Raw genomic sequence first — 55,062 nt, forward strand, 5'->3', positions numbered from 1 at the left:
ATGCAGACAATCGCCGAAAAGATCACCATCGTGCAGGAGATCGCTCGCCAGACCGATCTGCTGGCCCTGAATGCGGCCGTCGAGGCCGCCCGGGCCGGCGAGCACGGTCGCGGCTTCGCCGTCGTCGCCTCGGAAGTCCGCAAGCTGGCCGAGCGGTCGCAGACCGCCGCCACCGAGATCGGCGCGGTGTCCTCGGAAACGGTCAAGGCCGCCCAATCGGCTGGCGTCATGCTGACCAGCCTGGTCCCCAACATCCGCAAGACCGCCGAACTGGTCGCCGAGATCAGCGCCGCCTGCCGCGAGCAGGACATCGGCGCCAGCCAGATCAACGAAGCCATCCAGCAGCTGGACAAGGTCACCCAGCAGAACGCCAGCGCGTCCGAGCAGATGTCGGCCACCTCCGAGGAACTGGCCGCCCAGGCCGAGGAGCTGCAGACCTCGATCGCCTATTTCCGCACCAGCGCCAACGGGCCCGCTACGCGCCGCCCGACACCGCGCCCGGCCGCCAAGCGGTCGGCTCCGACGACGGCCCGCAAGTCGGCCGCCCCGCAGCCGCGCCAGACGGTCGCCACCCAGCAGGCTCGCGCCGGAGGCTTCGCCCTGGACCTGACCAATGGCGGCCCCGATGCGGACGACGCCGATTTCCGGGAATACGCCTGATGGCCGCCCCCAATGAACGCCAGTTCGTCACGCTGGGCCTCGGCGCCGAGGTCTTCGCGGTGTCGGTCGCCCATGTGCGCGAGATCCTCGACTACCAGGCGCCGTTCGCGATCCCCGAAGGCCCCAACTACCTGATGGGCCTGACCGACGTGCGCGGCCGCGGTACGCCGACTATCGACCTGCGCCTCAAGCTGGGCCTGCCGCCGGTCGCGCCGACAGGCGCCACGCGGATCCTGGTGCTGGACGTGCCGCTCAGCGACCGCGTGCTGTCGCTGGGCCTGGTCGCCGACCGGGTGATCGAGGTCGTCGCCTTCTCGGACGATCAGATCGAGGCCGCGCCCGACATCGGCGTGCCCTGGCGATCGGAATACATCCAGGGGGTGGTCCGGCGCGAAACGCCGTCCGGAAACAGTGGCTTCGTGGTCATCTTCGACCTGTCGCGCCTGCTGACCAGCCAGGACGCCGCCGCACTCTCCCAAGCGGCCTAAAGATTAAGACAGCGCGCCGTCTGACGCCGCGAACGGAGAAGCCCGTGTCGAGACAAGCCGTCGCCCCGCAGGCGCACGAAAACGAGCAGCTCAGCGCCCGGAATTTCCAGCGCCTCTCGACGTTCATCCAGGACTACAGCGGCATCAAGATGCCGGCCAACAAGCGCACCATGCTGGAAGGCCGCCTGCGCCGCCGCATGCGCGCCACGCGGATCAACGACGTCAACGCCTATTGCCACTATCTGTTCGAGGAGAACGGCCTCGACGGCGAAGCCATCCACCTGATCGACGCGGTCACCACCAACAAGACCGAATTCTTCCGCGAGCCGGCCCATTTCGAGTTCCTGGCGACCAAGGGGCTCCCCGCCCTGGCGGCGAAAGGCAAGCGCGAGATCAAGATCTGGAGCTCGGCCTGCTCGACCGGCGCCGAGCCCTACACCATCGCCATGGTCCTGGACGAGTTCTGCGAAAAGCAGCGCGGCGTCGACTATTCGATCCTGTGCACCGACATCTGCACCGAGGTGCTGGACCAGGCGGTCGCCGGCCGCTTCTCCGAACAAATGATCGAGCCCGTCTCGACGGCCCGTCGTCAGCGCCATCTGATGCGGGCGCGCGACGCCACGCGCAACGAGGTGCGGATCAAACCGCATCTCCGCAGCAAGCTGGCCTTCGCCCGCCTGAACCTGATGGACGACGCCTATCCGATCGAGACCGACCTCGACATCATCTTCTGCCGCAACATCCTGATCTATTTCGACAAGCCTACCCAGGCCAAGGTGCTCACCCGGCTGTGCAACCATCTGTCGCCTGGCGGGTATCTGCTTCTGGGACATTCGGAGTCGATCGTCGGGATCGACCTGCCGGTCGTGCAGATCGCCAACACCGTGTTCCAGAAGCGGTAGGGCCCATGGTCGCGATCAGGAAAATCCGCGTTCTGATCATCGACGATTCCGCGACGGTTCGGCTGACCCTGTCTTCGATCCTGGCGTCCGATCCGCAGATCGAGGTGCTGGGCGTCGCGTCGGATCCGTTTGTGGCCGCCAAGCGCATCGCCGAGGAAATCCCCGACGTCATCACCCTGGACGTCGAGATGCCGCGCATGGACGGCATCACTTTCCTGCGTAAGCTGATGGCGCAGAAGCCGATCCCGGTGGTGATGTGCTCGTCCCTGACGGAGGCGGGGTCGGAGACCCTGCTACAGGCGCTGGAGGCCGGCGCGGTCGACATCATCCTCAAGCCCAAGGTCGGGGTCGCCGACCACCTGCTGGAGTCGAAGATCCGCATCTGCGACGCGGTCAAGGCGGCGGCCGGCGCGAAGATCGCCGGCTCGAAGCGCCCGATCCCGCAGTTCTCCGCCCTCGGCCACGAGCCCGAGAAGAAGCTGACCGCCGACGCCATGCTGCCGCCGCCGCCAATCCAAAAAGGGGGCGGCGCCAAGGCCATGGCGCGCACGACGGAGTCCGTGATCTGCGTCGGCGCCTCTACGGGGGGCACCGAGGCGCTGCGGGTGCTGCTGGAAGCCCTGCCGCCGGACTCGCCCGGCATGGTCATCGTCCAGCACATGCCCGAGAAGTTCACCGCCTCGTTCGCCATGCGGCTGGACAGCCTGTGCGCGGTCGAGGTCAAGGAAGCCGAGGACGGCGACACCGTCCGGCGCGGCCGGGTGCTGATCGCGCCCGGCAACAAGCACACCCTGCTGGAGCGCAGCGGCGCCCGCTACTACGTCTCGGTCAAGGATGGCCCGCTGGTCTCACGCCACCGGCCCTCGGTCGATGTCCTGTTCCGCTCGGCCGCCCGCTCGGCCGGCTCGAACGCGGTGGGCCTGATTATGACCGGTATGGGCGACGACGGTGCGCGCGGCATGGCCGAGATGAAGCAGGCCGGAGYCTTCACCCTGGCCCAGGACGAAGCCACCTCGGTGGTGTTTGGCATGCCCAAGGAAGCCATCGCGCTGGGCTGCGTCGACCGGATCGCGCCTTTGCAGAACCTGGCGATGGAAGTGTTGCGGGCGGCCAGCCGGTAGGTTGTTCCACCCATTTCCGACCTCCCAGCGAAAGCCGAGGAGATCGGCTTTTTGGAGAGCGCGGCTAAAACAGCAGGTCGTCGTCCGCGGCGGTCTCGACCTCGACCGCTTGCGCAGACGCCGAACAGAGACCTTCGGTCAAGGCGCGGTGGACCTCGCGCTCGTGGGCCATGGTGTACTGCTTGGCCAATCGATCGACGAGTGGGCGCAAGGCGCCGCTGATGTCGTCGGTGCGGATCTCGCCGTCGCCGGCCATGTCCAGCAGCTCATTGGCGGCGGTGTCGAGCACCGACCCGATCTGCTTGTGGAAGTCGAAGCGCGCGGCGGCGCGGCGCAGCATATCGACCACGTCGGCGCCCTGGCGAGCCACGGCGGTCAGGGCGGTTTCGACGCCGTCGCCGGCCTTGTGAATTCGCGCAACCGCACCGCTCAGCACGGTGGCGGCGGCCGCGGCCTTGCCGTCCTCGACCTCGCGGCCCGCTTCTCGCTGGCCCAGGGCCTCGGCGGCGTTGAACAGGCCTTCCAGCGCGCTGGTGGTCAGTCCAGCCGACTTCTCGAGATGGATGGCGTGCTGGCGCAGCTCAATGGCGATGACGCCCAACGGTTTGCCGGTCTCGCCGATGCGGCTGCATTTCAGCGTGGTGTTCAACGCCATCATCTGCACGTCGGCGCGAATGTTCTGGATGCCGGCGATGCGCTCGGTCAGTTCGCGAGCCGAGACGGCGGCCGAGCGGCTGACGTTCTCGGCGGCCTGTTCGCCGGCGGTCATGTCGCCGACCAGCTCTAGCGCCTGCCCGACATTGCCTTCCAGGTCGCGTAGGAAATTGGTCTCGGCGCCGCCGCCCTGGCCCGGCGACTGGCCCGAGGCCAAATCGCGCAGGCGCAGCAGTTCGGCGGCGTCGGCGGCCATGCCAATGACGTTATGGCCGATGCGGGAAACCTCGCGGTGAAAGTCCTCGGCCGTGGCGGTCAGCTGGGCGCCGAGCAGGCGATGGGCGAAGGCCTGGGCGCGGGCGCGGGGCTCGGCCGACAAGCCGGCAATCTCCTGGGACTCATCCAGGAACCGCAAGCCGGCCTGAACGTGCTCGATCCGCTGGCGGGTGATGTCGCCGATCTGCAGGGCCGCGAGGCCGCCGCCGACCTTCTTCTGAACGTCGCGCGCCAAGGCCGCGACGCTCATGGCGACCTCGACGATCTTGGCATGGTGGGCGGCGATCGCTGTGGCGCTGGCCCGTAGGGCGTCCGGCACCGCCGGCAGCAGGGCCACGCAGTCCCGGGCCAACGCGTGCTCGTGACTCAGGGCGCCGCGCAGCGTGTGGTCCAGGCCCATCAATTCGGCGTTGAACGCGTCGAGCTGGGTCCGGCCCATCTCGATGCAGTCGTAGATCTCCTGGGCGAAGATCGCGAACTCCGGCCCGGCGGCCGCGATGCCGCCCGAGGTGATCTTGATGTTGATAGCGAAGACCCGGAGATAGGCCAGGTGCTGGCGCATCTCCTCGATGCAAGCGCCCAGGCGATCGCCGAACTTGACCAGCTCGGCCACCCGGCCCCGGCGTTCGTCCAAGCTGTCGGGCAATGACTTCAGCGACTCGGCCGCACGGGCGAGGTCGGCGGTGGTGGAGGTCACCGTGTCGGCGTCAAGATTGCCGCGCATGCTGTCGAGGCCGGCGATCAGGGCGCCGACGCCTTCGACCGCCCGCGACAAGACGTCGCCCGCCTCCAGGAAGCGGCCTTCGACGACCTGACGCGCCGATTCCAGGCGGGCGGCGATCCGCGCCCCTTCACCGGGCGAGACCATCGCGTCCGATACCGTCGCTGAGATTGCCAAGCCCATGAATTCGCCGACTGTTTTTCTGGAGGTGGACTATCGCGCAGATAAGCGAAGGTCGGGTAAAGATCGCGCCGGTTTCTGCGCGCGTCAGGCGCTGACCGCGTCTTGGCCGATGTCGGCGTGCAACTCCATGGCCTCGCTGATCGCCGCGAACAGGGCGGCGCTGGTGATCGGCTTCTGCAGGTGAAGGTCGGCCCCCGCCTCGCGGCTGGCGCACACATGCTCGGGGCGGGCGTTGGCGGTCAGCATGATGATCGGAACGCGCGATGCGCCGCTCGCCGCCTCCGCCGCACGGATCCGCCGCACCGCCTCGAGGCCGTCCATCACGGGCATCTGCATGTCCATCAGGATCAGGTCGGGCATGATCAGGCCGTACATCTCGACCGCCTCCAGCCCGTTCTCGACCGTGACGATATCGGCGACGTCGGCCAGCATCAGCTCCACGACCTTGCGATTGGTCGGATGGTCGTCGGCGACCAGCACGCGCGGCGCGCCCGACGGCGCCCCGGTGGCCTCCTGGTCATGGACCGGCGCCTCGGCGCAGGCCTCTAGCGGCAGGGCGAACCAGAAGGTCGAGCCCACCTCGGGCGTGCTGTCACAGAAGAGTTCGCCCCCCATCAGCCCGACCAGCTCGCGCGAAATCGCCAGGCCCAGGCCCGTCCCACCAAATCGGCGCGTGAACGAGGCGTCGGCCTGCTGGAAACGCTCGTAGATCCGCGCCTTCATCGCCGAGTCGAAGCCGATGCCGGTGTCGGTCACCTCGAACCGCGTGCGGTCTTTGGCGTCCAAGGCCACGGTCAGGACGATCTCACCGTGATCGGTGAACTTTACAGCGTTACTGAGCAGATTGGTCAGGACCTGACGCAGGCGGGCGCTGTCCCCCGCCACCGTCCGATCGGCGGCCGCCGACACCGTGATGTTCAGGCGCACGCCCTTCTCGTCGGCGCGCAGGGCGCAGAGCGCGGCGACTGATCTGGCCATGTCTCCCAGCGGGAACGGCGCGCTCTCGATCATCATCTGGCCAGCCTCGACACGCACCAGGTCGAGGACGTCGGACAGCAGGCGCTCCAGGCTCTGGCCGGATGCAGCGATGATGTCGACCAGTTCACGGGCCCGCGGATCGGGGCAGGTCTTCGACAACAGGTCGGCGCCGGCGATGATGCCGTTCAGCGGCGTACGAATCTCGTGGCTCATGTTCGCCAGGAAGGCGCTCTTGGCCTGGCTGGCCTGCTCGGCCTGGTCCAGGGCGGCGCGCAGGGCGGCGGCGGCGGCGTTTCGCGCGGTAACGTCCTCGCCCAGGGTGATCAGGTGGCGCGCCCCGATGTCGTCATAGGTGGCCAGGGTCTTGATCAGCAGCTGGCGTGGAGCCTGACCCGAAACATTGAACTCTTCCTCGAGCACCTGCATCTCGCCGCTGCGCAGAACCTCAGTCTCGACGGCGTGCGCCCGCTCGGCGCGTTCCGGATCCAGCACCTGGGCCGTCGTCTTGCCGATCGCGTCGTCGGCCACCAGGTCCAGCGCGTCCTCGGCCGCTCGGTTGATCAGGACGTAGCGGCGGTCCTCGACATTCTTCACCGTCAGGGGCAGCGGCAGAAGCTGCAGGACGGTGCCCAGGAAACCTTGGGTCTCGACCTCCTCGGTCACGTCGCGGGCGGTCGCCAGAAGCCTGACGATCCGTCCCTCGGCGTCGCGGATCGGCGCGATGGTCGTGTCGAAATAGGCTCGGCTTTTGGCCGCCCCGCCCAGGAAAGCCCGGAAGCGCGCCACCGCGCCGCCGGCGGCGAGATTGAAGGATCGGTCCAGCGAGAAGCGGCTGTCCTCGGGCCACAGGCCGCGCCAGTCGGCGACCGCGCCCAGAACGGCGAACAAGGTCCGCGCCTTCTGGTTGGCGTGTTCGACGACGCCGTCGATGCGCAGGATCCAGGCGCTGTCCTGGTTGGCTTCGAGGAGGTCCAGATAGCCATAGGCCCCGAGCGTCCGACCTGGCGCGGGATGCGACGCGCCCTGCACGCTCTCGGGAACAAGCTCTGACTGCGACATGAAAAGTCCGCGACTTCCGGAGTCGCATTGGGTCACGCCGGGTTGAAAAGAGCGTTAAGTCCTCGACATAGCGATCCCGCGAGCCGTGATCCTAGGTCCGCGCTCGGCGCCTTGACGTGGAAATAGCGTTTCTCCGCGCCGGAACGACAAAAGCCCGGCGGTCATCCCGCCGGGCTTCTTTTTTGGTCTGTCTTCCCGTCGCCTATCCGGCGACGATCAGAAGAAGCGTTCACCGATCCGGATCGTGTCGCCCGGCGCCACCTGGATGGACGGCGTCAGCTCACTCTTCACCTCGGACGTCTGGCCGTTGCGCTTGATGAAGACGTTCTTCTTGTCGGCGCGATAGGTGAAGCCGCCGGCCGTGGCCACGGCGTTCTGGACCGTCAGGCCGGACGTGTAGGGATAGGTGCCAGGCTTCTCGACCTCGCCCAGGATGTAGAACGGGCGGAAGGTCAGCACCTCGGCGCTGACGCGCGGCTCCTTCAGGTAACCGTCGCTGAGCGCCCTCTGCACGGCCTGCTGGAACTGGCCGACGGTCATGCCGCCCGCCTTGATCTCACCGATCAGCGGCAGGGACATCAGACCGCTGCCGGTGACGAAGAACTCGCCGGACAACGAGGGTTCGCCGTACACCGTGACCCGGACCTTGTCGCCCGTACCGAGCAGATAATCCATGGATTGAGCCGTGGCGGTCACGGGCGTGTCGCCGATCGCCGCCTGCTGGGCGTAAGCCGGCCCACTCAGGGCGCCAACCGTCATGCAGACGGCGAGCGCCAGCATCGAAAGGACGCGCGAGAGTTTCGAAACACCGATCATGGCGAAGCTTCTCACCTTTGAGACTTGTCGAACCTGGAGAATGAAATGCCACATCGCACGTGACCACGAGATGAACAAGGCGAAGACTCAGGCGCCGCGCGCTTTACTGAACTGAATGATCTTCGGTTCACCGCCATCAAGTCTTATGGCGGTCAGGACGCCGGTCGCGTAGGCGCCCGTATCGACGTTGATCCGTTGACGCCCGACAAACGCCTCCTCCACCGGCGTATGGCCGTGAACCACAGTGGCCTTGAGGCCGTGGGGGTTGTCGAGGAACTCGTTGCGGATCCACAGCAGGTCGGCCGCCACCTGACGCTCCAGCGGCAGTCCAGGCTTCACCCCGGCGTGGACGAACACGTAGTCGCCATAGACGACCATCAGCTCCAGCTGGCGCAAGAAGGTTTCATGAGCCGGCGGGAAGGCCGCCCGGAAGGCCTGACGGGTCTGTTCCCAGACCTCCGGCTCGGCGCGCCCCACCGGACGCTGGACGCCGTACGAGGCCATGGTCTCGCCGCCGCCRTACTCGACCCACGAAGGCCCCGCCATTGGATCGTCCAGGAAATGCAGCAGCGTTTCCTCGTGATTGCCCATCAGGGCGCGGAACTCGAAACGCCCGTCGGCGGCCTGGCCCTTCAGAGCGATCAGACGGTCGATCACCGCCGACGACTGGGGGCCGCGATCGACATAGTCGCCCAGCATGACCAGCACCGGCGGGTCCTGGCGGCCCATAGCGCTGTAGTCCTCGGTCATGCGCTCGATCAACCCGTCCAGCAGGTCCAGCCGCCCATGGATGTCGCCCACCGCGTAAACCACACGGCTGTCCGTGGACGACGGGCGGCGGGACTGTTGCTTGGAACGGAACAGGGACTTGAACATCACACTCGCAAGGATGGCGACGGAGCGCCGGGAACCAGTTTTGCTGATTTTGCCCCAGCCTGCTGCCGGGTTCAACGGCCACCAATAGCATTTACCTATAATTTAGTACGATCCTTTTCTCACAATTTACCAAGTAAATTCGGGTTTAATTGTAGTTAATTTCAAAGTTACCACAGTCGAACATTTGGATTAAACCATCTAAATTCAGCTCTAATTGGCGGCCCGAATGAATACTGACCCAACGAACACAGCGGGGTCGGTATGTTCAACACGCGCAACATTGTTATCGGGCTGATCAGCGCTGCGGCGATGATGGCCGGCGCCAGCGCCCAGGCCGGTACGATGCCGTTCATGCCGCGGGGCGAGGGCGTCGGCGCCCCGGCCGGGTTCTCCGCGCTGTGCCGCCGCGACACCGTGACCTGCGGCCTTCCCAACAGCCAACTAGCCCTGCTGGGCCTGGGCGTTCAGGCGAGCTTCGTCCCGACCTCGTCGGTGGGCGCGCCCCCGCAGCACCGCTTCGAGACGACGTCCGCCGCCCCGGCCGAAGACGACGCCCACCTGATCTCGGTCGCGACCGTCGAAGCCTGGACGATCGCGGCGGTCGAGGACTTCGTGCCGGCCGGCGAAATCGTCGAGACCGCCCCTGTCACGCCCTCGGTCGCCGTCGCGACCGCCGAAGCCTTCGCTCCGCCCTCGCCGAGCGTTCTGGCCTGGACCACCCGCGCCGAGCGCGACCAACTGAAGTTGCTCAACCTGGTCAACCAGTCGGTCAACCGCGATGTGAAGAAGGCCAGTGACCTGGACCTCTACGGCCAGCCCGAATACTGGGCGCTGCCGCGCCTGGTCGACGGCAAACTCTATGGCGACTGCGAGGACTATGCCCTGGAGAAGCGCCGCCAGCTGGTCGCCGCCGGCGTGCCGGAAAGCGCCCTGTCGCTGGCGGTGGCGGTCACCGCCCGGGGTGAGGGCCACGCGGTGCTGATGATCTCGCTGAAGAGCGGCGATTGGGTGCTGGACAACCTGACCCCCTGGGCCACGCCCTGGGAAGACCTGAACTACCGCTGGGTTGAACGCCAAGTGCCGGGCACCGCCCTGTGGACCAGCGCCGCCGCCTAGTCGGGCGACCCACCCAACGGCAAAAAGCCCCGGACCTCACGGTCCGGGGCTTTTTCGTTGATCGAGATCATGATCGGTGGACCACGAACACGTTCGCGCCCGCTCCTTGAGGGGAGCGGGCGCGAAGGTCGTGGAACTTGAGGAGGACGGCGCCGGTCGGCGACCGCCTTGCTTAGAAGATGCGCGTGACCGTCGCGGCCAGGACCGCCCACAGGCCCATCGAGACGACAGCGCCGAGACCCAGTCCCAGCAGCGGCGCCATGCGCTTGACGCGCTTGGCGGGCGCGACATCAACTTGGGCGAAGGTCATTTTGGCGTCGATCATCGATCAGCACTCCTGATGCTGACGGATGTAACGTCACTACAAATAAGGACGCCTGAATAAACAGAGTGTATTAGACATTAAGCATAAGCGTGAGGGGTCTGGATTTTTCCCCGCGACGCTGTGGGTCATTTGCGCTAACCTACGCCGGTCGGAACTGGGAACCAGTCCGCGGCGTGGTGGGAAGTTAGAGGGTCATCTGGTGGACGGGGGATCGTATACCGAACTTCTCGCGCCAGGATTGCGGAGCCCGCTTCCGGCGGTTGCGATCGACTTACGCAAACGCGGCCTGGATATAGCGGCCTCCGCCCTGCTCTTGGTGCTGTTCGCGCCGCTGCTTCTGCTGGCGGCCCTGCTGATCAAACTGGAATCGCCCGGTCCAGCCCTGTTTCGGCAGACGCGTGGAGGCCTCGGCGGCGTCCGGTTCCAGATTCTGAAGCTCCGCACCATGCACTGCCGCGAGGACGGCCCAGACCTTGTCCAGGCTCAGCGCGGCGACAATCGGATCACCCGGATCGGCCGTATCCTGCGCGCCACCAGCATCGACGAACTGCCGCAGCTGCTGAACGTGCTGCGCGGGGACATGTCCTTGGTCGGCCCCCGCCCGCATGCCGCCGCGCACGACGACTATTACGGGATGCAGATCCCCGAATACTATGTGCGCTACCAGGCCCGCCCGGGCCTGACAGGCTGGGCCCAGGTCAAGGGCCTGCGGGGCGGGACCGACACGGTCGAGGCGATGCGCCGGCGGGTCGAGGCCGACATCGACTACATCCAGACCTGGTCGATCCTGAAGGACGCCAAGATCGTCCTCCTGACCATTCCCAGCCTGCTGATCGCCGAAAACGCCTACTGAGGCTGGACCTTGGTCAAGGCCTGGGCTTGGGCCTGCGCCGCGCGCTCGGCGACGATCAGGAACGCTAGACCGATCCGGCCTGACGGGTTGCCGATGCTGTTAGCCAGCGCCTTAAGCCGGCCCTCACCGTTCGGGCGACCGAACTCGACACGCGCCTGGTACATGATCTGCTGCCGCGCGGTCTGGGTCAGCGACGGCCAGTTCTCATAGGCCAGTTTCGTACGGCTCATGAACAGACTCGTCTGCAAGGGCGCAACGGCCAGGGAATGCTCGAGGGCGGCATTGGCCGACGAGACGTCGCCGCGCTGGAAGCCGATCGCGGCCTTGCGCAGCCACGCGCCGCCGGAGCCGGGCCGCATGGCCACTTCCCGACGGCTCAGCGCCTCTAAGCGCGCCTTGGCGGCAGGCGTGGCGGCGCTGTCATTCAGGCCAGCCTCTATGCTGGTTGCTAGCACTTCGGCCGAGGCGGTCGGCATGGCCGACAGATCACCGCCAAAGCGCGAGGCGACCAACGGTATGGCGACCAAGACCGAGACTGTCAGGGTGACGCCGGCGAAGGCGATTGTGCCCCAAGGCGTCGCGGTCTTGCGACCTCGACGCGGCGGCGCGGCGGTTGCGGTCATCGCGCCAAGCCCGATGGCGAACAGCGCCTGCAGGGCCGGAACCTGAACGGCGAAGTCGGAAAGCCCATGCAGCAGCACGACGACCGTCGCCGCGATCGTCGCCCTGGCCAGGGCCCCGCCCATGCCAGGCTTGACCGCGTCGACGCCGGCGCGCCAAAGCGCGACCAACAGCCAGGCGAGCATGAAGACGCCACCGACGATTCCGCCCTCCTCCAGCCATTGGAGATAGAGGCTGTGGGTGGCGCGCACGTTGAACAGCACCGCCAGGTTCTCGGTGGTGGTGATCAGCTGGTTGACGATCGGGAACGAGCCAAGACCGAAGCCGAACCAGGGCGAGGACTTGAAGGCCTCCCAATGGACGTCGAAGATCGCCTTACGGCCAGCCACGTCGCCTTCGAGATTTTCGAAGCGTGCGGCCGTCAGCTCCGCGCTGCGCATGGCCACGCCGACAATGACCAGTACGGCCGCCGCGCCGCCGATGATGGCGACGGCCTTCACCTTGCGACCCTGGGCGATCACCTGCCAGGTCAGCAGAATCGCCAGGCCGACGACGGTTGAGAAGATCCCGCCGCGCGAGGCGGTCATGGCCAGGGCGACCGCGAAGACGGCGGCGGCGACCAGGCTCAGGCTGGCGTCCAGCCCCAGCTTGTCCAGGCGCAGCGAACCGCCTGCTCGCTGGATCGCCTGAGAGAAGAACATCACCGCGAACACCACGCCGACGCCCATCAGACTGGCGGCGGTATTCGGGCTGAGCAAGGTCGCCGTCAGACGGTGGCCGGCGCGAAGGCTGACATGGTCGACGATCGCGACGGCGGCGAACACGCCGAGGGCCAGCACCAGGAACCAGACCAGGGCGCGACGACGGGTTTCGGACGCGCCGACGATCTGGCTGGTCAAGAACAGGCAGGCCAAGCCAACAAGGCGCAGGATGTTGAGTAGGACCGAAGACCGGTCGACGGTGATCGCGCCGCCCTCGGGACTGAGATAGCGCCAGACGGGATGGGCGCCGCCAGGACCGAACGGCGTCAGGCTCCAGGCCACGGCGATCAGCAGGGCGACGAAGAGCAGGCCCGGCCAAGGCGAAGTCAGGACGCCGGGAACCTTGCGGGCCCAGCCGCAGAAGGCCAGCAGCCCGAGCAGAAGCGCCGCTTGCAGGGCGCCGAACACGGCGGCGACCGCCACGTCGCTGGCCCCGAAGGCAATGATTTCAGCGACGACCAAAGTAACGAGGGCGCCGATCGCGACGCCCTCCGAAACTTGCAGTTGTCGAGTCTTGGCCGCTCCGGGCGACGGCGCGCCCCCGCCCGTTCGCGTCCTAGTCCGCATAGTACTTTCGATAGTTGGCGTAGTAATAATAGGAGTCGCCGTAGCCGTAGCGGGACTGGGCCTTGAGATCCATCTGGGTCAGGGCGACGCCGGCGATGAACGCACGCGTGCCTTGCAGCAAGGTCAGGGCCGACTGCACGGCCTTCACCGGCGTCTTCTTCCAGCGAACCAGCATGACCACGGCGTCGGCGTGTGGCGCCAGGATGCGGGTGTCGGCGATGGCCAGCAGAGGCGCGGTGTCCAGCAGCACGATCTCGTAGCGGTTACGCAATTCAGCCAGCAGGCGGTGCATGGCCGAGGAGCCGAGCACGTCGCGCGGCGTATAGGCCGTCTTCGCCAACGGCAGGATATGCGCACCGCTTTCGTCGTCGATCAGAGCCTGATCCAGGGTGCAGACACCGTTCAGCACTTCCAGCAGACCGACGGGCGCCGGCTCCTTCAGGAATTGGCTGATGGCGCTCTGGCGCAGGTCGCAGTCGACGACGATAACCTTGGCTCCCGAGGTCGCCAGGGTGCGGGCCAGCGAGAAGGTGGTCGTGGTCTTGCCTTCGCCCGGCAGGGACGAGGTGACCGCAATGACCTTCACCGGCTCACCGACCTTGGAGAACAGGATCGAGGCGCGCAGCTTACGTAGGCTTTCCGCGAAGCTGGAGAGCGGCTTGGCCAGCAGATAGTCCGGCGGCGACAGGCCCTTCAGGACCTTGGCGTCGTCTACCGTGGTGCCCAGACTGGGCACCGCGCCCAGATAAGGCAGGCCCAGACGACGCTCGACTTCGTCCTCAGTGAACAGGCCGGCCATCAGGATCTCAGCGAGCACGATCGCGGCCACGCCCGCGCCCAGGGCCAACACCAGGCCGAGAGCCATGTTCAGCGACGGTTTGGGATAGCTCGGACCGGTCGGGATCTTGGCCGGCGACACCACCCGGGCGTCCGCCTGTTCGATGCCGTCCGAGGTCGTGGTCTGCTTGAAGCGGGCCAGCAGGGATTCGTACAGGGTCTTCACCGACTGAGCCTTACGCTCGAGCTCGGACAGGCCGATGCTGGCCCGGTTGTTGCCGGCCAGGGTGCCTTTGGAGGCCGAGACGCTGGACGCCACCGAGCCGGTGCGCTGGCGCGCCACCTGGGCTTGAGCCTCGAGGTTGGAGATGATGCGGCGGATTTCGGCCTGGATCTGGGTGTCGATGTCGGCCAGCTCGCGCTTGGCCTTCAGAAGTTCCGGGTGACGATCGCCATAGCGACCGCTGAGATCGGCGACCTGGGCGCTCTTCTCGGAGCGTTGCTTACGCAGCTGCTGGACGACGGGCGAATTCAGCGACTCGCCGACGTCTTCGCCGGTGCTGCCGCGCGCCAGCTGTTGGCGAGCGATGTTGAGGCGAGCGTCGGTTTCAGCCTGAGAGGCGCGGCTGAGGGCCAGTTGCTGGTTCAAGCCCGAGATTTCCTGCTCGGTCAGAGTCGCGCCTTCGACGCTAAGCAGGTTGTTGGCGATCTTGTACTGCTGGACCGCGGCGTCAGCCTGCTGAACCTGGTCGCGCAGTTCGCCAACACGGGTGTCCAGCCATTCATTGGCCTTCCGGGTTGCGTCGAACTTCGCTTCGAGCTGCTCGGTCAGGTACAGGTTGGCGAAGGCGTTCGCCAGCTCCGAGGCGCGCCTGGGATCGACGTGAGTGTAGTCGATCGAGATCAGATAGGTCAGGCCCGCGCGGCGAACCTTCAGGCCGCCCAGCAGGTTGTCGACAATCCGCTCGCGCCGGCGCTGCAGCTCGACGGGGTCGTTGGTCGCCGTCGGCGTCGCGGCCTTCTTCAGCGAGAACAGCCAGGCCGTCGGGCCGCGCGCCCCCGTCAAGTAAGGATTGAAGTAAGGATCCTGTTCGAGCTTCAGCTCCTTGACGACTCGGCTGGCCAGGGACCGCGACTTGAGCACCTCGACCTCGGTGTCGACGACGGACGAATCCGCCGGCAACCCCGAAAGCACCGCGCTCATGTCGGTGACCTGTTCCTTGCGGACGTCCAGCATCACCTGCGCCATAGCCGTGTATTTTGGCGTCTGCTGCAGGGTGAAGAGCACCACCGCCGCGAACACCACCACCGCTACCGCCGCGAAAAGCCGAAAGCGTCGCCTGAACGTCGCGATCACGATGTTCAGGTCAAAAGACAACGCTCCGGTGTCATTCACCGGAGCGTTCGAAGTTTCAAAACCGGAGCCGTCCATAACTACTCTCAGTAATCGGCAAACCTTGCCGTTTCGTGGACGTTTTAGAGTCCGCGGACTTTTTTAGAATTGCAGCGCCACAGAGGCGATCAGCTTGTTGTCCTTGAACGAGGCGCCCTTGGCCGCCCCCGACGAGTCCTGCTTCAGGTAGTTGTAGGTCAGGAACAGACCCACGCGACGGTTCAGCAGGTAGGTCGCGGTCGCCGAGAAGTTATCGCGCTTATCGTCACGATCGACGCCCTTGTAGTTGTCCTTGCCGTGGCTGTAAGCGGCGGACACCAGGACGTTGCGCATCAGCTCGTGGTCGATCGACGCGCCGATGTTGTTGGCAATGTAGCCTTGCGAGCCCGCCGCCGTCGCTTCCTCGATCGTGCGCGAACCGTTCAGACCGACCGTCGTCAGCTGGGTCGGGAACCACTCGACACGACCCGCGGCGTTGAAGCCGCTGATGTCCTTGAACAGGACGTTGTCGTACGACTGCTTCATGTAGCCGACTTGGATGTCGCCGCGGACCAACTCCGAGACGTCGAAGTTGGCGCCGACGCCGACGACATAGCCGTCCGAGTCGCGATTCTGGGTCGCGACGTTGGCGTCGTAGCTCTTCTTGTTGCCCGTGGCCGCCAGGTAAAGGGCGGTGTCAGGGCTGACCGCGTACTCGGCCTTGCCGCCATACGTGAATTCGTTGCGGTCGCGGAAGTCCTGGTCAACGACGCCGGTGCCCGCGATGTTGCGGACGTCGTCGTAGTTGTAATCCTTGTCATCCAGGCGACCGACGAGACGCAGACGGTTGAATTCCTTCGTCAGCGCGACCGAACCTTGGTTCAGGTCATATTCCACCGGCTTGCCAGCGGCCGCCGGAGAGGTCGTCGCCGTACGCGGTTCAATGAGGTGCTGGGTTTGAACCGAACCGGTGATGTTCGAGCCGCGCTCGATATCGATCCGGCCGTTGGCCGACAGCGTATACTCTTCCGCGTTTTCCGTATCGTTGTCGGCATAGCGGATGACGTTGCCGCCGGCGAAGAAGCCGAGGGCGTGGCGCGACCAATCCGAACGAACGGCCAGCTCGGGCTTCACGCGCCAGATGTTGTCGTCGGTCTTGCCCGTCGCGACGGCGTAGATGTTGTCGTTATGCTCGAGATCGACGGTCACGCGCGGATACACCGTGAAGCCGCCAGCCTTCTGGCCGGTCGCCTCGTAATCCGGGCGCGGGCGCTGACGAACGGAGACGTTCTTGTCGCGCGCGAAGTTGGAACCGAGATCTTGCGCCTGAGCAATCTGTGGCGCGGTCAACGCAATACAGGCCGCAACGGCCGAGCACGTTAGAATTCGCATATCTTATCCCCACCAGTAGGTGGCGGCCGGCGCATGTCGTGACACGCCAGTCCGCCCCGAGGTTTATTCGTTTAGCTGCCGCAGTAAGCGGCGATCACGCCGGCGCACGGATCGAACGGAGCCGGAGTAACAGTGGTCGTCGCGCCGCCGCCGACGCCCGCGCCGGCGTCGCCGGTCGAGGTCGAGGAGACACCTTGCAGGCTGACCAGCACGCTCGGGGCGCCACCGGCGTCCGTCGAGGCGGTGATGGTGGCCGACTGGCCGGTGGCGGCCAGCTGTTGGACGACGGCCGGAGCCGAGGCCACTTGTTGAGCCATTTCAGGAGCCACCGCGGCGGCGACCTGGATGGCCACGCCGGCGCTGATCGAACCGGCTTGGACGGCTTGGACCAGAGCCGCGGCGATCACCGTCGGCGAAGCGCCGCTGGCCGCCAGGGCGTTGGACACGGCCGCCTGAATGGCGGCCAGCTTAGCCGAGGCCGACAGCTTGGCGAAGCCCGGCTGAGCGGCGGCCGATTGAGCAGCAGCCTGGATGGTGGCCTGCAGCGACACGGCGGTCGGAGCGGGCGGCGTTTGAGCCCAGACGTGGCCAGCGCCGATAGGCGCGAGCGCAACGGCCAAGCTAATGGCGATAGCGCGGAAGCGATTAGAAGCCATGACTGCTCCCTCCAATTGAACGGCGTCCCTTTAGGACAACGTAAACGAATGCTCTAGCCCGGAATGCGCTTTTTCGTCGATTTCTCGGCGACACCGTTCCCCGAAGAACACACATTGCGTGCAACTCTCGCGGGTAAGAGTACGTAAACCGGCGTTTAGACTAGGAATGTGACGCGTTTGCCCCGCCATGGCAGATACACAGAGATGTTATCGGCGGTTTGGTTAGGCCTAAAAAACCATGTACGGCCCGGTAAGGCAACGCTGCTCGCGCAGAATCCTTGGTAAATGCCGCGAATCTGATCGATTTCGCCTTTTAGGCGATGAAATAGTTCGAATAATCCGCACTAGGTTTGGTTAAGACTAGGCCGCGGCGGAAGTCCTCGCCGGAATTTGCTGGCGCTGAACGAGACATCCATACCAACCAAGGCCCGTGTAGGTCTCGTAACCGGGGGTCAAGGCGTAACCCACGGTGATCTCGCCGTCGGCGTAACTTCCCATCGGCCCAGCAGAGACGTCCAGCGGGAAGACTTCGCTAAGAACACCCTGATTGTCCGAAGAGGCCAGGACGCGCCCTCTCTGATCCAGGAGCATCACGCGCGAGCGTTCGCGCTCCTCGCTGGTCAGGCGCACGCCGTCGACCACCGCCTGGGCTTGGGGCCGCCAGTCGAAATGCACGCCCAGCACGCCCAACGCCTCGCCCTTGGCTTGGCCGCCGGCGCGGATGGCCGTGGCGTAGGTGGCGACCGGGGCGTCGCCCAAGGCGTGGCACCGCTCGATGTCACAGGCCACGAAGTCATCGCCGGTGGCCGTGCGCAGCCCGTCCTGGAACCAGCGCGTCTGTCCGACCGACTGGCCGACGACGTTTGGATAGCGGCCCGGCCGACCATTGGCGATCACACGCCCCTTGGCGTCGCAGATCCAGAGATCGAGATAGACCGTATAGGCGTCGAGGATCACACCCAGGCGCTCGCTGGCGTATCGCCGGGCGGCCGTATCGGCGTCGGCGAGACAGGCCACCACGGCGGAGTCAGTGGCCCACCAGCGGACGTCGCAGGTGCGTTCGTAGAGATTGCGGTCGACGATCTCGATGGCATTCAGGGCCAGGTCGGCCAAGCGCTGACCGCGCATATGGCCGAGGATCGCCCCGCCGATCGCGGACAGCTCATCGAGGTCGGCCCGCACCTGGCTGTCCAGGGCGGCGGCCACGGCGTCGATTTCCGTGGAAATCTTCTTGAACTCTTCGGCGACGATGGCGAAGCCCTTGCCGGCCTCGCCAGCCCGGGCCGCCACGATCAGGGCGTTGATGGCCAGCATCTTGGCCGCGCGGTTGACCCTGGCGATCTCGCCGATCTTCTCGCCCGCCACGCTGGAGAGTCGTTCCGACAGGTCGAGAATTCGTTCCGGACGAAGACTTGTGTCCTGCTCCATCCCTGACGCGCCCCCACGCAAGACATTCGAGCGAATCGGCTCTAGCGCCACACGATGACGCCCGTGTCATCACCGCGCGACGACACGCGATGTCACACCCCAAGGCGCGAGGGCCTCTCGCAACAAAAAAGCGCCGGAACGCCCTCGAAAAGGGCGCCCGGCGCTCAAGAAGCGGGCGTTTTGGGCGTGACGCTAGACGTCGACTTCGGCGTCGAGGGCGTTTTCCTGGATGAATTCGCGGCGCGGTTCGACCAGATCGCCCATCAGGCGACTGAACATCTCGTCGGCGTCGTCGGCGTGATTCACCCGGACCTGCAGCAGGGTGCGAGCCTCGACGTCCAGCGTGGTCTCCCACAGCTGGTCGGGGTTCATCTCGCCCAGGCCCTTGTAGCGCTGGATCGTCAGGCCCTTGCGGCCCGCGTCCATCACCGCGGCGACCAGGTCCATCGGGCCCCGCACCGTGGTCGACTTGTCCTTGCGGCGGAACACGGCTCTCCCCGAGAAGATCTCGGCGAGGGCCCCTGCCCGTTCGGCCAGACGGCGGGCGTCGGCGGCGTGCAGCAGGCCGTCGTCCAGCACCACGCTTTCGGTGACGCCGCGGCGGACGCGCTTGAACACATAGGCCGTGTCGCCGCGCTCGCCGGTCCACGGGCCGTCGCCTTCCTCGGCATAAAGGTCCAAACGGGCGGCCGCGGCGGCGATGTCGGGCGTGTCGCCCAGCAGACCGGCCAGGGCCGACTGCTCGACGGCGAAGGACGGGGCGCGAGCGGCCAGGCGGTCGATATTGCCCTTGGCTTGCCGGCAAAGCTGCACCAGCGCCAGCAAGTCATGGCCGGTGCGACGCTCGCCCGACGGCAGGTCCAGTTCGGCCCCTTCGACGCCCTCGTCGATCAGGAAGGCGTCCATCTCGCTGTCGTCCTTCAGGTAGCGCGAGGACTTGCCCTTGGCGGCTTTGTAGAGCGGCGGCTGGGCGATGTAGATGTAGCCGCGCTCGATCAGCTCGGGCATCTGCCGGTAGAAGAAGGTCAGCAGCAGGGTGCGGATGTGGGCGCCGTCGACGTCGGCGTCGGTCATCAGCACGATCTTGTGGTAGCGCACCTTGTCGGCGTTGAAGTCATCGCGGCCGATGCCGGCCCCCAGGGCCGTGATCAGCGTGCCGATCTGGTCGGACGACAGCATCTTGTCGAAGCGCGCCCGCTCGACGTTCAGGATCTTGCCGCGCAGCGGCAGGACGGCCTGGTTGTCGCGATTGCGGGCCTGCTTGGCCGAGCCGCCGGCGCTGTCGCCCTCGACGATGAAGATCTCGGACTTGGCCGGATCCCGCTCGGAGCAGTCGGCCAGCTTGCCGGGCAACGAGGTGATGTCGAGCGCGCTCTTGCGGCGGGTCAGTTCGCGCGCCTTGCGGGCGGCTTCGCGGGCCGCGGCGGCCTCGGCGATCTTGCTGACGATCTGCCTGGCCTCGTTCGGGTGCTCCTCGAACCAGGTCGCAAGGCCTTCCTGCACAAGGCCTTCAACGGCCGGGCGCACTTCGGACGAGACCAGCTTGTCCTTGGTCTGCGAGCTGAACTTGGGATCCGGAACCTTGACCGACAACACGCAGGTCAGGCCTTCGCGGGCGTCTTCGCCGCCGACGCTGACCTTTTCCTTCTTGGTGATGCCCGAGCTCTCGGCGTAGCCGGTGATGATCCGGGTCAGAGCGCCCCGGAAGGCCGAAAGGTGCGTGCCGCCATCCCGCTGTGGGATGTTGTTGGTGAAGCACAGCATCTGCTCGTGGTAGCTGTCGTTCCACCACATGGCGAGGTCGACCTCGACCTTGTCCTTGACGCCGCGCACCACGATCGGGGTCTTCAGAAGCGGGGTCTTGACCTTGTCCAGGTGGCGGACGAAGGCCTCGATGCCCCCGTCGTAATGCAGCTTTTCTTCCCACGGCTCGGCGTCGCGAAGATCCCTAAACCAGATCGTCACGCCCGAGTTCAGGAACGCCAGCTCGCGCAGGCGATGCTCCAGCGTCTTCCGGTCGAATTCGATGAACGCGAAGGTGGATCGCGACGGGAAGAAGGTCACTTCCGTGCCCGACAGGGTCTCGCCGGCCTTGGGGCCGTCCTCGCGCACCGGCGAGTCGCCCGTCACCTTCAGCGAGGTCACTGCGTCGCCGCGCTCGAAGCGCATCTGGTGAGCCTTGCCGCCGCGGTGGATCTTGAGTTCCAGCCAGTCCGACAAGGCGTTGACGACCGAGACGCCCACACCGTGCAGGCCGCCCGAAACCTTATAGCTGTTCTGGTCGAACTTACCGCCCGCGTGCAGCTGGGTCATGATGACCTCGGCCGCCGAGACGCCTTCGCCCTCGTGAATATCGGTCGGGATGCCGCGGCCGTCGTCGGTGACCGTCACCGAACCGTCGGCGTTCAGGATCACCTGGACCTTGGTGGCGTGACCGGCCAGGGCCTCGTCGATGGCGTTGTCGACCACCTCATAGACCATGTGGTGCAGGCCAGAGCCGTCGTCGGTGTCGCCGATGTACATGCCGGGACGCTTGCGGACGGCGTCCAGGCCCTTCAGCACCTTGATCGAGTCCGCGCCGTACTGGGCGGCGGCTTCCTCGGTGGTCATTTCGGGCGACACTTCGGGAACTTGGTCTTCGGTGTTCTCGGTCATTCGTCTTCCAGGGCCAACGGGGCCAGGCCTATTGGGGGGTGAGGCCAGCGTCGCACACGCGAACGCCTAGCGCTCGACCCTTGAGATGGTCGAACAGCGACTCGTCCGTGCCGGTGAGGAAGGCCTGGAGCTTGAGCGCCGTGAGTTCGTCGGCCAATGCGGCTCGTCTCGTAAGATCGAGATGCGCGGCGACTTCGTCGAGCAATATTACAGGATTCGGCGCGGATTCCGCACGCGAAAGTCGCGCCGCCTGGGCCAGAACGAGGTTCAAAATCAGGGCTTTCTGCTCCCCGGTCGAGCATTCCGCCGCCGGACGGTCCTTCTCGACGTGGAAGATGGCCAGATCGCCCCGATGCGGGCCGGTCAAAGCGCGTCCGGCGGCCCCGTCGCGTCCGCGCGCTGCGGCCAGGCCTTGGGCCAATTTCAGCTCGATTTCGGCGAACGGCGCGCCGTCCAGGGCCATTTTCTCCCACTCGCCGGTCAAGGTCAGGCGCGCCTGGGGAAAAGGCCGGTCGCCACGGCTGCTTATTTCGGCCTGGAGGGCCGAAAGCGTGCGAGCGCGAGCCTGGACCAGCAGCGCCCCGAATTCGGCCAGGCAGGCCTCCAGCGCCGTCAGCCAGACGGCGTCGGCCGGCGCGCCGGTCTCGGCCGCGTCGGTCAGCAGACGCATCCGCTCGCGCTGGGCCTTGTCGTAGGCGTTGGCGTGGGCCGCGTGGGCCGGTTCACCGGCGAAAACCAGGCGGTCGAAGAATCGCCGACGCTCGGAGGCCGCCTCCAGGAACAGGCGGTCCTGGGCCGGGGTCAGCCAGATGGGCCGGACGTGGTCAGCCAACCGTCCCGGCGGCACGGTCTCGCCGTCCAGCCGAACGGTGCGGCGGGCGGCCCCGCCCTGCTCGACCCCGGTGCCGATGCGCACCGGCGCGTCCTGTCCGGACTCGACCTCGGCGGCCACCGCCCAGGCGCGACCGACCGCCTCGCCAGGCAGACGGCGGCCAACCTCGGCCAGGCTGGCCCCACGCAGGCCCTTGCCGGGGCTGAGCAGGCTTATGGCCTCGAGAAGATTGGTCTTTCCGGCCCCGTTGGGCCCGAACAGATAGACGCTGCGCCCCCCGGTCTCGAGGCGCGCGCGCTCATAGGAACGGAAGTCCGTCAGGGTCAGGGAAAGCAGTGCGGCCGACGCCATGAGCGCCTAATAGCACTTCGGCGACGATGCGCAGCCCCGGACTTTAGACCAGCCAGCCCCCTCGTCGGATCACCAGATCCGCCAGGGCATGAACCTCCCCGCGCACCAGGTGCAGCGCATGCCGCCCTCCGGCCAGCACGACGACCCATAGGCCGACGCTCAGCAGCACGACCGCGCCACGTTCCCAGGCAAAACGCATGTCGAGCCTCCGGTTCGAAGGCTGGCATGCGCCCCGATTTCGGCGGCACGCGGCCAAAATCGGGGCTAAAGCTTGTCGCCGCGCCTAGCCCAGCTTGTAACCACAGAGCTTGTTGCCATCGAGGTCGCGGAAATAGGCAAAATAGGCCTTGGGCATCCGGGCGCCAGGCTGGCCCTCGTCCGCGCCACCCAGTTCAAGGGCCTTTGCGTGAAAGGCGTCGACCTCTTCGACGGTGTCGAAGGCGAAGCCGCCCATCATGCCGTTGCCGATGCAGGCCGGATTGCCATCATAGGGGCCCAGCACCCCGAACATGCAGCCGTCGCCACGGTACAGCCGGCCACCCGAGGGGTGCTCGAACAGCGGCTTCATCCCGATCGAGCCCAGCAGCCCGTCGTAGAACGCCTTGGCTTTTTCCAGATCGTTCGATCCGACCGTTACGTAATTCACCTTCGCCATGGTTACCTCCCGTTTCCATAGAAAACGGACGTTGGCACGGGTCAGAAACGGCCGCAACGCGCCCCTACGTCAGCCCTCCCACAGGCCCCGGTATCCGTAGAGCCAGGCGCCCACCTCGGCGAAGCGCTGCGTCTGGATCGCGCACGTCCGCACGCGGCCCTGTTTGGAGGTCGTGATCCAGCCGCCGCGCTCCAGGATCTTCAGGTGCTTCATCAGCGAGGTCAGCGCCATGTCGAACGGCGCGGCCAGTTCGCCGACACTGGCCGGTCCCGCACCAAGACGGCTGAGGATTGCCCGCCGGGTCGGATCGGCCAGGGCCTGGAACACGTCATCGAGGGGCGCGAGTTGATGATCCATATGGCTAAGCATGGGTCACGACCACGGTTAGCGCAACAGCTCAGCTAAGTTCAACCCTTCCGCGCGTTTCACGACCGGCCGACGATGTTCCACGGGGCCGTCGATCCGACGCGGACGGTAAGTGTAAAGGCTAAGCTTGGCGCGGGACGCTATTTCGCGCCGTCCAGGCCCAGCACCTTGCGCAGGAACTGGGTCTCGACCTCGCGGCGGCGGTCGTTGTTGGCTTTTTTCTGGAAGCCGTGCCCCTCGTCCTTGAACTGCACGTACCAGGTCTCGACGCCTTGGCCGCGCAGCTTGGCGACAACCTGGTCGGACTCGGACTTGGGCACGCGCGGGTCGTTCCAGCCTTGCATGACCAGCATCGGCTTGCTGATCTTGCCGACATTGTTCATCGGCGAGATCGTCTCGAACGCCTTCAGCATCTTCGGATCGCGCTCGTCGCCGTACTCGGCCCGGCGCAGGTCGCGGCGATAGGCTTCGGTGTTCTGCAGGAACGAGACGAAGTTACTGATCCCGTAGCGTTCGATCCCGCCGGCCAGACGATCTGAATAGTGAGTCATCACGGCCAGCGACATGTAACCGCCGTACGACTGGCCGTAGACGACCACCCGGTTCGGATCGAGGTCGGGCTGGGTCTTGATCCAGTCCAGCAGCGCGCCGATGTCCTTGACCGAGTCCTCGCGCTTCTCGGCGTTGTCGAGGTTGAGGTAGGCCTTGCCGTAGCCGCTGGAACCCCGGACGTTGGTGACGATCACCGCCGCGCCCAGCTCGGCCACCGTGTGCTGGTGGAAGGGATTGAAGATCGGGCGCGATTGACCTTCCGGCCCACCGTGGATGTCGATGATCACCGGCGCCTTCATCCCAGCGGCCAGCTTAGGCTTGTAGACGAAGGCGGGGATCGAACGCTTGTCGAACGAGGGGAAGCGGACGAGTTCCGGATTGACGAGCGCCTTGGCGTCAAGGCCGCCCAGCTCCGAGGCCGTCCAGCGTTCCAGCTTGGCGTCGGTCACGCCCCAGCTCCACGCGTCGCTCGCGGCCGTCGGCGTCGCCAGGCCGAAACCCAGCTTCGATCCGTCGGGCGAAAAGACGATCCCGGAGACCACGCCAGCCGGCAGCTCCGGCTGCGGCAAGGCGCGGCGGGTGCGGAAGTCCTGGACCACCAGTTTCGAATAGCCGTCCTCGTTGACGACATAGGCCAGGATCCGACCATCGTCGGACAGGGCGAAGTCCTCGACATCCCACGAACGCTCACCCGAAAGGCTAAGCTTGGCGCCGGTGGCGAGGTCGATCTGGACGAGGCGGGCGAAGTCCGAGCCCTCGTCGGAGAGCGTCAGGATGCTCTTGCCATCCGGCGCGAAGATCCCGCCGGAATAGGCGACCTTCTTGCCCGGGCTGAGTTCGGTCAGCTTGCCGGTGGCGACATCGAGCAGCCAGTACCGCGACTCGTTGATCGAGAGATAGCGGCCCAGCAGCACCGCCTTGCCGTCGGGCGACACCGCGACCGGCGAGACCTGACCCTGACCCTTGTAGATCACCTTGGCCTCGCCCGGCGCGGCCGGGTCGCGCATCAGCACGTCGTAGTCGGCCGAGCCCTTCACCGCCCGCGACCACACCAAGACCGAACCATCCTTGGACCAGGCCGGGGACTGGTTGCGCGTGCCGGGCTGCGTCAGCTGGACGACCTTGCCGTCGGCGTCACGGACGAACAGCTGGAACCACTCGTCGCCGCCGGTGTCCTTGGCGAACAGGATCTTGCCGTCCGGAAGGGTATGGGCGCTGGAGACGGGCTCGTCGTAGAAGGTGATCTGGCTGCGGTCCGCGCCGGGCGCGGCGACCACGTGCAGCTGGTTGGTGTTGCCGAACCGCGTAGCGATGATCATTCCACCGCCAGCCGCCCAGTCGTCGAAGGCGGCCGAGCGCGCGTTCTGGTAGCGGGCCAGGCTCTCGCGGATCGCGGGCGGCGCGACCGGCACGTTCTCCAGGATCTGATTGCCCATCTCGCGGCGTTCGACCGCGCCCTGTTGAGCGAGCGCGGGAACGGCGGCGGCGAGGGCCGCGATGGCGGCCGAGACGGCGAGCAGCTTCTTCATCGGCGAACCCCAAAAGCAAAACGGGCGCGCAGAACCTGTCTGGTTTAGATGCAGCCATCTAAACCAGATAAGCAGGTTCTATCTTCAAGCATTTGGAGCGCGATCGCGCTCCAAGGCGCCCGTCTCTTTATACTTAGGCCGCGGATCAGACCCGCAGCGGCATCAGCACGTACTTCACGCCCGGGTCGACCGGATCGACCACCAGGGTCGGGCTAGCCGGGTCGGCGAAGCGGAACTCTGCCTGCGGGCCGGCGATCTGGCCGCAGACGTCCAGCAGGTAGCGGGCGTTGAAGCCGATCTCGAAGGGCTCGCCGTCGTAATCGACCTCGACCTCTTCGACGGCCTGGCCGGCTTCCATGTTGCGGACGGTCAGGGTGACCCGGCCTGGCTCGATGGCCAGTTTCACCGAACGGCTCTTCTCGGCCGAGATGGTGGCCACCCGGTCGACGGCCTTGGCGAACAGGTCGTTGTCCAGGGTCAGGATCTTGGCGTTGTCGCGCGGGATCACCCGCAGATAGTCCGGGAAGGCGCCGTCGATGACCTTGGAGGTCAGGGCGGCCGCGCCGAACTCGAAGCGGACCTTCTGCGGCGACAGCTGGACGTCGACGTGCTCGCCGGCCGATTCCATCAGGCGGCGGGCCTCGGCGATGGTCTTGCGCGGCACGATCACGCCGGGCAGGCCGACCGCGCCCTCGGGGGCCGGCATCTCGGCCAGGGCCAGGCGGTGACCGTCGGTGGCCACGGCGCGCAGCTTGGTCTCGCCGCCCTCGTTGACCGTGTGCAGATAGAGGCCGTTCAGATAGTAGCGGGTCTCTTCGGTCGAGATCGCGAAGCGGGTCTTGTCGATCAGCCGGATCAGCTCGTTGGTGTCGACCGCGATGCGGTTCGACAGGCCGTCGCTGCTCATCACCGGGAAGTCGCCGGCCGGCAGCACCGGCAGGTTGAAGCGCGAGCGGCCCGCCTGGATCACCAGGCGCGGATCGTCGCCGCTGAAGCTCAGCGAAACGTCGGCGCCGTCGGGCAGCTTGCGGACGATTTCATAGAGCGTATGGGCCGGGGCGGTGATCTGGCCGGGGACGTCGATCTGGGCCAGGCCCTCGTCGATGATCTCCATGTCCAGGTCGGTCGCCGAAAACGACAGCGTGCTGCCTTCCGCCGACAGCAGGATATTCGACAGGATCGGGATGGTGTTACGGCGCTCGACGACGCTCTGCACATGCCCCAGCGCCTTCAGGAGCGCCGCCCGTTCGATCGTAAGCTTCATAATTCGGTCCAGATCGCGCGGGCGGCCAGTGAGAATCGCCCGCTACCCCCGTTGAGAATGGACCGCCGACATTATCGCAAAGCGCGGAGGGGGAAAGGGGGCGCGCCCGTCATTTACGCCCCCTCGCCAGTCAAAAACGCCGGGTTCAGGCCTTCTGGTCGAACGACCCGCCCGAGTTGTCGCCGTCGGCGGCCGCTCCGGCATAGGGATTGGCGCCGCCGGCCGGCTGCTCGCCGGTCGCCGAACCCGTGGACGGACCGGTCGAACCCTTGGCCGCCACGGCGACCATGGCCGGGCGCACCAGGCGTCCCATCAGCTCGTAACCGGCCTGCAGCACGGCGACCACGCCGCCGGCGGCGACCTCGGTCGAAGGCTGTTCGGTCACGGCTTGATGCAGGTGCGGATCGAACTTGTCGCCCTTGGCCGGATCGATTTTCTTCAGGCCGTTGCGTTCGAAGGCGCCTTGCAGCTCCTTCTCGGTCATCTCGACGCCGATGATGAAGTTCTTCACCGCCGCGTCGGTCGACTCCTTGGGACTGTGGGCCGTGGCGCGGGACAGGTTGTCGGCCGCACCCAGCAGGTCGCGGGCGAATTTCTGGATCGCGTAGGCGCGCGCGTCGTTCATCTCGCGCTCGGCGCGGCGCTTGGTGTTCTCGGCCTCGGCGGCGTAGCGCAGGGCCTGCTCCTTCAGAGCGGCCACTTCCAGCTTCAGCGCCTCGATCTCTTGCGACGCGTCGTCGACTTCGAACGGCATCTCTTCCGCCGGCGTTTGCTCGTCGGTCATCTCGTAAAGTCCTTATCCATCCATCATCCGACCGAGCACCCGGGCGGTGTAGTCCACCAACGGAATGACTCGGGCGTAGTTCAATCGCGCCGGACCGATCACGCCGATCGCGCCCAGCACCTTCTGACGCCCCGTCATATAGGGCGCCGCGATCACCGAGGAACCCGAAAGCGAAAACAGGCGCGTTTCGGCCCCGATATAGATGCGAACGCCCTCGGCGTCGCGCACATCGTCGAGCAGGCCGATCAGCTGGCCCTTCTGCTCAAGATCGTCGAACAACTGGCGGACCCGGTCGATGTCCTCGTGGGCCCGGGCGTCGGCCAGCAGGTTGGCCTGTCCCCGCACGATCAGCGAGCGGGCGTCGCCCTCCCCGCCGCTCCAGGCGGCCAGGCCGTCCTCGACCAGGCGCGCGGCGGTCTCGTCCAGCTGGCGGCGGGCGATGTCGAGCTCGGCGCCCATCTCGGTCCGCGCCTCGCTGAGCGTGCGGCCGCGCAGGCGGGCGTTGAGGAAGTTGCTGGCCTCCTGCAGGGCCGAGGGCGTCACGCCCGGGGCCTGGCGCATCAGCCGGTTCTCGACCTGGCCGTCCTCGAACACCATGACCGCCAGCACCTGGCCGCCGCCAAGCGGCACGAACTCCACGTGTTTGACGCCGCCCTCGCGAACGGGCGTGACCACGATGCCGGCCCCGCCGGCCAGGCCGGACAGCACGGACGAGGCCTCGGCCATCGCCTCCTCGAACGAGCGGCCCTTGACCGCCAGCCGCGCCTCGATGGCCCGCTTGTCCTGCTCGGCGATGTCGCCGACCTCCAGCAGGCCGTCGACGAACATGCGCAGGCCCGCGTGGGTCGGCATCCGTCCGGCGCTGGTGTGGGGGGCGTCCAGCAGGCCCAGATGCGCCAGGTCCTGCATGGTGTTGCGGATCGAGGCTGGCGACAGTGCCAGCCCACCGCGCGAGATGGTGCGCGAGCCGACCGGCTCGCCAGTCTCGAGATACGACTCGACGACGCGGCGGAAGATGTCGCGGGCGCGGGCGTCCAGCTCGCCGAGCGCCGGCGCGGGGACGATCGGTCCTGGAAACGGTGGCGTCATTTCAAAACCACTTGGTCAGGACCATGCGCGGCGTGTCGTCTCGAGGCGTGTCGTTTGGGACCCGGTGGTCGAACAAAAGGAGTCGGCCTCTTTCAACTGCGGCTCGCAATAGGATAAGCGGCCCGTCACGCACATTCAAATATCCCCCTTTCTTCCTGAAACCAGGAGTTTCCCATGCGTCCGTCCGAACGCGCCCCCGATCAGCTGCGCGCCGTCACGCTGGAAACCGGCGTCAACCGCTACGCCGAGGGATCCTGCCTGATCAGCTTCGGCCACACCAAGGTGCTGGTCACCGCCACGGTTGAGGAGAATGTCCCAGGCTGGATGCGTAACAAGGGCGCCGGCTGGGTCACGGCCGAGTACGGCATGCTGCCCCGCGCCACCCACACGCGCGGCCGCCGCGAGGCCGCCGCCGGCAAGCAGACCGGCCGAACCCAGGAGATCCAGCGCCTGATCGGCCGCAGCCTGCGGGCCGTCGTCGACCTGAAGGCCCTGGGCGAGCGCCAGATCACCCTGGACTGCGACGTCGTCCAGGCCGACGGCGGCACCCGCACCGCCGCCATCACCGGCGCCTGGGTCGCCCTGCGCCTGGCCACCAAGTATCTGCTGGACGAAGGCGTGCTGAAGACCGACCCGATCGTCGGCCAGGTCGCGGCCGTCTCGTGCGGCGTGTTCAACGACGTTCCAGTCCTCGACCTCGACTATGAAGAAGACTCCACCGCCGAGGCCGACAGCAACTTCGTGCTGACCGGTGTGGGCGACATCGTCGAGATCCAGGCCACCGGCGAGAAGCGCGGCTTCACCCGCGCCGAGTTCGAAGCGCTGTTCGGCCTTGCTGAAAAAGGCATCAACGAACTGTTCGCCCTGCAGCGCGCGGCGATCGGCGGGTAGGCGCCCACTTGTCCGAACGGGGTATCGGTCCCAGATTCCAATCCTGAAGATTAGGAGTCTCGCGTGACCACCCCGTTCGAAGGCCATGAAGTCGAAGCCCGCCTGCGCCCGTCGGCCGAGGCCTATCGCTTCGACCTCGACCATGTGCTCGCCTCGATGGTCGCCTTGGAGGCCACCGTCCCGGGCGACGCCTATACGGCCGCCATCCTGGGCACCGAGCGCATCGGCAACGGCGTCGTCGTCGGTCCCGGCGGCCTCGTCCTGACCATGGCCTATCTGATCACCGAGGCCGAAGAGGTCGTACTGACCCGCAATGACGGCCGCCGTGTGCCCGCCCACGTGCTGGGCCTGGACGTCCGCTCGGGCCTGGGCCTGGTCCAGGCGCTGGAGCCGCTGGACCTGCCGGTGATCGCCATCGGCAGCGCCAAGGACCTCGAAACCGGCTCGCCGATCATCGCCGCCGGCGCTGGGGGCCGAGCCCACGCCGTGGCCGGCCAGGTCCTGGCCCGCATGCCGTTCGCCGGCTACTGGGAATATCTGCTGGACGACGCCATCATCACCGGCCCGGCCCACCCCCACTGGAGCGGGGCGGCGCTGATCGGCCCCAAGGGCGACCTCGTCGGCCTGGGCTCCCTGACCCTGGAGGGGCGCGACAAGGAAGGCCAGGCCAAGCCGATCAACATGTTCGTGCCCGCCGAGCTGCTGCCGCCGATCCTAGACGAGCTGGCCCGCGGCCAGGCCCCGCACCCGCCGCGCCCGTGGCTGGGGATCTTCGCCCAGGAGATGGAAAACCACGTCGTGATCGTCGGCATCTCGCCCAAGGGTCCCGCCGCCCGCGCCGAGCTGCGGGCCGGCGACCTGATCCTGGCCATCGACGACCAGCCGATCGCGGACCTCGCCGAATTTTACGAGACGCTGTGGAGCCTGGGCGACGCCGGCGTCACCGTGCCGCTGAAGGTCCTGCGCGAGGGCGACGCCTTCGAGGTCGAGGTCCGCTCGATGGACCGCGCCACCCTGCTGAAGAAACGGCGGTTCAACTAGGCGGCCACCAGACGCTATCTCTGGTAGGCCACGGCCGATGGAAGCTCTAAGAAGTTGACTCGACCGCAGCCGAGAGCCTGAACCATGACGACGCCCCGCGGCCCCTGGGACCAGCCGGAACGGTCGGCGCCATCGCCCGGCCCCGTTCTCAACCATCGCCTCTGGCTGTGGCTAGGCCTGCTGGCGGCCGTGGCGGTGCTGGCCTTGGCCCTGGCTCGCGCCTTTCCCGAGGCGGTGCGGACTGGCGACGACAAAGCCGAGATCTTTTACCAACTGGGCCTGGTGGTGCTGATCTCCTCGGCCCTGCTGCGCGGGATGCGCGGGTCGATCGGCCAACACCTGAAGCACGTGGCCTTGTGGGCGGGGATCGTCGCCGTCCTGGCCCTGGGCTATGCCTATCGCGCGGAAATCGCCGGCGTCCCCGAGCGGCTGAAGCTGGCCTTCAACGTCGGAACCCCGGTCCAGGTCGGCGAGCGCACCCTGGTCGTGCCGCAGGGCGAGGACGGCGCCTATGTCGTCGACGGCCTGGTCAACGGCCAGCGCGTGCGGTTCATGGTCGACACCGGCGCGACCCAGACGGTGCTCAGCCCCGACGACGCTCGACGCCTGGGCATCCCGGTCGACACGCTGGACTATGGCTACGAAGCCGAGACCGCCAACGGCAAGGGCTACAGCGCCGCCTACGACGCCAGCAGCCTGGCGGTCGGGCCGATCAAGCTCGAGGGCTTCCGGGTGATGGTCAACAAGGCCCCGATGAGCGGCTCGCTGCTGGGGATGAGCTTCCTCCAGCGCCTGGACGCGTTCGAGTTCCGCGACCGCCGGCTGATCCTGAAGTGGCGCGAGGACGAGAAGGGTCGCGCCTACTAGCCTTCCACGTCGTCTTCGTCGTGGGTGTCGGCCGGGCCGTATTCGAAGGTCAGCAGGTCGCCCGGCTGACATTGCAGCTCACGGCACAGGGCGTCGAGGGTCGAGAAGCGCACCGCCCTGGCCTTGCCGGTCTTGAGGATTGAGAGGTTGGCGATCGTCACCCCCACCCGGTCAGAGAGCTCGGTCAGCGACATGCGGCGTTCCAGCAGCACGCGGTCGAGGTTCACGCGGACGGACATGCGGGGATCGCTCCGGATCAGATCGTGAGTTCGGCTTCGCGACGAAGGCGGGCGCCCTCGCGGAAGACCTCGGCCAGGACGAAGACGACCAGCACCGAGAACCAGGCGGTCAGGGTGAAGCTGTCGTCGATGACCTTGGCCTTGGGGGCCAGCCAGCGGGCCATGCCCGAAAAGACGTAGCGGCCGACCTCCAGCCCCGCCAGGACGAGGCCGATCAGGCGCAGGCGCACGACATTGTCGGGATGGAAGGGGTCGCCGGCCGTCAGGGTGGCGAAGATCTTGCGCAGCCGCTCGACGATGACCATCCAACCGCCCAGCAGCAGCGCCCAGGCGGCCAGGGCGCCGGCGAACAGCGGTCCGTTGCGGCTGACGGCCTCGACGGCGTCGCTGATCGGCAACATCGAGGCCAGAAGTTCGGGATTGAAGCTGAACAGCAGGGCGACCAGCGTGAACAGCGACAGAAGGCTCACGAAGATCCATAGCCCGACGTAGATCACGTCCAGGATGATCTTCAGGAAACTCGATACGGAGCCAGGCCCCAAGGCGCGCATGGCTGCTCCCCAACAGCGACGCTCGAACATGCCTCGCGTCGCGAGGAGACGTCAAAGCCCTTGGGTTTCGAGAATCTCGAAAACCCCTTGTATCTCTCGGCTGGCCCTAGAGCGTCTGCACCACGAACGCCACGGCCGACACCGGCACGGCCACGATCAAGGCGGCGGTGATGACGGTCATGACGACCTTGTCGGCGATGCGGAACAGGCGGGCGGAGGACATCGGGTTTCCAGTTTGAGAGACGTGGTCGGGGCCGAGTCATTCGACCCCTCGCCACAGTCAACAGATAGGAGACGATTTCCGTTCCGCCAATCTTGTTTATCGAGAAACGATATTAAACTTTCGCAATGATGCCTGTGGACAAATGATAGTTGCCGTTAAGTCACAGCCGCGTGGGTGGCGACCATCGAGGTTCGCTTCGCGACCCGTTCGAACCAGTCCGAAAGCGCCGGCCGGCCGGCCCGCCAGTCGCTGACCCGGCGCACGTCCTGATAGTCCAGCTGCACCGCCACCGCGATCTCGGCGATCTCGAACCGGTCTTGCGACAGCCCGCCACCCGCGAGAGCGGTCGTGAACAAGTCCAGGGCGGCGTCGACCGCGCGCAGCTGGCGCTCGAGCAGGTCCGGGCGATGCTCGCCCTCGGGCCGCATCCGCTCGCGGACGATCAGCACCGAGGCGTCGCCCATGCCGTCGGCGGCGGCCTCGAGGGTCAGGGCCCGTCGGCGGGCCGGCTGCGCGGCCGGGATCAGGCGCGGCTCGGCAAGTCCGTCGACGAAGTCGGCGATGACGCCGGAGTCGAACACCGTCTCGCCGTCCTCGAGGACCAGGGCGGGAACCTTGCACAGCGGGTTCTGAGCGCGAAGCGTCTCGTCCTGGAACGGCGCGACGACCTCCACGGCGAACAAGTCCGAAAGGCCTTTTTCGAGGGCCATGACGCGGACCTTGCGCGCAAAGGGCGAAATTGGAGAGTAAAGGAGCCGCATCACGGTGATTGCCTTCAGGAGACGAGGAATGGCGCTGAAGCTTGAAATGGGATCGAAGCTTGTGGCCGCCACCCACAATCCTGGCAAGGTCCCGGAAATCGCCGCCTTGCTGGACGGCCGCTTCGAGATCGTCACCGCCGGCCAGCTGGGCTTGCCCGAGCCGGACGAGACCGAGAGCACCTTTGTCGGCAACGCCCTGCTAAAGGCCCGTCACGCCGCCGACCTGTCCGGCCTGCCCGCCCTGGCCGACGACTCCGGCCTGTCGGTCAAGGCGCTGGACGGCGCGCCAGGCATCTATTCCGCCCGTTGGGCCGGCCCCACCAAGGACTTCGCCATGGCCATGAAGAAGGTCGAGGAACGGATCGAGGAGACCGGCTCGGAAGACGTCTCGGCCTGGTTCACCTCGGCCCTGGCCGTGGCCTGGCCGAACGGTCCGGCCGTGGTGGTCGAGGGCCGGATCGACGGGACCCTGGTCTTCCCGGGCCGGGGAACGCGCGGCTTCGGCTACGATCCGATCTTCGTCCCCGAGGGTCATGAGACGACCTTCGGCGAGATGGAGCCGGCCGCCAAGGACGCCATGAGCCACCGCGCCCGCGCCTTCGCCAAGCTGAAGGCGGCGCTGTTTGAGTGACCCCGCCAGCGCGCGTATGGGCCTGGGCGTCTACGTCCACTGGCCCTACTGCGCGCGCATCTGTCCCTATTGCGACTTCAACGTCGTCCGTGACCGGGGCAAGACCGCCGAGCAGGCGGCGCTGGCCGACGCCATCGTCGCCGACCTCGAAGCCCAGCGGGCGCTGACCGGCGATCAGGCCCTGCTGTCGATCTTCTTCGGGGGCGGCACACCCTCGCTGATGGATCCGGCGCAAGTGGCGCGGGTGATCGAGACCGCCAGACGCCTGTGGTCGCCGACCGCCGACCTGGAGATCAGCCTCGAGGCCAATCCCACCGACGCCGAGGCCGGCCGCTTCGAGGCCCTGGCCGAGGCCGGGGTCCAGCGGCTGTCGCTGGGCGTCCAGGCCCTGGACGACGAATCGCTGAAGGTCCTGGGCCGCAATCACGACGCCGGCGCCGCCCGGCGGGCGATCGCCGCGGCGGCCAAGGCCTTCCCGCGCCTGTCGATCGACCTGATCTACGCCCGCCCCGGCCAGACCGACGCGGCGTGGCGCGCCGAACTCTCCGAGGCCATCGCCATGGGTCCCGAGCATGTTTCGCCCTACCAGCTGACCATCGAGCACGGCACTGCCTTCGACCGCGCGGTCGGGCGCGGGATCTTGAAGGTCCCCGACGAGGACCTGGCCGCCACCCTGTTCGAGACCACGCAGGAGGTGCTGGAGGCGGCCGGCTTCGACGCCTACGAGGTCTCCAACCACGCCAAGGGCCCTGCGGCCCGCTCGCGCCACAACCTCGTCTACTGGCGCGGCCGCGACTATGTCGGCGTGGGCCCCGGCGCGCACGGACGGCTGTCCCTGCCCGAGGGCCGCGCGGCGACGGTGGCTCAACGTGGGATCAAGGACTACATCGCCGCCGTCACGGAAACCGGCGTCGGCTTCGACCGCGAGATGCTCACGCCCGAGGAAGCGGCCGAGGAGCGCCTCGTCCTGGGCTTGCGCATCGACGACGGCGTCGGCTTCGACGAAATGGCCCCCTTGGGCCTGACGCCCGACCTGCCCAAGGTCCGCGACCTGGTCGAGGCGGGGCTGCTGGTCGATGACACCAAACGGTTGCATGCGACTCGCGCCGGGCGTCTGTTGCTGGACCGGCTGACAGGGACGCTCGCGACCTGATATGCATTTGCTTCGCAAGCGAAAGGACGCGTGATTTTGAGCCGCCAGCTTCCCCCGCCAGCCTTGTCCGACGCGCCCTTGGCGCCCGGCCTCTATCTGGTGGCGACGCCGATCGGCAACTTGCGCGACATCACGCTGCGGGCGCTGGACGTGCTGGCCGCCTGCGACGTGCTGCTGGCCGAGGACACTCGCGTCACCGGCAAGCTCCTAGCGGCCTACGGGATCCGCACCAAGCTGGAGCGCCACGACGAGCACGTGGCCGAGCGGGCTATTCCCGGCGTCCTCGCCCGCCTGGAAGCCGGCGAGCGCGTGGCCCTGGTCTCGGACGCCGGCACGCCGATGGTCTCCGACCCCGGCTATCGCCTGGCCCGCGAGGCGATCGCCGCCGGCCATCCGGTGATCCCGATCCCCGGCGCCTCGGCGGTCCTGGCGGCCCTGACCCTGGCCGGCCTGCCCACCGACCGCTTCCTGTTCGCCGGCTTCCCGCCGCCCAAGAGCGCCGCGCGGCGGACCTTCCTGGAAGAATTCGCCAATACCCGCGCCACCCTGATCTTCTACGAGGGCGGCTCGCGGGTCGACGACTGCCTCGCCGACATGGCCGCCGTGTTCGGCGGCGCGCGACAGGCGGCGGTCTGCCGTGAACTGACCAAGCTCTATGAGACCTGCATACGCGGGACGCTCGACGACCTGGCCGCCGATCCGCGCTTCGAAGCGCCCAAGGGCGAGATCGTCATCCTGGTCGGGCCGGGCAGCGAGAAGGTCGCGACCGCCGACGACGCCGAGGCCGCCCTGCGCGAGGCCATGGCCCGTCTGCCGCTGGGCGAGGCCGCCTCCGAGGTCGCCAAGGCCTTGGGCCTCTCGCGCAAGGATCTCTATCGCCAGGCCCTCTCCATGAAGGAGCAGGCCTGATGACGGCCGGCGTCCGCCAAGCGCGGGGAGCCGCCGCCCGCAAGCTCGGCCGGCGGGCCGAGGTGCTGGCGGCGCTGTGGTTGATGGCCAAGGGCTATCGGATCCTGGGTTTCCGGCTGGCGACGCCGCTCGGCGAAATCGATCTTCTGGCGCAACGCGGACGGGTCCTGGCCGTTGTCGAGGTCAAGCAACGGGCCACGATCGAGGACGCCCTGGACGCCGTGACGCCGACCCAACGCGACCGCCTGCGCCGCGCCGCCGCCCATGTCAGCGCGCACCGCACCGGCCTGCGCGACCTCCTCGTGCGGCTCGACCTGATCGCCCTGGCGCCGGGCCGACCGCCGCGCCATCTGCCCGACGCCTGGCCAGACGGCTTCCGGATGGGGGCGTGAGATGACGCGCGACGAGGCCGAAGAGATCCTGACCAAGGCCGGCGAAGGCCCCGACGAGACCTTCCCGCTGTTCGACGCCGCCCTGGCCTGCGCCGTCCACGACGATCCCAGCCGCGACACCACCCCGGCCGTCGCCCTGGCGCATGACGCCGTCGACCGCCTGCGCCGTCGCGCCGAGGCCGAGTCGCCGGAGGAGGCCGTGGCCGAGACCCTGGCGGGCGACCTGCGCCTGACCGGCGACGTCCTGACCTACGATCATCCCGACAACGCCGACATCATCGCCATCGCCGAGCGCCGCAAAGGCCTGCCGGTGGCCCTGGGCGTCTTCTACCTTCACGCCGCCCGCGAGGTCGGGCTGGAGTTGTACGGCGTCGACTTCCCCGGCCACTTCCTGCTGCGGATCGAGACCGAGGAGGGCCCCCTGGCGCTCGACCCGTTCAGCGAGGGCCGGGTGGTGCTGCCGTCGGAGCTGTCACGGCGGGCCCTGCGCACCGGCCTGATGCCCGACGTCGCCTCGCGGCTGGAGCTTCTGATGGCCCCGATCTCGGACCGCGCCGTGCTGATCCGCCTACAGAACAACATCTTCGCCCGCGCTCAGCAGGCCAAGGACTGGCCTCGCGCCGAGCGCTCGGCCCTGCGCCGCGCCCTGCTCAATCCCAACGACCACCGCCCCTGGCTGGACGTCGCCGCCGCCCGCGAAGGCCAAGGCGCCCTGGCCGGCGCCCTGCAGGCGCTCTCCCGCGCCCAAACCCTGGACGGCGGCGCGGCCATAGCCGCCCGAGCCGCACGGGAACGGATGCGGTTGCGGCTGAACTAGTTCGCCTCTCGGGTTGGACGGGGCGCGAAGAACGCCTAACTAAGCCGTCGCGTCCAGAACCCCAGGAGCCCCCATGTCGCTGCGAGTCGCCGTCCAGATGGATCCCGTCCTGGGGATCAACATCGACACCGACACGACCTTCCTGATGATGATGGAGGCCCAGAACCGCGGCCACAAACTGTGGTTCTACACGCCCGACAAGCTGTCCCAGGAGGACGGCCGGGTGTTCGCCCGCGCCCAACCCCTGGAGGTGTTCGCCGAGAAGGGCGCCCACGCCAAGCTGGGCGAGACCGCGCTGCTGGACATGAAGGACGACGTCGACGTGGTGCTGATGCGCCAGGATCCGCCGTTCGACATGGCCTACATCACCGCCACCCACTTCCTGGAGAAGGTGCACCCCCACACCCTGGTCGTGAACAACCCGGCCGAGGTGCGCAACGCGCCCGAGAAGCTGTTCGTCACCGATTTCCCCGGCGTGCAGCCGCCGACCCTGATCACCAGCGACCACGAGGCGATCTACGACTTCCGCGCCCGCCACGGCGACATCGTGCTGAAGCCGCTCTACGGCGGCGGCGGCTCGGGCGTGGCGCGGCTGCTGGCCGACGACCCCAACCTCGACGCCCTGCTGGAATTGCACGCCATGATCGGCCGCGAGCAGGTCATCGCCCAGAAGTTCGTCCCCGCCGTCAGCAAGGGCGACAAGCGCGTCTTGCTGGTCGATGGCGAACCCGTGGGGGCCATCAATCGCGTGCCGGCCGCCGGCCAGGTGCGGTCCAACCTGCGGGTCGGCGGCCGCGCCGAGGCGGTCGAGCTGACCGCCCGCGACCTCGAACTCTGCAAGATCATCGGCCCCGAACTAAAGCGCCGTGGACTGATCTTTGTCGGCATCGACATCATCGGCGAGTACCTGACCGAGATCAACGTCACCTCGCCCACTGGCGCGCAACAGCTGAAGCGCTTTACCGGCATCGACGCGGCCGCTGTACTTTGGGGTCGGATAGACGACATTCGCCGCAACGGTGGGTAACTCTGCGCAAGAACGACAACTTCCCGAAACGTTCGTTTTTCGTTCTTGCTCCATTTCCAAAGCTATGTTGCTTCTTGTGGATAAAGTCGATTGTCCATAAGGGGTTTGGATGGCCGCCAGGGTCGTCACCGTCGCGTTCGAGGGCGTCGAGGCCCGGCGCGTCGACGTCGAGGTGCAGCTGACCACGGGCCAGCACGCCTTCGTGGTCGTCGGTCTCGCTGACAAGGCGGTCGCCGAGAGTCGTGAGCGGGTGCGGGGCGCCTTCGCCGGCCTGGGCCTCTCCCTGCCGGGCAAGCGCATCGTCGCCAACCTGGCCCCGGCCGACATGCCCAAGGAAGGAACGCATTTCGACCTGCCGATCGCCCTGGCGGTGATGGCGGCCCTGGGCGTCATCCCGCTGGACGCGCTCGACGGCTGGGCGGCGATGGGCGAACTCTCGCTGGACGGCCGTATCGTGCCGGCGGCCGGGGCCTTGCCGGCGGCGATGGCGGCGGGGGCCATGGACCTGGGCCTGATCTGCCCGGAAGCGTCCGGCCCCGAAGCGGCCTGGGCGGGCGGCACGCGGATTCTGGCGCCGCGCTCGCTAGTGTCGTTGATCAATCATTTTCGGGGCAGCCAGATCCTGTCGGCCCCGACACCTGGCCCGATCGTCGAGGGCGAGCGGCCCAAGGACCTGCGCGACGTCAAGGGCCAGGAGCACGCCAAGCGGGCGCTCGAGATCGCCGCCGCCGGCGGCCACAACCTGCTGTTCGTCGGTCCGCCGGGCTCGGGCAAGTCGATGCTGGCCCAGCGCCTGCCCGGCTTGCTGCCGCCCTTGACCTCGACGGAGCTGCTGGAGACCTCGATGGTCCATTCGGTGGCCGGGCTGATCGCGCGGGGGACCCTGACCCGCACTCGACCGTTCCGGTCGCCGCATCACAGCGCCAGCATGGCCGCCCTGACCGGCGGCGGCCATCGCGCCAAGCCGGGCGAGGTCTCGCTGGCCCACAACGGGGTGCTGTTCCTGGACGAACTTCCCGAATTCGGCGTCCAGGCTCTGGACAGCCTGCGCGGGCCGCTGGAAACCGGCGAGGTGATGGTCGCGCGGGCCAACGCCCACGTGCGCTATCCGGCCCGCGTGCAACTGGTGGCGGCGATGAACCCCTGTCGCTGCGGCCATGGCGGCGCCGGCCGGGGCTATTGCGGCAAGGCCCCGCGCTGCCAGAGGGACTATCAGGGCCGCGTCTCGGGCCCGCTGATGGACCGCATCGACCTGGCCGTCGACATGCCCGCCGTCACCGCCGCCGACCTGTCCCTGCCGCCGCCGGCCGAGGGCTCGGCCGAGGTCGCCGCGCGGGTCGCCCGGGCTCGCGCTCTGCAACTGGATCGCGCCGAGGACCTAGACGAGGCGGATGGCCTGAACGGCCGCGCCGAGGGCGCCTTCCTGGAGAAGATCGCCGGTCTGGACGAGCCGGGCCGCGCCCTGCTGGCCCGCGCCGCCGAGGCCGGCCGGATTAGCGCCCGGGGCTGGACGCGGGTGCTGCGCCTGGCCCGCACCATCGCCGATCTGGAGGGCGCCGACAGCGTCAAGCGCATCCATGTCGCCGAGGCCCTGGCCCACCGGCGCACCACCACCGCGCCCGGGGAGGAAACGCTTCCGGCTTGACCGGCCGTTAAGCCGTGGTGGCTAGGATCCCCCGCCATGACCGACAAAAGACCCGGCGTCACGCCCGAGCAGCTGGCCACCCTGAGCCACGAGTTCCGCACCCCGCTGAACGGCGTGCTGGGCATGGCGCGCCTCTTGGAAAACACCAAGCTGACGGCCGAGCAGCGGTCGTACGTCACCGCCCTGCGCGAGAGCGGCGACCACCTGCTGTCGCTGGTCAACGACGTCCTGCACTTCGCCCGCCTGGGCGCGGCCTCGATCGAACTCAGCCTCGCGCCCGTGGACATCGAGGGCCTGCTGCGCCAGGTCGCCGAACTGATGAGCCCACGCGCCCACGAGAAGGGCGTCGAAATCGCCTGGGCCCTGCCCTCGCCCCTGCCGACCATCCGCGCCGACGAGGGCCGCCTGCGCCAGATCCTGCTGAACTTCGCCGGCAACGCCGTGAAGTTCACCGAGGCGGGCGGCGTGCTGCTGTCGGCGAACGCCACGGCGCCCACCGCAGAAGAAGGCGGCCGCATCCGCTTTTCCGTGGCCGACACCGGACCCGGTGTCGCGCCCGAGGCGCGGACCCGGATCTTCGAAGCCTTCGTGCAGACCGACATCACCCACGCCACCCAACTGGGCGGCGCCGGCCTGGGCCTGGCCATCGTCGCGCGGCTGGCCAACGCCATGGACGGCGAGATCGGAGTCGGCGGCGAGCTGGGCCAGGGCGCCGAGTTCTGGTTCGAGGCGCCTTTCGAGATTGCCGCCCCCGCGCTCCGCGCGGCGCCGCTGGAAGGCCGGTGCGTGGCCATCGCTTCGCCCAACGCCATCGTCCGCGCCGCCACCGCGCGTCAGATCGAGGCCGCCGGCGGCCGCGCCTTCGCCGCCGTCGACGTCGCCTCGGCCCTGTCGGGGGCGCCGGCCGACGCGGTGCTGCTGATCGACGCCGCCCTGGCGGGTCCGCGCGGCGCGCTCAAGCCGCCCGCTGGTCGCAAGGCCGTGGTGCTGCTGACGCCCGAGCAGCGCGATCGTATCGACCGCCTGAAGGCCGCCGGCTTCAGCGGCTACCTGATCAAGCCGCTGCGCGCCGCCTCCATGGTCGCCCAGGTGCTGCGGGCCAGCGTCGCCCATGGCCACGAAGACGCCCACTCGGCCGAAGAGCCCGCTCACGACGACCGCATCGCCGGCGCCGTGGCCCACGGCGTGCGCGTGCTGCTGGCCGAGGATAATCCGATCAACGCCCTGCTGGCCCGCACCCTGCTGGAGCGCGAAGGCTGCAAGGTCGACCGCGTCGCCGACGGCGAGCAGGCGGTGGCCGCCGCGGTGGCCGGAGCCTACGACCTGATCCTGATGGACCTGCGAATGCCGGGCCTGTCCGGCGTCGACGCCGCCCGCGCCCTGCGCGCCAAGGGTGTCGCCGCCCCGATCGCGGCCCTGACCGCCGACGCCTTCGACGAGGACAAACGCGCTTGCCTGGCCGCCGGCATGGACGACTTCCTCGTGAAGCCCCTCACACAAGAGGCCCTGCGCGACGCCCTGAAGCGTTGGACGACGGGCGGCGCGTCCTCCGGCTGGACGAAAACCGCGACGCGAGCCAAGGTCGCCGGCTAGAGGGCGGGACGATCCCCGCCGGGGGATCGCCGCATGACCGACCAAGCGCAGGCCGACACCGCGCCGAAGAAGAAGACTCTTCTTCAGACCCTAGCCTTCTTCCTGGAGCGGCGCAGCCTGGTGATGCTGGGCCTCGGCTTCGCGTCGGGCCTGCCCTACATGCTGATCTTCGACACCTTGTCGTTGTGGCTGCGCGACGCCGGCGCGTCACTGGCCGTGATCGGCTTCTTCAGCCTGGCCACCCTGTCGTTCACGTTCAAGTTCCTATGGGCTCCGCTGATCGACCGGGCCAAGGTTCCGGTGCTGGATCGCCTTCTCGGCCATCGCCGCGCCTGGATTCTGGTTTTCCAGACGGCGATGATCCTGGGCCTGTTCGCGATCTCGACCCTCAATCCCGCCTCGCAGCTGGCCATGCTGGGCGCGGCGGCCGTGGCCGTCGGCTTCGCCACCGCCTCGCACGACATCGTCATCGACGCCTGGCGCATCGAGGTGGCCGACAAGGAGGAGCAGGGCCCGATGGTGGTGGCCTATCAGTGGGGCTACCGGGTCGCCATGATCGCGGCCGGCGCGGGACCGCTGCTGCTGGCCGAGCGCTTCGGCTGGAACTTCTCGTACGCAGTAATGGGCGTGGTCGTGGGCGTCGGGGTGCTGGCGACCCTGTGGGCCCCGCGCGAGGCGGAGCATACGATCCGCCCGATCCCGACCGGCGACGTCAATCAGCCCCGATCCCTGGAAATCCTGGAGTGGCTGGTCCGCCTGGCCATCCTGCTGCTGGGCGCTCTGATCCTGGGCTCCGGCCTGGCCGGCGACGCGACCCTGCTCTCCAAGATGGTCGGCGGCGAGGCCCTGGCCGAAGCCTGGAAGGCCAAGCCGAACGGCGTGTGGCTGCAGCTGGTCGGGGTCATCATCGGTCTGGCCGTGGTGGTCGTCGCCGCCTGGCCGATCCCCAAGGTGCGCACCAAGCCCGGCGTCTACATGTCGACGGCGTTCGGCGAGCCGCTGATCGACTTCACCAAGCGCTTCTCGGGTGTCGCCGGCCTGATCCTGGCGGCGATCTGCGTCTATCGCGTCTCGGACTTCGTGCTGAACATCATGAACCCGTTCTATCGGGACATGGGCTTCACCCTCACCGAGATCGCCGAGATCCGGAAGGTGTTCGGCATCATCGCCTCGATGATCGGCGTCTTCCTGGGCGGCGTGGTGGTCGCGCGGCTCGGCCTGATGAAGGCCCTGGTCATCGGCGCCTTCGCCCAGCCGATCAGCAACCTGCTGTTCGCCCTGCTGGCCATGAGCGGCCACTCGCTGCCGATGCTGTTCGCCTCGATCTGCATCGACAACCTGGCGGGCGGCATCGCCGGCACGGCGCTGATCGCCTACATGTCCAGCCTGACCACCGCCGGCTTCACGGCCACCCAGTACGCCCTGTTCTCGTCACTATACGCCCTGCCCGGCAAGCTGATCGCCTCGCAGTCCGGCCGAATCGTCGAGAGCTCGGCCCTGGCCGCCGAGGCCGGCGGGCCGATCGGCGCCCTGAAGGGCCTGTTCACCCGCCTGCCGCCCGAGAGCTTCACCGCCGCCGGCGCCAAGCTGGGCGTCAGCGCCCAGGCCATGGCGGCCGGCTATACGACCTTCTTCATCTACACCGCCCTGATCGGCGTCGTGGCGATCGTGCTGTCGTTCATGGTCGCGGCGCGCCAGGGCGAGACGACGGCGAAGACTGAAGCGGCGACGGCCTAGACCGCCAGGCACACCACCTGAGCCACCCGCAGGTCACGGCGTAGGCCGTCGGCCACGCGGCCGTAGTTCTCGGTGGTGATCGGCTCGCTGGGCGCGAACTCCGACGGCGAGGGCCGGCGGTGCGGGCCCAGCAGGACCTTCAAGGTCTCGGGCGCGGTCGTGTAGATCCGGCCGCGACGCGGAGCCTCGGCCACCGTCACCCCGATCACCCGCCCCGCGCTGTCCAGGGCCGGCGAGCCCGAGAGGCCCGCCAGGGTGCCTTTCAGCGTGTCGGTGCGACCGACCTCGGCCCAGACCAGCACCGGCTCGGTGCGCGCGCCTCGGCCGTGGACGACCAGGTTCTCGCGACCCAGCAGGCGCGAAGCGGCCTCGCCGGGATGGCCCTGCGGAAAACCAGGGTGATAGGCGCGCGCGCCGCGGCGCAGCGGCGCGTCCAGGCCCAGCGGCACGGCCGGGGCCCCGCCCTCGGTGGTCAGGATGGCCGCGTCGGCCTTGGGATCGACATGGATCGTGGCGGCCACGCCACGCCCGTCGGCCACGACGATGGCGGCGCGTTTGCAGCCTTCGACCACGTGACGGGCGGTCAGCCAGGTGCCGTCGTCGCCGACCGAGAAGGCCGTGCCCGAGCCCGGCTCCGGCCGGTCGGGCACCTGGACCACGATCGACGGGTCGAACGGCGAGGACGGCCCCAGCGGCAGTCCCTCCTCGCCCGGCACCGGCGGCGGCGGCGGCGGCGCGTCCGAACGCTCCTGCCGGCCGACGGCGACGATCACCAGGGCGCTGACCGCCGCGGCATAGACCAGCCAGTCGGGAAGCTTGGGAAAATGCACTTTAGGACGCCCCCAGGCCCGGCGCGATCAGCCGGCCACGGCGGCGGCGAGGATCAGGGCGGTGGCCAGCTTGGCGCCGACCAGCAGGGCGGCGGCGGCGACCTCGCCTTCATGGATGCGCTCGGGCAGGCCCTTCAGCACCATGTCGGTGACGCGGAAGACCAGAAGCTGCACGGCGATGGTCGCCGCGCCCCAGATCATGATCTCGATCACCGAGGTCGAGGCGGTCAGGGAGATGGCCAGCGGAATGGCCAAGCCCACCATCACCCCGCCCAGCGACAGGGCCGCCGCGGAATTGCCCTCGCGGATCAGGGTGATTTCCTTGTGCGGGGTCAGCAGGGCGTAGAGCGCCGTCCCCAGGATCAACATGACGAGCGTCACGCTGGCATGCAGCAGGGTGACCGGAAAGCCGGTGGCGAAGGCCTGGACCTCGGGCGACTGAAGCTGGGACGGCATGGACGCGGACTACCCCCGAAAATCTACAGCGCCCTGACTAACACGGGTCGACGAGGCTTCGTAGGGGGCGCCCGCATCCGGCGATCAGCGGGCTACTTGTAGAAGCCCTGGCGCAGGTTCAGGCCGTGCTCGACGAAGACCTTCATCGCGCACAGCATGCCGGTCCAGCCCTCGCAGTTGCCGAACGCGGCCTTTTCGCCGGCCGGCGTATCGCTCCAACCCGCCTCGTGGATCTTGACCAGGGTGCGGCCGTCGCCGAGGTCCTCGAAGGTCATGGTCACGGTGGTCTTGTAGTCGGCGCCCTTCTCGGACGTGCCCCAGCGCAGGACGATCTTGGCGTTCGGTGTGACCTCGACCACCTCGACCGGGAAAGCGCCCGGGAAGTCGTGGAAATCCCAGGTGACGGTCGCGCCGGTCTCCAGCCGCCCCTGGGCGCCGCCGGTGGTGAAGTAGCCGGAGAGCTTCTTGGGATCGGCCACGGCCTCGAAGACCTCGGCCACGGGCTTGGCGATGCGGCCGCTGACGGTGAATTCGTGCGACATGGATACCTCCATCCTTGCTGCCCCCAAACGCTTGCTGGCCACGACCATATGTTATAGACTTATAACATGTCAAATGAGGACGAAGCCGACCTAATCTTCAAAGCGCTTGGACACCGGATCCGGCGCCAGATCCTCGATCTTTTGAAGGAAGATTCTCGCACGACCGGCATGCTGTGCGCCCTGATCCCGGACCTGGACCGCTGCACGGTGATGCAGCACCTCGCCGTTCTGGAAGAGGCCGGACTGGTCGTCGCCGAACGGCGCGGGCGCGAGCGCTGGAACCACCTGGACGCCCTGCCCGTCCACGCCATCCACGAACGCTGGATCGGCCCCTACGCGGCCTATGCGGCGGGGATGCTCAGCCGGCTGAAGAAAGCGGTCGAGGCGGAGGCGTAAGCCCGTTCAGGGCGCTTTCAGCAGATAGTCCCGGGTCAGCGGAACGGCGTCGCGCTTCTTGGCCAGTTGGATCTGGAAGACCATGTGGCCGCCGTGCCGGAAGCCCAGCTCCGCGCCGGCCAGGTAGAACTCCCACATCCGCCGGAACCGGCCGTCGAACATCATCGGGATGTCCGGATCGGCCATGAACCGTTCGCGCCAGATGCGGCAGGTCTCGGCGTAGTGCAGGCGCAGGATCTCGATGTCGGTGATCCACAGGCCCGCCTGCTCGATCGCAGTGACCACCTCCGACAGGCCGGGGATGTAGCCGCCCGGGAAGATGTATTTCTGGGTGAAGGCGTTGGTCGCGCCGGGACCGTGCATCTTGCCGATCGCATGGACCAGGGCGACGCCGTCGTCGGTCAGCAGGCGGTTGATGGTCTCGAAATAGGTCCGGAAGTTCGGCGCGCCGACGTGCTCCAGCATGCCGACCGAGACGATGYGATCGAACGGTTCGTCCAGGTCGCGATAGTCGGTCAGGCGAAACTGGACCTTGTCCGATAGCCCGGCCTTGTCGACGCGCTCGGTCGCCAGGGCCAGCTGCTCGGTCGACAGGGTCACGCCCGTCATCTTGGCCCCGAAGTCCTTGGCCAGGGTCATGGACAGGCCGCCCCAGCCCGAGCCGATGTCCAGGGTCTTCATGCCCGGCTCGATCAGCAGCTTGCGGCCGATCAGGGCCTTCTTGGCGGCCTGGGCCTCCTCCAGCGTCATGTCCGGACGCTCGAAATAGGCGCAGCTGTACTGCATGTCCGTATCGAGGAACCGGCGGTAGAGGTCGTTCGACAGGTCGTAGTGGTGGGCGACGTTGCGGCGCGAGGCCACCCGGCCGTTGACCTGCTGGACCCGCCGCTTCACGGCCTTGCGGAAACGGGTGAAGGCCGAGCCGCGCTTGGGCTTGCGGCCGCCGCTTTCGCCGACGATCTCCAGCAGTTGAGGAAGGGTCCCCTGCTCGAAGACGACATCCTCTTCCATATAGGCTTCGCCGAGGCCGAGGCTCGGATTGGTCAACCGGCGCAGACCGCGGTTGTTGATCCGAATCACCACGGGCGGTCCCGTGCCGTCTCCGGCCTTGACGACGCGGCCTCCGGGCAGATGCGCCGTGAGGTCGCCGGTCTTGATCATTTTGCGGAGCAGGGCTTCGATCATGGCGCCAACTTAAGGCGTAGTTTGTCCGCGACAACCTGTCGCACACGGAGAAAATGCAGATGCCCAGCGGCGGCCTCGTCGTCACACGCGCCCGCCCCGACGAGGCGCCGATCATCGCCAACCTGATGCAGCTCTACATCCACGACTTCTCGGAACTGTGGTTCGACCGCAAGGTCGAGGGCGAGTTGGGTCCCGACGGGCGGTTTTCGGGTTATCCGCTACTGGAGACCCACTGGTCGGATCCGTCGCGCGAGCCGTGGCTGTTCCGGATCAACGGCCTGCCGGTCGGCTTCGCCCTGGTCAACGACGTCGCCCATTCGGAAACGCCGGTCGATCGGGCGGTGGCCGAGTTCTTCGTGGTCCGCAAACATCGGCGGCGCGGCGTCGGCCAGGCCGCCGCCCACGCCCTGTTCGGGACCGCGTGGGGTGTCTGGGAGGCGGCCGTGGTCCGCCGCAACACCGGGGCGCTGGCCTTCTGGCGCACGGCGGCGGCCAGCTATCCGGGCGTGCGGGACCTCGTCGAGGAAGACCACGATGACGCCCTGTGGAACGGCGCGGTGCTGCGGTTCCGAGTGGGGTAGACCGTAGCATCTGGCATCGTGTATTTCGCCATTTCAAGTTGAGGGTTCAGCGCGGGACCATCCTGGGGGATTGCCATGACGACGATGCGGTTGGGAACCGGTGTTTCGGTTGACTTCCTGGACCTGGACAGCTCGGGGACCGTCTATCCGCCGGCGACTCAGCGATCGTCGACCCGTTTCGTGTTCGACTACGGCTTTGGCGTTACGGAGGCGTACACCGGAACGGGCTTCACCTACGGCTCGGACGGCATGCCGACGAGCGGCGTTATCACCGCCATGACGGGCTTCACCGATGGCGTCGCCGATATCTGGTTCACCGACATGGCCCTGTCGATCTCGACCGTCGTAGGCTTCTACCGGTCGGGCGACGCCTTGGGGCTGCAGTCCTACATCATGTCCGAAAGCGATGTGCTCTACGGCGGCGATGACCTCGACCGGATGCGCGGGTTCGCCGGCGACGACCGGTTAGAAGGCGGCGGCGGCAACGACGAGCTGTATGGCGACGCGGGCAACGACACGCTCGATGGCGGCGCCAACAACGATATCGCCGGTTTCTCGGGCGCATCCAACAACTTCAAGATCAGCAAGAGCGGCGCGAACTGGGTCGTCAGCGACACGCGGACCACCGGCAATCAGGGGGTCGATACCCTGATCAACATCGAACGGGTGAAGTTCGACGACCGGACCCTGAGCCTGTCCTTGACCAGCAGCACGGTCACCACCGCCACGGCCAACATCCTGCGGTCCAGCACCGCGTTCGAGACCTCGCTGTTGGTCGGCAATGGCTACAAGACGACCAGCCAGGGGATCGCCGACCTGGTCAAGGCCGCCGACGCAACGACCTCGGTGGCGACGCTGGCCTATCAGTTCTTTACGGGGAAGATCCCGGGCCAGGCGGGCATTGACTATCTGGTCTCGACGACGGGACCCAACCCGAACAATCTCAACAGCGCCTATTACCAGTCGTTCAATCTCGAGAACCGCTACATCAACTTCGCGGTGAACCTGGGCAAGAACGGCGAGGGCAAGGCTCAGTTCGAGGCGAAGTATGGTTCGCTCAGCCTCTTCGACTCCACCCGTGATGCCTACAAGACGATCTTCGGCGGGGCGCCGACGGACGCCAAGGTCCATGCTCTGATCGACAGCCGCGTCGACTATTTCGCCAGCTATGGCGGCGACGGCGCGACCGGAATCGGGACCAAGGCGGCCATGGTCGGCTGGCTGCTGGCCGAAGCCGCCAAGGCGGATGTCGGCATATACTCCAAGGCCAACGACGCGTTCCTCAGCGACCTGGCCGATGGCGCGACCTTCGCGATCGATCTCGTTGGGGTCTACGGCAAGGCCGAGTACAATTACGCCGGCTAGAGCTTCCGCAGCTCCGGGCAGGCGCCGGGTTCGGCCGTCCAGCTGATGCTGGCGATCTTCCAGGCGCCGTCGCTCTTCGCCAGGGTAAAGACGTCGATCCCGCAGTGCAGGGTCTTGCCGTCCTTGGAGACCTCGTAGGGCGCGCTGATCGTGGCCAGGGCGCCGCGGCGGATGATCACCGGCGACCAGATCCACTCCTTGATCCCCGGGTCCATGTGCTTGCCGAAGCTGTCCTCGAAGGCCACGCGGCTGACCTTGATCGCGCCGTCCGCCTGAGTGCGCACGCCCATGAACTGGGCGTTCGGCAGCACGGTGGCGCGCATGGCCTCAGGGCTGGCGGCGGCCATGCCGTCGAAGAAGGCCTGGGCCACGGCGAGGACCGCCTTGTCTTCCGGATCGGCCGGCGGGGTCGCGGCGGCCCCAAGGCTGGCGGCCCCAAGACTGACGATGGCGGCGGCGGCGAGCAGCAGGGCGGACATGGCGGTCTCCAGTTAGAGGTCAGCTCAGCATGCCATGGCAGATGCCGGCCTGGGCGCCCCAATAGAGAGCCCAGACGGCCCAGGCGGTCAGGCGCGGCGAGCCGAGCAGCTTGGCGTTCTTGAACAGATCGAACGAGAGGATGGCGTCCGAGGCCATGAAGGCCAGGGCGCCGACGGTGGTCGGCCAGGCGCGCGCGGGCAGCAGCAGGCTGGAGACCACCATGCCGACAATGGCCAGGACATAGACGACGACCGGGATCCGCAGCTTGCCCAGCGAACCCCACAAGGCGCGCAGCATTAGGCCGGCGGCCGCGCCGACCGCGCCGGCGGCGGGCCAGAACCAGGTCGGCGGCGCGCCGGCCCGCTCCAGGAACAGCGGGATGTAGACCATGTGGCCGACCAGGAAGGCCGCCAGGCCCAGCGGCAGCCAGCGCTTGGGATCGCCGGCCAGGAAGGCGTCACCCAGGGCGCAGAAGGCCAGGGCGACGGCCAGCAGCACCGAGCCGCCGTCCAGATAGGCCAGCACGGCCAGGGCCGCGACCGAGGCGGTCTTGACCACGGTCCGGAGCGCCGACACCGGCTGCTCGACGAAGATCAGGCCATAGGCAAGGGCGCTGCCGGCCGCGACCGCCCAGAGTCCAGTTTCGGTCGAGAACGCCTCAGGCGTCATCGGAGAGGCGCTGCAGGAAGGCCTGGGCGGCCTCCTTGTGGCGTGGCTTCAAGGTCTTGCCGAGGATGGCGACCAGGGCCGCGAACACCGCCGCGTCGTCGGTGAAGCCGATGGCCGGCAGGATGTCCGGGATCGCGTCGGTCGGCAGGACGAAATAGGCGAGCGCCGCCAGCATCATGCCCTTGGCCGCCGTCGGCGTTTCGGGATCGCGGGCGCACCACCAGACCRACAGGGCGTCCGAAGCGAACGGCACCTTGGCGGCCACCCGGCGGATCTTGGGCAGGAAGCCGCGCTTCACGCGCTCCTCGTTGACCCGCACCGTGGCCGGGACCAGCGCCTTGGCCGGATCCAGGACCTCGTTGACGTTTACGTCGGGGGACGGTTTGGCGTCGCGGCTCATCGGTCTAAACCTCTCACTAAAGCTGATCCTAAACGCGAACTTTGGGGAAACGTCCATGAAACTCGACAACTCCGTCGCCGCCGTCGTCACCGGGGGCGCTTCAGGCCTCGGCGAGGCTACCGCCCGCGCCCTGGCCGCCCAGGGCGTCAAGGTCGCGATCTTCGACATGAACGAGGCCGCCGGCCAGGCGGTCGCCGACGAGATCGGCGGCGTGTTCTGCAAGGTCAACGTGACCAGCGACGCCGATGTCGACGCCGGCTTCGAAAAGGCCCGCGCCGCCCACGGCCAGGAGCGGGTGCTGGTCAACTGCGCCGGTACGGGCAACGCGATCAAGACCGCCAGCCGCGACAAGACCACAGGCGAGACCAGGCACTTCCCGCTCGACGCCTTCGACAAGATCATCCAGATCAACCTGGTTGGCACGTTCCGCTGCATCGCCAAGTCGGCCAAGGGCATGCTGGACCTGGAGCCGCTGGAAGACGGCGAGCGCGGCGCGATCGTCAACACCGCCAGCGTCGCCGGCGAGGACGGCCAGGTCGGCCAGGCCGCCTATTCGGCCTCCAAGGGCGGCGTCATCGGCATGACCCTGCCAATCGCCCGCGACCTGATGGGCGACGGCATCCGCGTCAACACCATCCTGCCGGGCATCTTCAACACGCCGCTGATGAACGGCGCGCCCGAGAACGTGAAGGCCACCCTGGCCGCCAGCGTGCCGTTCCCCAAGCGTTTCGGCCGTCCCGAGGAATACGCCCAGCTGGCGCTGACCATGATCACCTGCGGCTACTTCAACGGCGAGGACGTGCGCCTGGACGGCGGCATCCGCATGCCGCCGCGCTAGTCTCTCAGATCCTCCCCCGCGCTGCGGGGGAGGTGGCCCAGAGGGCCGGAGGGGGCTAGCGCGGCCGACTTCCAGCTCGCCCCCTCAGTCGCTCCGCGACAGCTCCCCCGCATCGCGGGGGAGCATCTTTTTACTTCACTTCCGGCCGCACGATCGTGTTGGCTAGGTTGGCCATGATCTCGCGGGCGTCGTAGGCGCGCGGGTCGCCTTCCGGCTTCTTGCCCTTGTGCATCACGATCTCGGCGCCGGCCTCGAACTTCTCGACGGTGCGGATCTGGGCGCGGTCGGCGAAGAAGGGGTCACCCCAGAACGGGTCCCAGGTGCGCCAGCCATAGCCGCCGCCGTAGTAGCGCCACGACGGACGCCAATAGCCGTACGGGTATCCGAAGCCGAAGCCCGGGCGCATGAACGGATCCGGCTCGACATAGGTGCGGGCCGAACGGTCGGTGCGGTGGTCGGCGGTCTCGAACCAGTCATAACCCTGCTGCACGGTCAGCTCGGCCGACCGGTAAAGGAGGTAGCGCTCGACGGTCTCGCGCGAGGTCAGGCTGTTGCCGGCGAAGCTGACGCGATAGCGGTCGCCTTCCAGGCGCTGCTCGGAGAACCCGCCGGTGACCGAGCCGGACGTGACGCGCGGCTGGTACGGCGTCGGGGTGGCGCAGGCGGACACCAGCCCGACGGCGACCGCGAGCGCGGCGGCGATGGCGGCCTTTTTCATGAACATGACTTGCTCCTTCAAGCGGAGTCCTCGGTGTTAGAATCAACTCTGACGGGGCTTTGTGGTTTCGCCAAGGCGCAGTTTGATACAGGCCTGAAATCACTCAGCCTCTGGATACGATCAGTACGGCCGCCGTGATCAAAAGAACGCCGACCAGGATCGCGAATCCTCGACGAAAACCTGGCTCGTTCATGCGCGTGGACAGCGCCGCCCCGCCCAGGCCGTAGCTGGACATGCTGATCAGGTCCATGCCGATGGTGGCGCAGGCGAACATGATCAGCTGTGGGGCCAGCGGCCGCTCGACGTCCAGGAACGGCGGCAGCACGGCCGAGAAGAACAGCAGGATTTTCGGGTTGGCGATCTGGACGGTGAAGCCGTCGAAAAACGCCGAGCGGCCCGCGCGCCCCTTGGCTCGAACGGTGGCCGAGGCGTGGCTCTCGATGTTCCTGATCCCCGCCCACAGCGACTTCAGCCCCAGCCAGACCAGATAGGCGGCTCCCGCCAGGGCCAGGACGTGGAACGCCTTCGGGAAGGCGACGATCAGCGCGCCAAGGCCCAGGGCCGAGCCGGTGAACCAGACCAGGGTGGCGGTGTTCATGCCGAGCACGCTGATCAGGGCCGCGCCCTTGCCGCGCTCCATGCCGGTGGCGATGGCGAACAGGTTGGCTGGGCCGGGCGTGATGGCCATGACGAACATGGCGACCAGGAAGGCGCCGTAGCGGGCGGGATCGACGGGCAGGTGGTCCATGGGGCGGATATAGGCTCCGCGCCATGGCCGAGCTAGTTGCCGATCACGATCAGGATGTAGATCGCCCGGCCCAGGGCGCCGAACAGCAGGACGGCGGTGGCCAGGGCCTGGATGATGAAGCCGACCTCACGCTTCTTGGGATCGGCCGCGTAGCCCAGGGCGTAGATGATCCGGCCAATCATCCAGACGACGCCCAGGCCGGCGGCGACCAGGTCGTTCCAGTAGATGGCGAACAGCCACAGCGAAGGCAGGTAGATGACCAGCCACTCGACGGTGTTGGTCTGGATGCGCAGGTGCCGCTCCAGCTCCGGGTGGCCGGTCATGGCCGGGGCGTCGATCCCGCTCCGTCGGCGCGCGCCGCTGATCCGAAAGATCATCCAGGCATAGACCAGCAGCGACACCAGGGTGACGATGGCCACGAGCGCGTGGGACTGATGCATGGGTGTGTTCTTCTCCCTGGCCGGCGCTCGAAGCGGCGCCGTTGGACCGAACGCACCGTAGACGCCTTCGGCTCCGCGTCTATCCCTTACGGCGCAAGCACCACGCCGTGGGGAACCGGTGGGCGGCCAGATCGCTCTCTAAGGAGATTGATCCCTATCCCGCGGAGGCGTCAGGCCATGCAGGTGGAATCCACGGCAATCCGACAGATCGACTACAGCCCCGAACACGGCAAGCTGTTCGTTACGTTCCAGGACGGCGACGAATACGTCTATGTCGGCGTGCCCGAACGGGTCGGCAAGGCGTTCTTCCGGGCGCCGTCGAAGGGCCGGTTCTTCCAGCGGATGATCCGCGACCGCTATCCGTACAACCGGGTCTGAAACGAAAAACGCCCCGACCATCGGCCGGGGCGTTCTCGTTGGGCGATGCGTAAGGCGGCCTAGCCCCGCTTGTCGCGCTTGGCCAGCACGCGCAGGCGCAGGGCGTTCAGCTTGATGAAGCCGCCGGCGTCGCGGTGGTCGTAGGCGACCTTGCCTTCCTCGAAGGTGACCAGGTCCTGGTCGTACAGCGAGTAGGGACTCTCGCGGCCGATGACCGAGACGTTGCCCTTGTACAGCTTGACGCGGACACGGCCGGTGACCTTGTCCTGGCTGTAGTCGATGGCGGCCTGCAGCATCTCGCGCTCCGGCGAGAACCAGAAGCCGTTGTAGACCAGCGATGCGTACTTCGGCATCAGCTCGTCCTTCAGGTGCATGGCGCCGCGGTCCAGCGTGATGCTCTCGATGCCGCGGTGGGCGGCCAGCAGGATGGTGCCGCCCGGGGTCTCGTAGACGCCGCGCGACTTCATGCCGACGAAGCGGTTCTCGACCAGGTCGAGGCGACCGACGCCGTTGTCGCGGCCCAGCTCGTTCAGCTTGGTCAGCAGGGCGGCCGGCGACAGGGCGACGCCGTCGATGGCGACCGGGTCGCCCTTCTCGAAGTCGATGGTGAAGACGTGCGGAGTGTCCGGCGCGTCTTCCGGCGCGATCGTGCGCATGTGGACGAACTCGGGGGCCTCGACCGCTGGATCTTCCAGGACCTTACCTTCCGAGCTCGAGTGCAGCAGGTTGGCGTCGACGCTGAACGGCGCTTCGCCGCGCTTGTCCTTGGTGATCTGGATCTGGTGCTGCTCGGCGAACTCCAGCAGGGCCTCGCGGGACTTGAAGTCCCACTCGCGCCACGGCGCGATCACGGTGATGTCGGGCTCGAGGCCGTAATAGCCCAGCTCGAAGCGGACCTGGTCGTTGCCCTTGCCGGTCGCGCCGTGGCTGACGGCGTCGGCGCCGGTCTTGCGGGCGATCTCGATCTGCTTTTTGGCGATCAGCGGACGGGCGATCGAGGTGCCCAGCAGGTACTGGCCCTCATAGACCGTATTGGCGCGGAACATCGGGAACACGTAGTCGCGCACGAACTCTTCGCGCACGTCCTCGATGAAGATGTTCTCGGGCTTGACGCCGGCGGCCAGCGCCTTGGCGCGCGCCGGTTCGATTTCCTCGCCCTGGCCCAGGTCGGCCGTGAAGGTCACGACCTCGGCGCCGTACTCGGTCTGCAGCCACTTGAGGATGATCGAGGTGTCGAGGCCGCCCGAATAGGCGAGCACGACCTTTTTCACGGACTTGTCAGCCACGAGCGGGTCCTTTCGGAGAGAAACACAAAGTCGCGCGCCYTCAACGGGATCAGGACGCGCGGGTCAAGCGCTAAAGAGCTCGGCTAGAGCTGACCTTCGTCCTGCAACGTCCTGATGACGAAGCGCAGGTGAAACAGCTGGCTCAGCGCCAGGCTGGCGGCCAGGGTGGCGCGGACCAGGAAGATGATCACGGCGCGGGTCGGATCGTCTGTGAAGGTGGCCTGGGTCAGGGTGAACGACAGCAGCACGGCGATCGCCACGACCGGGATGGCCAGCAGGCCCACGGCCTTGGGCGCGCGGGCGCTGGGTTCGCCGGTGTGGTCCCACAGCATAGGGATGGGGACGCCCTTAGGGATGCGCTTCCACGCGCCCTGGGCGGTGGCGGCGATGATGGCCAGGGCGGCGATCGACAGGCCGTCGCCGAGGATGCGCAAGGTCGTTTCCATCGTTCTAGACCGTCACCTGCGCGCCCAACTCGACCACGCGGCCGGGCGGGATCTTGAAGAAGTCGGTCGGGTTGGCGGCGTTCTTCATCAGGTAGATGAACAGCCTGTCCTGCCACAGCGGCATGCCGCTGTTGGCCGACGGCACGAT

The 55,062-nt window shown here is 67.5% G+C and carries 58 protein-coding genes and 1 pseudogene (1 of these 59 only partly in view); 23 read left to right on the forward strand and 36 right to left on the reverse strand.

Annotated features, from left to right (window positions below; genetic code table 11):
• The 4 genes from AC1DSO_RS07325 to AC1DSO_RS07340 all read left to right on the forward strand — a co-directional run.
• A partial coding sequence (locus tag AC1DSO_RS07325; RefSeq protein ID WP_477068215.1) for a methyl-accepting chemotaxis protein occupies positions 1-660 on the forward strand: 660 nt, incomplete at its 5' end.
• Positions 660-1,148: a chemotaxis protein CheW gene (locus tag AC1DSO_RS07330; protein WP_477068216.1), complete on the forward strand. Its 489-nt coding sequence runs from the start codon at positions 660-662 to the stop codon at positions 1,146-1,148. The genes AC1DSO_RS07325 and AC1DSO_RS07330, both read left to right, overlap by 1 nt.
• A 44-nt stretch (positions 1,149-1,192) precedes the next feature.
• The gene (locus tag AC1DSO_RS07335; RefSeq protein WP_477068217.1) at positions 1,193-2,050 is read left to right on the forward strand and encodes a CheR family methyltransferase; all 858 of its coding nucleotides are present in this window, start codon (positions 1,193-1,195) and stop codon (positions 2,048-2,050) included.
• 5 nt (positions 2,051-2,055) lie between these two features.
• Positions 2,056-3,171, forward strand: coding sequence for a protein-glutamate methylesterase/protein-glutamine glutaminase (locus tag AC1DSO_RS07340; RefSeq protein WP_477068218.1), 1,116 nt, complete (start codon positions 2,056-2,058; stop codon positions 3,169-3,171).
• A 64-nt stretch (positions 3,172-3,235) separates the two neighbouring features.
• On the opposite strand, the gene AC1DSO_RS07345 is transcribed toward AC1DSO_RS07340, so the two are convergent.
• From AC1DSO_RS07345 to AC1DSO_RS07360, 4 genes are all read right to left on the reverse strand, one after another.
• On the reverse strand, positions 3,236-5,005 hold the full coding sequence (locus tag AC1DSO_RS07345) for a hypothetical protein (protein WP_477068219.1): 1,770 nt from the start codon (positions 5,003-5,005) through the stop codon (positions 3,236-3,238).
• Between the two features lie 84 nt (positions 5,006-5,089).
• A complete protein-coding gene (locus AC1DSO_RS07350) occupies positions 5,090-7,042 on the reverse strand; it encodes a hybrid sensor histidine kinase/response regulator (protein WP_477068220.1) in 1,953 nt (650 codons plus the stop codon).
• A 216-nt stretch (positions 7,043-7,258) separates the two neighbouring features.
• On the reverse strand, positions 7,259-7,858 hold the full coding sequence (locus AC1DSO_RS07355; RefSeq protein WP_477068221.1) for a polysaccharide biosynthesis/export family protein: 600 nt from the start codon (positions 7,856-7,858) through the stop codon (positions 7,259-7,261).
• An 87-nt stretch (positions 7,859-7,945) separates the two neighbouring features.
• Positions 7,946-8,734: a metallophosphoesterase family protein gene (locus AC1DSO_RS07360; RefSeq protein ID WP_477068222.1), complete on the reverse strand. Its 789-nt coding sequence runs from the start codon at positions 8,732-8,734 to the stop codon at positions 7,946-7,948.
• A 261-nt stretch (positions 8,735-8,995) separates the two neighbouring features.
• Between AC1DSO_RS07360 and AC1DSO_RS07365 the strand changes: the two genes are divergently transcribed.
• Positions 8,996-9,850 (forward strand): transglutaminase-like cysteine peptidase, encoded by an 855-nt coding sequence (locus AC1DSO_RS07365; RefSeq protein WP_477068223.1) that lies wholly within the window; start codon positions 8,996-8,998, stop codon positions 9,848-9,850.
• A 172-nt stretch (positions 9,851-10,022) separates the two neighbouring features.
• On the opposite strand, the gene AC1DSO_RS07370 is transcribed toward AC1DSO_RS07365, so the two are convergent.
• Entirely contained in the window at positions 10,023-10,175 is a 153-nt protein-coding gene (locus AC1DSO_RS07370) for a hypothetical protein (protein ID WP_477068224.1), read from the reverse strand.
• A gap of 199 nt (positions 10,176-10,374) precedes the next feature.
• On the opposite strand from AC1DSO_RS07370, the gene AC1DSO_RS07375 reads away from it, so the two are divergent.
• On the forward strand, positions 10,375-11,028 hold the full coding sequence (locus tag AC1DSO_RS07375; protein ID WP_477068225.1) for a sugar transferase: 654 nt from the start codon (positions 10,375-10,377) through the stop codon (positions 11,026-11,028).
• On the opposite strand, the gene AC1DSO_RS07380 is transcribed toward AC1DSO_RS07375, so the two are convergent.
• From AC1DSO_RS07380 to hrcA, 14 genes and pseudogenes are all read right to left on the reverse strand, one after another.
• Complete coding sequence (locus tag AC1DSO_RS07380) at positions 11,022-12,872, reverse strand: O-antigen ligase family protein (RefSeq protein WP_477068226.1); 1,851 nt, start codon at positions 12,870-12,872, stop codon at positions 11,022-11,024. The genes AC1DSO_RS07375 and AC1DSO_RS07380 overlap by 7 nt on opposite strands.
• A 94-nt stretch (positions 12,873-12,966) precedes the next feature.
• Positions 12,967-15,186, reverse strand: coding sequence for a GumC family protein (locus tag AC1DSO_RS07385; RefSeq protein ID WP_477068227.1), 2,220 nt, complete (start codon positions 15,184-15,186; stop codon positions 12,967-12,969).
• A 63-nt stretch (positions 15,187-15,249) separates the two neighbouring features.
• Positions 15,250-16,518 (reverse strand): outer membrane beta-barrel protein, encoded by a 1,269-nt coding sequence (locus tag AC1DSO_RS07390; RefSeq protein ID WP_477068228.1) that lies wholly within the window; start codon positions 16,516-16,518, stop codon positions 15,250-15,252.
• Positions 16,519-16,589: 71 nt separating this feature from the next.
• Positions 16,590-17,174, reverse strand: a complete 585-nt coding sequence (locus AC1DSO_RS07395; protein ID WP_477068229.1) for a hypothetical protein — start codon at positions 17,172-17,174, stop codon at positions 16,590-16,592.
• A gap of 360 nt (positions 17,175-17,534) precedes the next feature.
• Positions 17,535-18,672: pseudogene (locus AC1DSO_RS07400) on the reverse strand (cache domain-containing protein).
• A gap of 122 nt (positions 18,673-18,794) precedes the next feature.
• Positions 18,795-21,257 (reverse strand): DNA topoisomerase (ATP-hydrolyzing) subunit B, encoded by a 2,463-nt coding sequence (gyrB, locus tag AC1DSO_RS07405; RefSeq protein WP_477068230.1) that lies wholly within the window; start codon positions 21,255-21,257, stop codon positions 18,795-18,797.
• A 28-nt stretch (positions 21,258-21,285) separates the two neighbouring features.
• Positions 21,286-22,440: a DNA replication/repair protein RecF gene (recF, locus tag AC1DSO_RS07410; RefSeq protein WP_477068231.1), complete on the reverse strand. Its 1,155-nt coding sequence runs from the start codon at positions 22,438-22,440 to the stop codon at positions 21,286-21,288.
• Between the two features lie 43 nt (positions 22,441-22,483).
• Positions 22,484-22,639, reverse strand: coding sequence for a hypothetical protein (locus AC1DSO_RS07415; protein ID WP_477068232.1), 156 nt, complete (start codon positions 22,637-22,639; stop codon positions 22,484-22,486).
• 84 nt (positions 22,640-22,723) lie between these two features.
• Positions 22,724-23,095: a VOC family protein gene (locus tag AC1DSO_RS07420; RefSeq protein ID WP_477068233.1), complete on the reverse strand. Its 372-nt coding sequence runs from the start codon at positions 23,093-23,095 to the stop codon at positions 22,724-22,726.
• Between the two features lie 69 nt (positions 23,096-23,164).
• Positions 23,165-23,452 carry an ArsR/SmtB family transcription factor gene (locus tag AC1DSO_RS07425; protein WP_477068234.1) on the reverse strand — a complete coding sequence of 96 codons (288 nt, stop codon included), beginning with the start codon at positions 23,450-23,452 and terminating at the stop codon, positions 23,165-23,167.
• Positions 23,453-23,601: 149 nt separating this feature from the next.
• Positions 23,602-25,542 (reverse strand): S9 family peptidase, encoded by a 1,941-nt coding sequence (locus AC1DSO_RS07430; protein ID WP_477068235.1) that lies wholly within the window; start codon positions 25,540-25,542, stop codon positions 23,602-23,604.
• Between the two features lie 145 nt (positions 25,543-25,687).
• Positions 25,688-26,806 carry a DNA polymerase III subunit beta gene (gene dnaN / locus AC1DSO_RS07435; RefSeq protein ID WP_477068236.1) on the reverse strand — a complete coding sequence of 373 codons (1,119 nt, stop codon included), beginning with the start codon at positions 26,804-26,806 and terminating at the stop codon, positions 25,688-25,690.
• Between the two features lie 145 nt (positions 26,807-26,951).
• Positions 26,952-27,590, reverse strand: a complete 639-nt coding sequence (grpE, locus tag AC1DSO_RS07440; RefSeq protein WP_477068237.1) for a nucleotide exchange factor GrpE — start codon at positions 27,588-27,590, stop codon at positions 26,952-26,954.
• 12 nt (positions 27,591-27,602) lie between these two features.
• Positions 27,603-28,679 (reverse strand): heat-inducible transcriptional repressor HrcA, encoded by a 1,077-nt coding sequence (gene hrcA / locus AC1DSO_RS07445; protein WP_477068238.1) that lies wholly within the window; start codon positions 28,677-28,679, stop codon positions 27,603-27,605.
• A 174-nt stretch (positions 28,680-28,853) separates the two neighbouring features.
• On the opposite strand from hrcA, the gene rph reads away from it, so the two are divergent.
• The 3 genes from rph to AC1DSO_RS07460 all read left to right on the forward strand — a co-directional run bounded on the left by rph (position 28,854) and on the right by AC1DSO_RS07460 (position 31,478).
• Positions 28,854-29,570, forward strand: coding sequence for a ribonuclease PH (rph, locus tag AC1DSO_RS07450; RefSeq protein ID WP_056053554.1), 717 nt, complete (start codon positions 28,854-28,856; stop codon positions 29,568-29,570).
• 63 nt (positions 29,571-29,633) lie between these two features.
• The gene (locus AC1DSO_RS07455) at positions 29,634-30,611 is read left to right on the forward strand and encodes a S1C family serine protease (protein ID WP_477068239.1); all 978 of its coding nucleotides are present in this window, start codon (positions 29,634-29,636) and stop codon (positions 30,609-30,611) included.
• Between the two features lie 84 nt (positions 30,612-30,695).
• Positions 30,696-31,478, forward strand: a complete 783-nt coding sequence (locus tag AC1DSO_RS07460; RefSeq protein WP_477068240.1) for a retropepsin-like aspartic protease family protein — start codon at positions 30,696-30,698, stop codon at positions 31,476-31,478.
• Here the strand turns inward: AC1DSO_RS07460 and AC1DSO_RS07465 are convergent.
• From AC1DSO_RS07465 to AC1DSO_RS07480, 4 genes are all read right to left on the reverse strand, one after another.
• The gene (locus tag AC1DSO_RS07465) at positions 31,475-31,717 is read right to left on the reverse strand and encodes a helix-turn-helix domain-containing protein (protein ID WP_477068241.1); all 243 of its coding nucleotides are present in this window, start codon (positions 31,715-31,717) and stop codon (positions 31,475-31,477) included. The genes AC1DSO_RS07460 and AC1DSO_RS07465 overlap by 4 nt on opposite strands.
• Positions 31,718-31,734: 17 nt before the next feature.
• Positions 31,735-32,268, reverse strand: coding sequence for a DUF2975 domain-containing protein (locus tag AC1DSO_RS07470; protein ID WP_047413646.1), 534 nt, complete (start codon positions 32,266-32,268; stop codon positions 31,735-31,737).
• 106 nt (positions 32,269-32,374) lie between these two features.
• Positions 32,375-32,491: a hypothetical protein gene (locus tag AC1DSO_RS07475; RefSeq protein ID WP_223392656.1), complete on the reverse strand. Its 117-nt coding sequence runs from the start codon at positions 32,489-32,491 to the stop codon at positions 32,375-32,377.
• Positions 32,492-32,646: 155 nt separating this feature from the next.
• Positions 32,647-33,252, reverse strand: a complete 606-nt coding sequence (locus AC1DSO_RS07480) for a glutathione S-transferase N-terminal domain-containing protein (RefSeq protein WP_477068277.1) — start codon at positions 33,250-33,252, stop codon at positions 32,647-32,649.
• Between the two features lie 28 nt (positions 33,253-33,280).
• On the opposite strand from AC1DSO_RS07480, the gene rdgB reads away from it, so the two are divergent.
• The 9 genes from rdgB to AC1DSO_RS07525 all read left to right on the forward strand — a co-directional run bounded on the left by rdgB (position 33,281) and on the right by AC1DSO_RS07525 (position 43,156).
• Positions 33,281-33,883, forward strand: a complete 603-nt coding sequence (rdgB, locus tag AC1DSO_RS07485) for an RdgB/HAM1 family non-canonical purine NTP pyrophosphatase (RefSeq protein WP_477068242.1) — start codon at positions 33,281-33,283, stop codon at positions 33,881-33,883.
• Between the two features lie 16 nt (positions 33,884-33,899).
• Entirely contained in the window at positions 33,900-35,036 is a 1,137-nt protein-coding gene (gene hemW / locus AC1DSO_RS07490; RefSeq protein WP_477068278.1) for a radical SAM family heme chaperone HemW, read from the forward strand.
• Between the two features lie 36 nt (positions 35,037-35,072).
• Entirely contained in the window at positions 35,073-35,945 is an 873-nt protein-coding gene (gene rsmI / locus AC1DSO_RS07495) for a 16S rRNA (cytidine(1402)-2'-O)-methyltransferase (protein ID WP_047413874.1), read from the forward strand.
• Positions 35,945-36,337, forward strand: a complete 393-nt coding sequence (locus AC1DSO_RS07500; protein ID WP_477068243.1) for a YraN family protein — start codon at positions 35,945-35,947, stop codon at positions 36,335-36,337. Before rsmI ends, AC1DSO_RS07500 begins: the two co-directional genes overlap by 1 nt.
• A 1-nt stretch (position 36,338) precedes the next feature.
• Positions 36,339-37,154, forward strand: a complete 816-nt coding sequence (locus tag AC1DSO_RS07505; protein ID WP_477068244.1) for a SirB1 family protein — start codon at positions 36,339-36,341, stop codon at positions 37,152-37,154.
• A 73-nt stretch (positions 37,155-37,227) separates the two neighbouring features.
• Complete coding sequence (gene gshB, locus AC1DSO_RS07510; RefSeq protein WP_477068245.1) at positions 37,228-38,181, forward strand: glutathione synthase; 954 nt, start codon at positions 37,228-37,230, stop codon at positions 38,179-38,181.
• 109 nt (positions 38,182-38,290) lie between these two features.
• A complete protein-coding gene (locus AC1DSO_RS07515; RefSeq protein WP_477068246.1) occupies positions 38,291-39,826 on the forward strand; it encodes a YifB family Mg chelatase-like AAA ATPase in 1,536 nt (511 codons plus the stop codon).
• A 36-nt stretch (positions 39,827-39,862) separates the two neighbouring features.
• Positions 39,863-41,419: a response regulator gene (locus AC1DSO_RS07520; RefSeq protein WP_477068247.1), complete on the forward strand. Its 1,557-nt coding sequence runs from the start codon at positions 39,863-39,865 to the stop codon at positions 41,417-41,419.
• 33 nt (positions 41,420-41,452) lie between these two features.
• Positions 41,453-43,156: an AmpG family muropeptide MFS transporter gene (locus AC1DSO_RS07525; protein ID WP_477068248.1), complete on the forward strand. Its 1,704-nt coding sequence runs from the start codon at positions 41,453-41,455 to the stop codon at positions 43,154-43,156.
• On the opposite strand, the gene AC1DSO_RS07530 is transcribed toward AC1DSO_RS07525, so the two are convergent.
• From AC1DSO_RS07530 to AC1DSO_RS07540, 3 genes are all read right to left on the reverse strand, one after another.
• Positions 43,153-43,986 carry a S1 family peptidase gene (locus AC1DSO_RS07530; protein WP_477068249.1) on the reverse strand — a complete coding sequence of 278 codons (834 nt, stop codon included), beginning with the start codon at positions 43,984-43,986 and terminating at the stop codon, positions 43,153-43,155. The two genes, AC1DSO_RS07525 and AC1DSO_RS07530, sit on opposite strands and share 4 nt — an antisense overlap.
• 27 nt (positions 43,987-44,013) lie before the next feature.
• Entirely contained in the window at positions 44,014-44,442 is a 429-nt protein-coding gene (locus tag AC1DSO_RS07535) for a DUF350 domain-containing protein (protein WP_047413657.1), read from the reverse strand.
• A 92-nt stretch (positions 44,443-44,534) separates the two neighbouring features.
• On the reverse strand, positions 44,535-44,984 hold the full coding sequence (locus AC1DSO_RS07540) for an SRPBCC family protein (RefSeq protein ID WP_477068250.1): 450 nt from the start codon (positions 44,982-44,984) through the stop codon (positions 44,535-44,537).
• 66 nt (positions 44,985-45,050) lie between these two features.
• Here AC1DSO_RS07540 and AC1DSO_RS07545 point away from each other — a divergent pair, with 66 nt between their 5' ends.
• Positions 45,051-45,380 carry an ArsR/SmtB family transcription factor gene (locus AC1DSO_RS07545; protein WP_477068251.1) on the forward strand — a complete coding sequence of 110 codons (330 nt, stop codon included), beginning with the start codon at positions 45,051-45,053 and terminating at the stop codon, positions 45,378-45,380.
• A 6-nt stretch (positions 45,381-45,386) separates the two neighbouring features.
• Here AC1DSO_RS07545 and AC1DSO_RS07550 read toward each other — a convergent pair whose 3' ends face one another.
• Positions 45,387-46,565 (reverse strand): class I SAM-dependent methyltransferase, encoded by a 1,179-nt coding sequence (locus AC1DSO_RS07550; protein WP_477068252.1) that lies wholly within the window; start codon positions 46,563-46,565, stop codon positions 45,387-45,389.
• A gap of 59 nt (positions 46,566-46,624) precedes the next feature.
• Here AC1DSO_RS07550 and AC1DSO_RS07555 point away from each other — a divergent pair, with 59 nt between their 5' ends.
• Both AC1DSO_RS07555 and AC1DSO_RS07560 read left to right on the forward strand, forming a co-directional pair.
• Positions 46,625-47,146 (forward strand): GNAT family N-acetyltransferase, encoded by a 522-nt coding sequence (locus tag AC1DSO_RS07555; protein WP_477068279.1) that lies wholly within the window; start codon positions 46,625-46,627, stop codon positions 47,144-47,146.
• A gap of 75 nt (positions 47,147-47,221) precedes the next feature.
• On the forward strand, positions 47,222-48,511 hold the full coding sequence (locus tag AC1DSO_RS07560; protein WP_477068253.1) for a hypothetical protein: 1,290 nt from the start codon (positions 47,222-47,224) through the stop codon (positions 48,509-48,511).
• Here AC1DSO_RS07560 and AC1DSO_RS07565 read toward each other — a convergent pair.
• Genes AC1DSO_RS07565 through AC1DSO_RS07575 form a run of 3 tightly spaced genes read right to left on the reverse strand, consistent with a single transcriptional unit; the run spans position 48,508 to position 50,060 of the window.
• Positions 48,508-48,990 carry a nuclear transport factor 2 family protein gene (locus tag AC1DSO_RS07565; RefSeq protein ID WP_477068254.1) on the reverse strand — a complete coding sequence of 161 codons (483 nt, stop codon included), beginning with the start codon at positions 48,988-48,990 and terminating at the stop codon, positions 48,508-48,510. The two genes, AC1DSO_RS07560 and AC1DSO_RS07565, sit on opposite strands and share 4 nt — an antisense overlap.
• A 19-nt stretch (positions 48,991-49,009) precedes the next feature.
• Positions 49,010-49,660 carry a lysoplasmalogenase gene (locus AC1DSO_RS07570; protein ID WP_477068255.1) on the reverse strand — a complete coding sequence of 217 codons (651 nt, stop codon included), beginning with the start codon at positions 49,658-49,660 and terminating at the stop codon, positions 49,010-49,012.
• Positions 49,650-50,060: a YkvA family protein gene (locus AC1DSO_RS07575; RefSeq protein ID WP_477068256.1), complete on the reverse strand. Its 411-nt coding sequence runs from the start codon at positions 50,058-50,060 to the stop codon at positions 49,650-49,652. Before AC1DSO_RS07575 ends, AC1DSO_RS07570 begins: the two co-directional genes overlap by 11 nt.
• A 55-nt stretch (positions 50,061-50,115) precedes the next feature.
• Here AC1DSO_RS07575 and AC1DSO_RS07580 point away from each other — a divergent pair, with 55 nt between their 5' ends.
• The gene (locus AC1DSO_RS07580) at positions 50,116-50,898 is read left to right on the forward strand and encodes an SDR family NAD(P)-dependent oxidoreductase (RefSeq protein WP_477068257.1); all 783 of its coding nucleotides are present in this window, start codon (positions 50,116-50,118) and stop codon (positions 50,896-50,898) included.
• 130 nt (positions 50,899-51,028) lie between these two features.
• On the opposite strand, the gene AC1DSO_RS07585 is transcribed toward AC1DSO_RS07580, so the two are convergent.
• From AC1DSO_RS07585 to AC1DSO_RS07595, 3 genes are all read right to left on the reverse strand, one after another.
• Complete coding sequence (locus AC1DSO_RS07585) at positions 51,029-51,622, reverse strand: CC0125/CC1285 family lipoprotein (protein WP_477068258.1); 594 nt, start codon at positions 51,620-51,622, stop codon at positions 51,029-51,031.
• A 97-nt stretch (positions 51,623-51,719) separates the two neighbouring features.
• Positions 51,720-52,364 (reverse strand): LysE family translocator, encoded by a 645-nt coding sequence (locus AC1DSO_RS07590; RefSeq protein WP_477068259.1) that lies wholly within the window; start codon positions 52,362-52,364, stop codon positions 51,720-51,722.
• A 32-nt stretch (positions 52,365-52,396) separates the two neighbouring features.
• Positions 52,397-52,804: an MAPEG family protein gene (locus tag AC1DSO_RS07595; RefSeq protein ID WP_477068260.1), complete on the reverse strand. Its 408-nt coding sequence runs from the start codon at positions 52,802-52,804 to the stop codon at positions 52,397-52,399.
• A gap of 177 nt (positions 52,805-52,981) precedes the next feature.
• On the opposite strand from AC1DSO_RS07595, the gene AC1DSO_RS07600 reads away from it, so the two are divergent.
• The gene (locus tag AC1DSO_RS07600; RefSeq protein WP_477068261.1) at positions 52,982-53,182 is read left to right on the forward strand and encodes a KTSC domain-containing protein; all 201 of its coding nucleotides are present in this window, start codon (positions 52,982-52,984) and stop codon (positions 53,180-53,182) included.
• Positions 53,183-53,241: 59 nt separating this feature from the next.
• Here the strand turns inward: AC1DSO_RS07600 and AC1DSO_RS07605 are convergent, their stop codons facing one another.
• The 3 genes from AC1DSO_RS07605 to AC1DSO_RS07615 all read right to left on the reverse strand — a co-directional run.
• Positions 53,242-54,468, reverse strand: a complete 1,227-nt coding sequence (locus tag AC1DSO_RS07605; RefSeq protein ID WP_477068262.1) for an argininosuccinate synthase — start codon at positions 54,466-54,468, stop codon at positions 53,242-53,244.
• 83 nt (positions 54,469-54,551) lie between these two features.
• Positions 54,552-54,902: a hypothetical protein gene (locus AC1DSO_RS07610; protein ID WP_477068263.1), complete on the reverse strand. Its 351-nt coding sequence runs from the start codon at positions 54,900-54,902 to the stop codon at positions 54,552-54,554.
• A 16-nt stretch (positions 54,903-54,918) separates the two neighbouring features.
• Positions 54,919-55,062, reverse strand: partial view of a potassium transporter Kup gene (locus AC1DSO_RS07615; protein WP_477068264.1) — the 3' end only. It continues 1,869 nt past the right edge of the window; only the last 144 of its 2,013 coding nucleotides appear in the window; its start codon lies off the right edge, out of view; it ends in the stop codon at positions 54,919-54,921.

Source organism: Caulobacter sp. P4_E5, from assembly GCF_056401555.1.

Coding starts and splice junctions, on each gene's coding strand:
- AC1DSO_RS07330 (WP_477068216.1), top strand. CDS start 660: ATGGCCGCCCCCAATGAACGCCAGTTCGTCACGCTGGGCCTCGGCGCC.
- AC1DSO_RS07345 (WP_477068219.1), bottom strand. CDS start 5,005: ATGGGCTTGGCAATCTCAGCGACGGTATCGGACGCGATGGTCTCGCCC.
- AC1DSO_RS07350 (WP_477068220.1), bottom strand. CDS start 7,042: ATGTCGCAGTCAGAGCTTGTTCCCGAGAGCGTGCAGGGCGCGTCGCAT.
- AC1DSO_RS07355 (WP_477068221.1), bottom strand. CDS start 7,858: ATGATCGGTGTTTCGAAACTCTCGCGCGTCCTTTCGATGCTGGCGCTC.
- AC1DSO_RS07365 (WP_477068223.1), top strand. CDS start 8,996: ATGTTCAACACGCGCAACATTGTTATCGGGCTGATCAGCGCTGCGGCG.
- AC1DSO_RS07370 (WP_477068224.1), bottom strand. CDS start 10,175: ATGATCGACGCCAAAATGACCTTCGCCCAAGTTGATGTCGCGCCCGCC.
- AC1DSO_RS07385 (WP_477068227.1), bottom strand. CDS start 15,186: ATGGACGGCTCCGGTTTTGAAACTTCGAACGCTCCGGTGAATGACACC.
- AC1DSO_RS07390 (WP_477068228.1), bottom strand. CDS start 16,518: ATGCGAATTCTAACGTGCTCGGCCGTTGCGGCCTGTATTGCGTTGACC.
- AC1DSO_RS07395 (WP_477068229.1), bottom strand. CDS start 17,174: ATGGCTTCTAATCGCTTCCGCGCTATCGCCATTAGCTTGGCCGTTGCG.
- gyrB (WP_477068230.1), bottom strand. CDS start 21,257: ATGACCGAGAACACCGAAGACCAAGTTCCCGAAGTGTCGCCCGAAATG.
- recF (WP_477068231.1), bottom strand. CDS start 22,440: ATGGCGTCGGCCGCACTGCTTTCCCTGACCCTGACGGACTTCCGTTCC.
- AC1DSO_RS07415 (WP_477068232.1), bottom strand. CDS start 22,639: ATGCGTTTTGCCTGGGAACGTGGCGCGGTCGTGCTGCTGAGCGTCGGC.
- AC1DSO_RS07420 (WP_477068233.1), bottom strand. CDS start 23,095: ATGGCGAAGGTGAATTACGTAACGGTCGGATCGAACGATCTGGAAAAA.
- AC1DSO_RS07425 (WP_477068234.1), bottom strand. CDS start 23,452: ATGGATCATCAACTCGCGCCCCTCGATGACGTGTTCCAGGCCCTGGCC.
- AC1DSO_RS07430 (WP_477068235.1), bottom strand. CDS start 25,542: ATGAAGAAGCTGCTCGCCGTCTCGGCCGCCATCGCGGCCCTCGCCGCC.
- dnaN (WP_477068236.1), bottom strand. CDS start 26,806: ATGAAGCTTACGATCGAACGGGCGGCGCTCCTGAAGGCGCTGGGGCAT.
- grpE (WP_477068237.1), bottom strand. CDS start 27,590: ATGACCGACGAGCAAACGCCGGCGGAAGAGATGCCGTTCGAAGTCGAC.
- hrcA (WP_477068238.1), bottom strand. CDS start 28,679: ATGACGCCACCGTTTCCAGGACCGATCGTCCCCGCGCCGGCGCTCGGC.
- rph (WP_056053554.1), top strand. CDS start 28,854: ATGCGTCCGTCCGAACGCGCCCCCGATCAGCTGCGCGCCGTCACGCTG.
- AC1DSO_RS07460 (WP_477068240.1), top strand. CDS start 30,696: ATGACGACGCCCCGCGGCCCCTGGGACCAGCCGGAACGGTCGGCGCCA.
- AC1DSO_RS07465 (WP_477068241.1), bottom strand. CDS start 31,717: ATGTCCGTCCGCGTGAACCTCGACCGCGTGCTGCTGGAACGCCGCATG.
- AC1DSO_RS07470 (WP_047413646.1), bottom strand. CDS start 32,268: ATGCGCGCCTTGGGGCCTGGCTCCGTATCGAGTTTCCTGAAGATCATC.
- AC1DSO_RS07475 (WP_223392656.1), bottom strand. CDS start 32,491: ATGTCCTCCGCCCGCCTGTTCCGCATCGCCGACAAGGTCGTCATGACC.
- AC1DSO_RS07480 (WP_477068277.1), bottom strand. CDS start 33,252: ATGCGGCTCCTTTACTCTCCAATTTCGCCCTTTGCGCGCAAGGTCCGC.
- rdgB (WP_477068242.1), top strand. CDS start 33,281: ATGGCGCTGAAGCTTGAAATGGGATCGAAGCTTGTGGCCGCCACCCAC.
- hemW (WP_477068278.1), top strand. CDS start 33,900: ATGGGCCTGGGCGTCTACGTCCACTGGCCCTACTGCGCGCGCATCTGT.
- AC1DSO_RS07500 (WP_477068243.1), top strand. CDS start 35,945: ATGACGGCCGGCGTCCGCCAAGCGCGGGGAGCCGCCGCCCGCAAGCTC.
- AC1DSO_RS07505 (WP_477068244.1), top strand. CDS start 36,339: ATGACGCGCGACGAGGCCGAAGAGATCCTGACCAAGGCCGGCGAAGGC.
- gshB (WP_477068245.1), top strand. CDS start 37,228: ATGTCGCTGCGAGTCGCCGTCCAGATGGATCCCGTCCTGGGGATCAAC.
- AC1DSO_RS07515 (WP_477068246.1), top strand. CDS start 38,291: ATGGCCGCCAGGGTCGTCACCGTCGCGTTCGAGGGCGTCGAGGCCCGG.
- AC1DSO_RS07520 (WP_477068247.1), top strand. CDS start 39,863: ATGACCGACAAAAGACCCGGCGTCACGCCCGAGCAGCTGGCCACCCTG.
- AC1DSO_RS07525 (WP_477068248.1), top strand. CDS start 41,453: ATGACCGACCAAGCGCAGGCCGACACCGCGCCGAAGAAGAAGACTCTT.
- AC1DSO_RS07535 (WP_047413657.1), bottom strand. CDS start 44,442: ATGCCGTCCCAGCTTCAGTCGCCCGAGGTCCAGGCCTTCGCCACCGGC.
- AC1DSO_RS07540 (WP_477068250.1), bottom strand. CDS start 44,984: ATGTCGCACGAATTCACCGTCAGCGGCCGCATCGCCAAGCCCGTGGCC.
- AC1DSO_RS07545 (WP_477068251.1), top strand. CDS start 45,051: ATGTCAAATGAGGACGAAGCCGACCTAATCTTCAAAGCGCTTGGACAC.
- AC1DSO_RS07555 (WP_477068279.1), top strand. CDS start 46,625: ATGCCCAGCGGCGGCCTCGTCGTCACACGCGCCCGCCCCGACGAGGCG.
- AC1DSO_RS07560 (WP_477068253.1), top strand. CDS start 47,222: ATGACGACGATGCGGTTGGGAACCGGTGTTTCGGTTGACTTCCTGGAC.
- AC1DSO_RS07565 (WP_477068254.1), bottom strand. CDS start 48,990: ATGTCCGCCCTGCTGCTCGCCGCCGCCGCCATCGTCAGTCTTGGGGCC.
- AC1DSO_RS07570 (WP_477068255.1), bottom strand. CDS start 49,660: ATGACGCCTGAGGCGTTCTCGACCGAAACTGGACTCTGGGCGGTCGCG.
- AC1DSO_RS07580 (WP_477068257.1), top strand. CDS start 50,116: ATGAAACTCGACAACTCCGTCGCCGCCGTCGTCACCGGGGGCGCTTCA.
- AC1DSO_RS07585 (WP_477068258.1), bottom strand. CDS start 51,622: ATGTTCATGAAAAAGGCCGCCATCGCCGCCGCGCTCGCGGTCGCCGTC.
- AC1DSO_RS07590 (WP_477068259.1), bottom strand. CDS start 52,364: ATGGACCACCTGCCCGTCGATCCCGCCCGCTACGGCGCCTTCCTGGTC.
- AC1DSO_RS07595 (WP_477068260.1), bottom strand. CDS start 52,804: ATGCATCAGTCCCACGCGCTCGTGGCCATCGTCACCCTGGTGTCGCTG.
- AC1DSO_RS07600 (WP_477068261.1), top strand. CDS start 52,982: ATGCAGGTGGAATCCACGGCAATCCGACAGATCGACTACAGCCCCGAA.